We start from the raw sequence: 57,671 nt of genomic DNA on the forward strand, positions 1-57,671 counted from the left end.
AACCGGCGAAGGACTTCTTTTGCTGCACGGGGGCTGAACTAGGTACGAAGTCGTAGTACTGCAGCACGGTGGCGTCGGACTTCACGGTGCGGAAGAACTCAAACTTGGCATCGTCCTTTAAGAAGGAGTATTGCCAGACCAGCCCGTCGTTCCCAACAAATCGGTACAGCCGCTCAAATCCAGCGGCGAGGAGATGCTCAATCGCCCGCACCATTAAGCTTTCGTCTTCGGCGAGGTAGTAGAAATCGGCATCCCAGTCGTCGACCAAGGGGTGCCCTTCACGAACTATCCCAAGAAGCAACCCGCCGAAGACTGCGTAACGTTCTGCCAATGGGGAAGAGGCAAGAGTTGCGTTCAGAAGCCTCAGGTTCTCGAAGTACTGTTGTCGGCGATGAGATTCCACACTCAGGCCCCGTATTCCGTTAGATGGTGTCAGAGTACGAATCGACGATCAAGTTGATGATTTGCGTGGTATCAATCGTGGGATCACGCCCAAGGATGCGGAGAATGCCCAACTCTCGCGCAACGGCGTAGAAGTCGATTCCCGGCACCTCGCTCCCCTGGCAGTGAAGATCGATTCGATGTTGTTGATAGAACTCTGGCGGATACACCCCTTCATCCACGATTTGCTCGTCCACGCAATCGATGTGGCGAATGATCTCACACCGCTGCGCAAACGGTATTACTGGCACCCGTTTGTAAGATGCAGCCAACTCATCGGTAGCGACTCCCACGATGAGTTGGTCTCCAAGGGATGCCGCCTTGCGGAGGCTACGCAAGTGTCCCACGTGGAATAGATCGAAGACGCCGGTAGTGAATACGCGAGTCATGAGTTTTGGCTCAAATAGTCGAGATTGCGTTGTGGTTCATGCCGAGGACTGCAATGAACGTTGTGGGCACCTTCAAGGCATGTGAATACATCACGTCGCAGCAGGTTTCGTAGGAGCGAACGACGCCACCGCTTGGAGTAAAGACCCTTCGGCTCAATAATCGTACCCGAGATTGGCAACATCAAGCGCATATCGCTGGCCTACCAAGTCCGCCAATTCCTTGGTGTAGAGCTCTCTGTAATCCGGGTGTTCCGTCTTGTTCTCGTGAGGAAGTGCTGTTAGTTGGAATCGACGCCTCAGGCGGTTCCACTCCTGGTGGAGGTGCTCAAAACGCGTTACGTGATCTACTGCAAGCGATCCTTCGTAAGTGATCATGGGCCATTGCGATGCAAAGTGCTCGTCGGCACCATTGTCGGAGAGCGTTGCCACTGCGCGAACAAAATCGACGAAGGACATATCGGTCCGCAGCCGTTCGCCGTACTGGGGAAATATCCATTGGCGTGCGGGTTCGAGGTGCACCAAACGGACTTTGTCGTAGTAGCAGGAGACGAGTCGTTCCCAAGGATTGCGAACGACGGCAAAACGGAAATAGTCGTCCATTTCCGCCAATTCTCTTAGCGAATGCACACGGTCCCAGGCAGCATTGTGGATATCTTGTTGGTAAGGGACGCCAAAGGTGGTGGCCAGAGCGGTCTTGATCGATCGACAGGCCGCTTTTGGAATGGCGACGTAAGCCAACTTGAGACGATGGCAGACGAGGATGGAGGGCATTGGCGTCCTCAAGTAAAGTTAGGAGTCCCTGAAGCCCCACGCTCGAAAGAGCTATGCGTACAATATGCTTGTAACGGGATACGTTATAACGGGATTCGCGGAGGCAACAATAGCCATGTTGGCTGGAGCTTCCGTGCCAGGTTGGGAAACGTGAGAAACCCAATCGCCAACCGACAAACCGAGGGAATGGGCTATGCGAATCGAGGGTGTTTTTGAGCGGGTGGTGTGCATCAATCTTCGCCGTCGAGCGGATCGGTGGGCCAAGTTTCAGCAACAAATTCCCGCGGATTGGCCGTTCAGGGCGATCGAACGATTTGAGGCGATCGATGGAAGTCGTGTACCGCCTCCACGTTGGTACGACGTAGGCGATGCACAAGGGGCGTGGGGATGCCTGGTAAGCCACCTGCGGGTCTGGGAGTCGGCGCTCAGCGAAAATGTGGAGAGCGTCCTTGTTTTTGAGGACGATGCAGTGCTCTGCGACAGCTTCGTGGCCGATGTGAGAGAATTTCTGGAAGCCGTGCCAGAGAACTGGGACCAAATCTGGCTGGGGGGCGATCATGCCCCGGGAACAATTCCGACGCGAGTCAATGATTCTGTATTTCGTCCGGACTCCCCAATTCGCACGCATTGTTACGCTGTTCGCAGTCGTTTTATGAGGGAACTGTATCACGATGTGTGCGACTTTAACACTCATGGAAGATATCCCAAGCCCGCGTTGTTTCACGTCGATCATCAGATGTCACGTCTGGTGCGCGAAGGACAGTACAACGTGTATTGTCCGGCGAGGTGGCTCGTCGGGCAACTTAGTGACATAAGCGATGTCTCGCAAGGCGTGAGACACCAAGGGACAGCCTTCTACAACGATGTGAATCCCATCCAGCAGGGTCGATTCCGCACGTAAGATTCTACCTTACAGCAGATCAGGTCAAGAGGTTAGTTTGCGGAAGATAGGAGCAATGCATCGCTCCATGGAAAACACGACTTTCTCAACTAGCAAGGACAGCACTGCAGCATTTTGACAAACTCATGAAAAACATGGTTGCAGGATTTGCTAGGTCGTTTATTCTGAGTTCCCTAATCACGACAGCGGTCCTGCAGATCGCCAAGAAGAACTCTTGAGCGAACTGTATCAGGTGCGTAGTGGGCGCATCCGGTCAGAATGATAGAGGACGGGGCGGTGGAACTTACGACGTGCAGCGCGTCGCATGCGGCGGACGCTTTCTTAGCTAGAGAATTGGATTACCCCGGGCAGTACCACGGGCGCGGCTTGGTCATCTGCGGGGGTGGCATAAAGTACGGAACCTGCGTTTGGGTTCTCGTGCGGATGCTGCGGCGACTTGGCTGTCAGCTCCCAATAGAGGTATGGAGCCTCAGCGATGACGAATACGATCCGCAATGGATCGAGCTACTCGGTCAGTATGGAGTGAATTGCATTGATTCCCAGGCTATCTTGCGGCGGCACCCCCACCGCCGACTGAGGGGATGGGAACTAAAGCCCTACGCGATCAAGCATAGCCGGTTCCGTGAAGTGCTCTTCTTAGACGCCGATAATGTCCCGGTGCGTGATCCGAGTTTCCTGTTCGATACACCCGAATACCAAGCAACGGGAACGGTCTTTTGGCCCGACCCTGCCAAGTTCAAGACCGCGTCAACAAGCCCGCGGTGGAAGGTCTTCGGGCTTCCATATCGTGAGAGTCCCGACCAGGAAAGCGGCCAGCTATTGATCGACAAGGCGCGCTGCTGGAAGGCATTGTGTTTGTGCAACTGGTACAACGAACACTCCGACTTCTACTACCAGCACGTCTACGGGGACAAGGAGACGTTTCGTTTCGCCTGGCAACGGCTGGATCAGCCTATTCATTGGATCCAAAAGCCGCCTCACGAGAACGTCCGGTTCACGCTCTGCCAGCACGATCTGGAAGGCGAGGTTCTGTTTCAACACCGATTCTTCCGCAAGTGGCAGCTGTACGGCGACAATGTACACGTCGAGGGCTTCCAGCATGAATCGCGATGCCTGGAGTTTGTAGATGAACTCCGCCAGCAGTGGCAGCCACAGCGACATCTAATGCGACGGCTGCGCGAAGAAGACGTCGCCCGAATTGGCGAGTATGCCGGTCGGTGTTTTCTGTACGATCGGCCCGGTCACAACCGTTGGCCCATTCGTTTGGCACAAGACGGACGAGTGAGCGAAGGTTATGGACCCAATGAGTTCTTTTGGTGGTTCGAACGAGGTTTTCTAACACTTGTCGGCAGCGATGGTCGGCGACGATGCCGGTTGCGGCCAAAGGGCGTGGGATGGCACGGTGTGCGTCGTGGACGGGTGCCGATGGAGATTCGTTTGAATCCGCTTGCAGCATAGGTTGAGTGAGAGTTTTCGTCGTTGTTTTGTAGTTTGATCACACGGTACGTACGTTCGTACCTAATGTCTACCAGACGGAGTGAGGTTGATTATGAGCACCAAGCCGACGGGAAGCCCGTTGCCCTCTCCATGTGAGAATCAATGTGGCTGTGGAGGAGGCGGGATAAGCTTTGGGGGAGGCAGTTCGTCGAGCGGACCCAGTGCCACCGGCCCAGTGGGGAATTGCGGCTGTCCAATCGACCTCGCTCACGGTGCGGCGGAACTTCGCGACACGTTGCTTACCGGCCCAGGAGGGGGATTCGGGCTGAGCTGGTACAACCAGTGGCAAGACAATGGCGCGCCGCAAGGTTTTTCCAGTCCTGTTGGCAACAACTGGCAAAGTGATAACTTCGCGTATGTAACGCAGGAAACAGGCGGCAGCTACGCGTTTGTGTGGACACCAGGCCGGGGCGGCAAAGCCGTCTGGTTCGACCAAAGTGGGCCTGATTACACGGCCAAGTATGGCGCTAAGCAAACCCTGACGAAGTCCGGCGATATCTGGACGGTTACCGATCCAGACGGCACGGCGTGGGAGTTTAAGGATTCGACGGGGTTCATTTCGAAAATGACGACACCCGGAGGGCAATCCACCGATTACGAATGGGATGCCACCAATGGTCGCATTTCGAAGACCGAGCGGAACATTGGCGGCAACATTGTCACTCGTGAATTCAGCTACCACGAGTCCGGGAGCCTAGAAGGCAATATCCAGGAAGTATCTCTCAAAGAGGAACCAAGCGGCGAGGGAGTTTCGACCGTTCGGAAGCTCGCTCTTGAGTACTACGATACGTTTACCGATGGTGAGGGGCAGGTGGGCGACCTGAAGCTGCTCCATCAGCAGCTTGGCGACGGAACAACGATTGCGACTACCTACTTTCGGTATTACACCGATGACACTGGAAACGGATTTGAAGGCGGCCTCAAGCTGGTTCTCACTCCAGAGGGGTACGCGCGGGCGAAAGAGGCGCTATCACCGACGCTGCCCGAGAACGCCACGGATCCCCAACTAGCTCCCTATGCAGTTGCTTCGTACGAATACGATCCGACGAGCCAACGTGTGACGAAGAGTGTGACACATGGTGGTGAGCGGACGTTCAATATCACTTACAGCGAGAGCACCGGGTGGACACCCAACTTTAATCAATGGAAGCTTAAAAGCACTCTCACCAGCAGTGTGGGCTCAACTGGCGGTGCTACGAAGACCGTCTATGCCAACCATATTGGCCAAGACATTCTCGTTGACTTGACGAAGGGATCGGATCAATGGGTGACCTACAACGTCTACAACAGTGACGGTCGGCCTACGCAACGATGGAATCCAACTGCCGTGGCCAGCTACTCGGTCTCGGGAGCTACGATTACGGTGACCCCTGCGAGTCGCGGATTAGTTCACCTCACCACATACTATGCGAGCACTGCCAACGATGGAGCGCCTGGCTACATTCACCAGGAAAAAGTGAGAGATGTTACTGAGATCGATGATGATGCGATTGTACTGAGTGAATTTACTTACGAGGAACGGACTGGAACGAGTGGCGAGAAAGTCTATCCGGTCAAGACTCGTACACAGTATCAAACGGCCTCAACATCGGGTGCAGATGGTACCACTACCAGCTTCGCTTATACGTGGCACGGCACGACCACTCAGGTCAACACGGTGACCGCCACGCTTCCAACAGTCGACAGTTCCCAAAACGGAGGTGCGTGGCTCACAGGTAACACCGAGGTCAGAAAATTCAGTCAGCAAGGCCAGCTGATCGAGCAGACCGATGCCCGAGGTACAAAGACCACTTATGAGTACGATCCGGTTACACGTGCTATGACCAAGATGACCCAGGATCCGGGTGACACGGAGGAGGACTACCTGAATCTAGTAACCGAATACGAGGTGGACGCCCTCGGTCGCACCGAACGGGTGCTCGGCCCAGAGCACTTCATCGAAGGCAATTCCACACAAACAGTCGAGTGGACCGTATACGACGACGAGAATCACGAGATTCGCACGGCACGGGGCTACAAAGTGAGTTCCAACTACACGATTGTCGGACCGGTTTCCATCACACGAATGGACGACGATGGCCGGGTAACCGACAACATCAAGGCCGTGCTGTGGAATGAAAGCGATGAACCGGTGGAGACAAAGTCGGGCGTCTTCTCCGCAGCGATCGATTTCGAGCAGGGCCAATGGTGCCGATGGACGAATCATTACTATGACAATGGTGGGATGCTCGAGAGGACGCGGGTCTACTTCAAGATTCCCACGAGCGGGGACGGATCGAGCACACCCGACACGTATTACTCGCAGACGGGTTACACCTACACCTCCGCGGGGCAGCAGGAAACAGTCACATCGCCTGAAGACACCATTACATTTACACAATACGATCCACGCGGTCTGGTACTGGGAACGTGGGTCGGCACCGACGATGCCGGGGCTGACCAGGACGACCCCGAAAACGGTGGTGCAGGGGGCAATAACTTGAAGCCGGTCGTGCAGAACACCTACGACACGGATGCCTACGGGTCCAGTGCCAACTCCAAGGATGGTTTGTTGGTAAAGGTCACGTCACTGGTCGACGACAATTCGTCTAACGATCGCGAGACCGAGTACGAGTACGATTGGCGGAACCGGCGGACCAAGAGCCTAGTGGTTGAATCCGCAAGTCTTTCGTATCTCACGGAGAATACGTATGACAACTTGGATCGACTCACTGTGGTCGAAAGCAAGTGGAAGGACAGCAGCAGCGAAACCCTTTTCAGCAAGCGAGAGACGTCCTACGACGACCGTAGCCAAGTATTCCGAATCATACAGTATGCGGTTTCTGATGCAGGTGCCATTGGCAATACGCTCACGGACAACAACTGGTACAACGAAACGGGCTCCGTCATTAAGAGTCATCCGGCGGGGAGCGACGCCTTCACAAAGACGGAATACGACGCGATTCGACGACGCACCGCTACTTATACAGGCTTCTACGATGGAGGCACGAGCGATAACCCGCTAAACCTCATCGATAACAAGATCTTTGAGCAGACCGCAACTGCGTACGACGAAGCGTCCAACGCCACGCAATCCGCTACCCTTGCTCGGTATGACGGAGACACTGCAAGTACAGGAGCGCTTGTGGCGGGCACTAGCGCCAGACCTACTTACACAGCCTACTACTACGATGGCATCGGCCGCTCGACAGCCACCGCGAGGTATGGAAATCAGAGGAGCGATAGTTCTTCGTTTAGTCGTTCGTCGACCACCCCCAGCCGCAGCGATACGGTGCTCGTCAGCAGTACCGACTACAACGCTCGGGGAGAAGCAGAAGATTTGACCGATCCGAATGGCCAAGTGTCCAGTTCGGAGTATGACGCCGCGGGCAGAATCATCAAAGACACCCTGAACTCTGGTGGCAGCGACACCGAGGTTGTCGAAACTACTTACAATCTTAGTGACCAGATCAAGACGATCACTGCGAAGAATTCCGTAACCGGCGACCAAGTGACCACGTACACCTATGGGGTAGAGATCGAAACAGACCCCATGGAGGATGCCAAGTCATATGTCTTCAGTAATGAGCTGTTGGCCAGCGTCACCTTCCCTGGCACGGGCAATGATCGAACGGTGTACAATGAGTACAACCGCCAAGGACAACAGATCCAAAGGACCGATCAAAATGAGTCGGTGCACACCTACACCTACGACAAGCTGGGCAGGCAGAAAGAAGACAAAGTAACGCTGGCATCTGGGTCGAGCGTAGATGACAGCGTCTTGCGGATTGAATGGACGTATGACAATCGCCAACGACTGCAAAACGTAACCAGCTACAACGCAGCGAGCGGCGGGACCGTGGAAAGCGATGTCGAGTATTCCTACAACGACTTCAATCAGATCACGAACGAGTACCAACAGCACGGTGACGAGGTGAATACTGGCAGCTCTCCAAAAGTAAGCTATAGCTACGACGACGCGTCCGGAGGAAGAAACACAGTCCGCCTTGAGAGCGTCAGTTATCCTTCCGGCGAAAAACTCGAATATGCCTATCTTAGCGGCGCGGACGACAAATTGAGCCGCGTGGCCAGACTAACTTGGGAGTCTACGGATGTCGTGGACTACGATTATCTGGGTCTGGGCCAAGTAGTGATCCAGAAGTACACCGAACCGACCAATGATGTCGAGTTTACACTCGATCCAGATAGCGATCACACTTATGCTGGCATGGACGAGTTTGGGCGAATTGTCAACCTACAGTGGTTGCAGAATTCGACAAAACTAGTTCACCTTGAGTACGGCTACGATCGCGCAAGCAATCGAACGCACCGCCTGGATGAAGTAGCTACAGCCAACTCAAAACACTTCGATGAGCGTTACGACTATGATGGATTGAATCGCTTGACGTCTTTCGACCGGGGACAGTTAGACATTAACGGCAACAATCTGACTAATGCGACGCTTGGTCAAACGTGGGATCTCGATTCAACAGGCAACTGGGATGAATTCGAGCAGACCGTCAATGGAGCATTCAAAACAACCCGTACGCATAGAGAAGTAAATGAGATCGAAACGATCCTAACACCCACCGGGAGTCCGACTTGGGAAACGCCGCCTATCTACGACCCAAACGGTAATATGACCGAGTTCGTGGAGCCCAAGAGCGTTGGTGACAGCTACACGGCGGCCTACGACGCCTGGAACCGGCTGGTGAAGATTGAGGATAGTGCTGGAACCGTAGCAGCGTACGAGTACGACGGACTGAGTCGGAGGATTACCCGAGATGAAGGCTCGACGCTTACTCACTTCTATTACAACGACCAGTGGCAATGCCTGGAGGAACGTACGGGTAGCTCCACCTCTGCCAGCAAGCAGTACGTCTGGGGGGTACGGTATGTGGACGATTTGGTGTTCTCCGATGATGGAACCAATCGCTACTACTACTGCCAGGATGCGAACTTCAACGTTGTGGCGGCTCTCGATGACACTGGTGCGGTGGTAGAGCGGTATTCCTACACGCCATACGGCGTTGTAGAATTCCTGGATGATCAGTTCGCCAATCCGACCACATCGAGCAGCATTGGTAACGAGTTTCTCTATACCGGAAGGAGACTCGATCTGGAGACGGGTCTTTACCAATACCGATACCGATACTACCATCCGCAACTGGGGAGATTCACGAATCGTGACCCGATTGGGTACCGGGATGGATATAACCTATACAAATATGCTGGAAACAATCCCCTCACGGGTGCGGATCCCGATGGGCTAAAGTACTTAGTGGGCACAACTGGTGGCTCAAAGCCCAAGTGCTACGTCTACAGGGAAGAAGAAAATCTACGAGGAAGGTGTTGGAAAGAATGTGCGGATGGTACCAGTGCTTGGGTGCCCTGTAGGTTCCCCAAGAAAGAAGATCCAGAAGGGCCGTCCTATGAAGATGGATTAAGGGACTTCCTTTCGGGGAACAACATGCTCAAGAAAGCCTGTAGGAATTGCGCAACAAAAGCTGGCGGTGCATGTACTCCTGAGAGATGCGAAGAAGAAGCCAATGATATAATCTATCGATTGGCGACAGCTTGGGAACAAAACTACGCCAATGGCTGTCACAACGACCCAAATTGTCGCGATCCTGTGGGTGGCCACTTCTGCTGGGATTGGTCAACTATATTCTTCGATGCTCTTAAACCGCGAGAATTCGATTGCTTTGAAAGCAAAGAGTGGGCAGCTGAAGCGCCAGCTTATTGGGACCCCAAGAGAAACGTATGGGTCACACCGGTCCACTGGTTTCTCTTTACCCAGGTTAAAGGGTGTGACTCCAAGTACGCCGTCATATTCGACGATGGTTTTTACAATGGAAGCACCAATAATGCCTATCCAGGGTATATTGAATCAGGCGATTACCACTATACCCACCCCGACCAAACAGGGCAGGGATGCCCAGATTGCCCTCACGTACCAATTGGTTTTTGACCTAGAAACTCCACCTTACCATCACTTAGGGTGCGGCGTGAAAGTCCGGCGTCGCAGAAAGGTGTAAACCCATGATAAATCGGCGCATTTCGGCAAAATACCTTCTTGTTTGCTTGTGCAGCGCGATGGGCATTCCAATGATAAGTGCGAATGCAGATGAGGATTTATGTCTCCAAGCGATTATTTCCTCTCCCGGCCATTGTGAAGTATTAGTGATGCGAGAGAAAGGTAAGAATGTCTTGTGGAATCTAGTACTGCCTCCGAAGCTAAAGGCTAGAGGTGGAGGAAGTCGCCCGGAAGATCCTTATCAAGGAAAGGTCAGCATTGATATGCCAGTGTTGAAGGATACCTTTGAAGACATTTTTGAATCCCAACACAATGATCGTTCCGAAGACAACACTCACCCTACTAGGATATCAGTGATCCTACTGTTGAAGTCCGACGATTCCTACAGAATAACTTCGCCGCTGAATATGAAACAGTGCCGAGAACTCATCCGCAAGGACTTGCTTTCGCTTGTATTAGAGAACTTGAATCGCAATCGAGCTCTTCTCAAGCCTCACAACACGTTGGATTTGTTTTATCCAGATGGGGCTAGATCGGAAGTTGAAAGCTTGGAGCCTCCTACACACATCCGAGAGAGTCCAACAGGCGACTGAATTCGTAGTGATGTTGAGGAATTATTCTTCACTCTTGGTGAGCAGTCAGCGGATGCCTGCGATTCGTCGGCGGAACAACGGAGCCCCGATCATAGCAGCAAGGACTATTTAAAACTGGCGGAATTATTTGCATCAATGGCAAGGCGTGCTGGTCAATTCGATCGAATGTCAAAGCTAGTTCCGAGAGAATTCCGGATTCACGGCTATTCAGCGGCGCTTCGTAATACTCGTATGGTCTAAAAACTCAGCCGACCTGCAAACCACTAGAGTTCTATGAGTATGCGAACACGACCGAGCCCAGAACTCGTTCGACGTCGGCAGGGCCCCTGATTTTCGGAATGGCTACACCTCGTACAGCTATCGGCGCGATGGCGATGTCCTGTACACCGTGTGCTGGGACCTGACCACGATTGCTGAGCCGGGTAAGCATCCGCGCGTGGTGCCTGGCACACTTTGGGGCGGCGACGCCACGCCGCTGGAAATCCAGCAGTGCCCCTCCTTCACCGGCGGAGCCAACTGGGCCATCGACCCTACACGGGCTACAACTACAACACTAGCTACATCGGCCACGGGGACGAGAGCATCCCGCAGCCAGCCAAATTGAGACAGATTCAGACCTTATCGAAGACTGCCATCTTTGGCGACGGGCAGTATGCGGCTGGCGCGGAATAAGTTTATGCGTGCCCCTTCGACAGTCCCGGCGACGACAGTTTCAACGGCCGCTTCGCCGGTACCCAAGGACTTCGCCACCTTGGCACAACGAACGTGGCGTTCTGTGACGGGCACGCCGAGTCGCTTGCCCACTGCTACACCGAATCCGACGACTACGGTGGAGCGGCCAATATTGCCGAAGCACAGGGTTTCTCTCACCGGACAACAGTCTATACGGCGAGCCACGCTAGAGTTTTGAACCTTTCACCGGCTGAGTCACTGCTGGTGAATTCAGACAAGAAGGCTTCGTTCGGGAATCGCGCCGACGCGGGCTTGAGTGTTCGCTTCTATGTCGAATCACCGTTGGACTATCCGCCGCGGATTACGTCAAGAGTTGACTTACTGAGCTGTATTGGTGGCAGGGGCGCCGCTGCGCCCTAGAGGTTTGCTTCCAGCCACCAGATAAGTGGAAAATAATAGCCCAACTGTCCAGTAACCGAAGGACCTCAACTCGTGCACGATTCAATGCACGAAACGGGGCAGAATAGCGTGCATTCCATGGAATGTATGGAACGAGAATGCAGCAAAACTCTCGGGATATAGAATGTTTAGGGCAAGAATGGCTGCGTTGACATGCAAGAGGTCACAGATTCGAGTTCTGTCGTGCCCACTTAGAGTCCCGCCGAGTCGCGGGATGTGTGCCCTGGCCGCGATTATCGGAGCGCGCTCTGGCTTCTTTCTGCACCAGACACTCACTGGTGCGTCTCCCAAGACGTGAGCTTGCGCGCATCAAAAAACTAGTCGCGTGAGGGAGCCCCCCAAGAATGGTACTCCCACACGCGAACTAGCTGTCCCCCAAAAGGCGCAGAGAGCAGGTAAATCTGCACTCGCTCCTCCTCCCCCTGCCTACTAGTTCGAAGAACTCACCGAGTCGGACAGGGGTAGACAAAAAACTCGGTTTCCCACCAAAAAAAAGACTGGATGGCTCCGTAGGGAGGGCCAAAAGTTTGCAACCTAGCACCATAAAGGTCAAAATCGAGACCGTGCAACGAAATCGGGTGGCTTGGTGTCCAAGTTCTCGGTGCTTTTCGACCTAGTATTGAGCACAAACATGGCAAGCGGCGACTCCAATGCGAAGCCACTGGGAGAGCAATCCCAGTACGTGCGCGCTGGGGAGACCAGTCAACTACTTGAACAGCATCGCGCCAGGCTAAAGCAGATGGTGAAACTGCGAATGGATCCTCGCGTCCAGGCGCGAGTCGACCCGTCGGATGTCGTACAAGAAGCGTTCATCACCGCTTCGCAACAGTGGCGGGAGTATCTGCAGACGCAGCCGATCCCTGTCTATCCATGGCTCCGACGGATCGCTTGGCAAACGCTGCTGCATGTCCACGAGCGACACTTGGATGCAGCACGCCGTAGCGTTCGCCGAGAGCAACGGGGCCCATGGCGCGCCAACGATGAGTCGACCATGCAAGTCGTCAAACTCCTAACGGCGGGGACGAGTACCCCCAGTGCTTCGATGGAGAAGAAAGAACGGCAGCAACGAGTCCGCCAGGCGCTCGAGCAGATGCGCTACGGCGACCGCGAGGTCTTGCTACAGCGTTACGCGGAGCAATTGTCGCTCAAGGAGATCGCAGCGGTGCTTGGCATTAACGAAGCCGCCGCATACAAGCGGCATGCACGCGCACTCGAACGCTTGCGAGAGATACTGGAGGAGTCACCATGATTCCTGAAACTCCCTCAGCAGATGGCAGTCTCTGTTACGAAGTGCTGCTCGATCAGATGTCTGAAGTCCTGCAAACGGGCGATGCACGAGAACTCGATGATTTTCTCGCAGCACATCCCCGGCACCGGGAGCAGTTGGAACAGATGATTCCAACGCTACGTTCGATCGCCACAGTGACAGTAGACTCGGCATCTGGAAGCTCATTTCCGGCCGAGATGGATCTGTCCTACACGGCCGGTAGCGATAAGACCCTTGGTGACTTCCGGATCAAGCGCGAGATTGGTCGCGGCGGCATGGGCATTGTCTACGAAGCCGAGCAGTTATCGATGCATCGCGTTGTCGCGCTCAAAGTGCTGCCGTTCGCGACGCTAGCCGGCGAGAAGTCACTCAGGCGGTTCGAGAACGAGGTGCGCGCCGCCGCGCTGCTCGACCATCCGCACATCGTGTCGATCTACTCTGTGGGCGAAGAGCGGGGCATCCACTACTACGCCATGCAGCTCGTGCGCGGACAGAGTCTGGCAGAGGTGATTCAGCACCATCGCAAGATGCACTCGCTGAATCCGACGCGCCCCGCTACTCTGCCATCCCTGCCAGACGAGGGATTGAGGACCGTTGATAACGCGATCGGCTCCACTATTGGGTCTCGATCGGGGCGACACCGGTTCCGCGAAATCGCCAGCATGGGCATCCAAGCTGCTCGAGCTTTGCAGTACGCTCACGATCAGGGGGTAGTGCATCGGGACATCAAACCAGGCAACCTGCTGCTCGATGGCGACGGTAACGTCATGGTTACCGACTTTGGGCTCGCCAATATAGAGAGCGACGTGAATTTGACCGCCACGGGCGAACTCGTGGGTACACTTCGTTACATGAGCCCGGAACAAGCCCTGGGCCAACGAGCAGAGCAGAATCACCGTGCGGACATCTATTCGCTAGCGGCCACGCTGTACGAATTGCTGACGTTCGAGCCAGTCCTTACCGGCGACGACCAACAACTACTACTAAAGGATCTAACCCGTGTAGAACGTCGCGATCCACGAAAGCTGGATCCCTCAATTCCAGCCGACCTGTCCACCATCCTGCTCAAAGCCCTGGAATTCGATCCCGCCGATCGCTATCAGAGTGCAGCCGAGTTCGCCGACGATCTTCAGCGATACTTGCAGAATCAGCCGATCCAAGCTCGGCCACCAACCGCGCTGTCATACCTTGCCAAGTGGACTCGACGCAATCTTCCGTTGGTCGGTCTAGCCGGCTTGGGCACCAGCATCCTTTGCATCCTGCTGGCCGCTAGTACTCTTTTGATTTCACGGGCGAAAATCCGCACCGAGGAGGCACTTGCCAAAGCACAGCGCCACTCCGATCAAATCGGCGACCTATTGTACGCGGCCGATGTTCAGCTTGCTTATCAAGCGTGGAACGAAGATCGGCCGGACAAAGCACGAGAGATTCTAGACAAGCAGCAACCTGTGGCCGAAGGTCGTGACCGCAGAGGATTCGAATGGCATCTACTCGATACCATTGCATCCCAACCCAAGTCGAGGACCATTGGCCATCACAAAGGGTCTGCCAATGAAATCGCCGTCTTCCCGGACGGCGACAGGGTTGCTTCTGTTGGGCAAGATGGATTCCTCTGTATTTGGGAAGCAAATTCAGGCAAGCTGCTGAGGAGGATCCGCGTTGGAGAAGGTGAACTCCATGCGGTGGCGGTCTCGCCTTGCGGTGAGTTGGTGGCTACCGGCAGTCACTTCGTATCCCTTTGGGATGTCACAACGGGCAAGCGTGTGCGACTGCTTTCGCTATTCCGCACCACAGTCGAGTCGATTGCATTTTCGCCCGATGGGACGAAGTTCGCGGCGGCTTCAAGGTACGATCGCCTACGCCTGTTTTCCAGGAAAGGGAAATTGCTGAAAGACATTCCGGACCAGGCTCGACACATTACGCTGGCCTTCACAGAGGATGGCAATCGTCTGCTGGTTCCCAGCCGCAAGCCGCTACCAGAATCGCATGGCAAATCTCTGACCCGAGTCTGGTCGGCCGACTTGTCCAAGTTGGATAGAGAAATCGAGTTCACCCAATCCTGGGGCACGATGGCTCGCCCCTTCCCTGACTCTGAACACTACCTGATTAGTGAAAACACTGGCTTTCAGAACCATAGTCGAATCGTCCGCGCCGACACTGGTGAGACAGAGCATTGCATACCATGCCGCGGTGTACCCGTCAGCAACACGGCGATCTCCCTGGACGGATCGACTTTCGCGACAGGCTTTGAAGACGGGGTAATTCACTGCTGGAACGTCACCAAAGATCCGGACGGCACAATACAAATGATCGAACGTGCCGATACCTTTAAGGCGCACGACGGTGCTGTGAAATCTCTTCAGTTCACTGGCAAGAAACAGTTGATCACTTGCGGCTTTGATGGACAGGTCAAACGCTGGCGACTCAGCCAAATTGAAAATCCACGTCGCCTTGGAAATCGCATGCACTCACTGCAACGGTCTCCCAACGACCAGTTTGTTGCTGCCGTTGAGGACGAAAGCACTTTACTGTTGATGACGCCCCAAGGGAATGTCATTAAACGAATCGACTTGAAGGATGACGGCCTAGTACATGAGGCTCTATCCATTTCACCTGACAGCAAGCGAGTTGCCGTCTCCTGCCGCAAGCTGAAGGCATTACAGGTTCGCGACACCTCAACAGGAGAGGTGGTTAGCACATTCCGTACGCGTTCCAACGTGACTGGAGTCGCCTATAATCCCACGCGAAACGAAATCGCGATAGCAATGTACTCCGGCGGCGTTGTGCAGATCCTGGACGCCACGTCCTTCGAGTTGATACACGAGGTGTCGCTTGAGAACGATGCGGACTATCGATGCATGTACTCGCCCGATGGCGAGCAACTGCTGTGCGTGGGAGACAGCCGAGGTGTGACGATCATCAATTTGCGGTCGAATCGTGGTATTGAGCGGATTTTCTCCACTAGCCGTGCGCGTTGTCTGCAATTTGACTCCACCGGCACTTTGCTGGTTACGGGACATCGAGACGGTACGATCAGGTTGTGGGACTTCGAAACGCGTAGTTTACGCAAGACGCTGATCGGACACAAAGGCCGGGTGAGTCGATTGGCAATCTCGCCGGATGGTCGAACTCTCGTCTCGACAGGCCATGACTCCACCCTACGATTGTGGTCGCTAGAAGATCAGTGCGCCTATGGCGTCCTGGAAGGGCCGCATCGTGGGTGGACCATGGGAGTCGATTTCTCGAAGGACGGACGGCGCCTGTACGTGACGCAAACCCAGAAGCCCGGCATGAGCATCTTCAGTCTAGACGAGCGGCCTGGCGCGACCGCTTACCGGGAAACAAACTGAGACCCCAAGTACGCCAAAGCACCTAAACGCGCGTCGAAATTCAGTCGAAGTGACTCGTAGTGGTCGGACCGATCTCCGCCACGCAGGCCCAGGGGCCGTGGGTAGCTCGAGTGGGATTCGAATCGCAGCTAGCAACGCGTGGCAAGAGATAACCACATGCGTTATGGATCGTGCGCCCGCTTTATCCTTGAGGGGTGCAGAGCCAATCAGGGCCTGGCTTCGGCTTCTGTTGGCAGTGCGGCCAGCTCCTCGGTTTCCGACTGTACCAGAATCTGCACAGGCCCCAACAACCCCGATGGGCGAAGTCGCTCGTTGCCTTTGAACTTACGAATGTTGGTTTGCGTGACGCGCTGGTCGCGCGGGAGCTGGGCGTCGCCGATCAGGCGGTTGGCCCACACATTGACCACTTCGACTTGCAGTTCGTTGCTTCCCTGGCGCAGGGCGTCGGTCAGGTCGACTCGGAAGGGAGTTGTCCACACGACGCCAAGATCTTCGCCGTTCAGGCGTACGCGGGCCATGTTCTGCACTTCGCCGAGATCGAGATACACCCTATCGCCGCGCGAGTCGGATCGCTGCCACTCGAACTCGGTCGCGTACCCCGCCGTGCCAGAGTAATACTTGACTCGCGGATCGTCCGATTCGGTCCAACTGACCAGTTTGTCGAATTCCACGAGGCGTGAGGGGCCACCGAGTTCCCTGTCGAACTTCACACTCCAAGCTCCAGCAAGTTCGCTGGCCACTTCCTCGGTCACCACCCTGCTCACCGCGTCGCCCTGCACGTCCTCTCCTATCGGAGTGCGGAATACGACAAACACCGATCCGTTCGCGGGAAGTTCCAAAGGCAATTCGATTCGTCCCGCGGCTTGACGGAAGCTGCTGACGGGTTCGATGGTGCCGTCGACCGGATTCCACAATTCGGGTCGTTTGCCGCTGCTGCGGAGCGAGCACGTCACACTGGTGGGCGTCGGCTTGCTGTTGGCGATGAAGTAAATCTCCGCATCCTGCGTGCGGCGGTGGACGTAGTCGAGCTTCGTCTCCTCACCGTCCGGACCTGCGTAATCGAAGTCGGGGCCGAGGTCCATCTCTTCCAGTGCTTCGCCGACGGGAACGTCCCGAACGAGTCCATCATTCCAGAGCCGGTCGGCCAGTGCGTGGAATTCGCGAAGCGACGCGTTCTCCAGAATCAGGCCGTAAGGCTGCGATGGTTTCTCGCCAACCACTCGTGCACCCTCGGTGGCAAGTTCCGCAACGTGCTTCAGAGCTTTCAATCCATAGTGGCCCGAAGAGGGAAGCGCGAGCACAGCGTAGCTGGTGCCATCGGGCAGCACGACTCGCCCGTCTTCGACTCGGGTTCGCTCGAGCAGGGCTTCGAGGTTGGTGACGTCGTAGTCGTAACCTGTTGGCACGTCGGCCGGATTGTCTCGCTTCAAGCGGACAAAGCTGGGCACGTTCTCGCCGTAGAAGTACAGCACGTCGGACACGGGCAGTCCTTGCTGGAGCAGGAACTGGCAGCGATTCAGGTAACCCAGGAAGCCTTCGGCTTGGTCCCACCAGGTAACCTGCGGGTTCAAGTGAGTTCCCGCGAAGTACGCGTTGCCGGGCTTGCCGTCCTCGAGCGGCGAACAGTCGAACGTGTGCCACATCACCATGTTTAAACCTTCGCAGGCGACGCGGTCGAAAACGGGCTTCAGATCGCGCGGGTCTTTTTCCCAATGCGGACCGATGGTCGTGAACGCCTCGGCCATCACGAGTCGCCGTCCGTAGATGTGAGCCGCCGACGAGGGTTGCTTGACGAACAATCGCTGGTAGTCGGCCACGCGATGCGTGCGCGAGCGGGCCCAAAACTCCCCCATCATGATATCGCTACGCCCTAGGCACTTCAGGGCGTCGACCGGCGCTGCGTGGGGTCCGCCCGACTCGGGATGGATGCCCATGCCGCGGGCGTGGGCGTACTCGGCGAACCGTCGGTACTTGCCGTCGGCGATCAGATCGCCCAACGTACGGCGGAAATCGTTCAGAAACTGGTTCGACTGCTGCTGCCCATCCACCACGTACCCCGCCAGCGCGGGCAGGTAAGGTGTAATTTCGTAACCGCGCAGTCTGCTAAACTGCTCGGGCATGGCGGGGGTCCAGTTAACGGGGCCCAGTTCCCAGCTATCGGTATGCAAGAAGCGGAGCGAGCGCCCAACGTACGGGTCGGCTGCCTCCAGAATGGGCGTCAGCACGTCGTCGCAATACTGGTCGAAGGTTGCTGGGTCGAGGTAGTCGATCGCCCAACCCTTCCAGTTGTCGCTGGAGGTCGAAACCTTGGCGCCGCTGAGCGTGTAACCAAACCGCAGCACCAACCACTTTCCAGCAGGGGCGTCCCAACGAAGTTGGCCATCGGTGACCTGCTCGGTAAGGTCGATCACTTCATCCGCGGCCACCGCAACCGTATCGGATTTCGCTTCACCATCGTCGATCAAATGCGTAGCATCGATGGCCGTGTTTCTACCGGGGTACTTGTGATACGCCTTCTGCTCGAAGTTATCGATCTTCGCCAGCGACTTGTCTGCCGCGGGTAGCGGTATCGCAACCACTTGCACGTCGCGGTAGTAGTCCCCATCCTGCTTCGGCTGCGGCAGTTCTTGAGAGACATCGCGACCACCTTCGATCGTCGTCTCCGACCAGGTCAGCTCCTTGGCCGCTTGCTGGGGAGTGACGGTTGGTCCGCCCAGGTTCCAGCCGCTTTGGATATTGAAGCCGAGTTCCAATCCTAGCCGGTCGGCTTCGGCGAGCGCGTGGATGAACAACTCGCGCCACTCTGGCGATCCAAAGTCGGGACCGTGAGGAACCTCGGCATGCCCACGGTCCGAACTGGTGGTGCCGGCGTCGATCACGTTGGCCCCGCCGTAGCCTTTGGCCTTCATCTCTTCGAGGTCGCGGGTGATGGCTTCTTTGGTCACGTTGCCATTCACCCACCACCACCAGCAGCGGACGCGCGAACCGCTGGGCGGAGCGTTCCATCCCTGCTCGAGTTCGACGATAGGCTCCAGCGACGTGGCGAGTTCTGGCGCGATGACCTGGGTCGACTGGCCAAGCAGCGGCGAGGCGGCGCAACAGATCAATACCAACAAGGGCAGAACGATAGCACGTGGTGTAGACATTTCAGGGAGGTGGGGTTCAGGCGAGGATGTCAGGTGGGACGTGGGCTTCTTCCACGCCGGTCAAGCGTTGGTCGAGGCCCAGGTAACTGTAGGAGAATCGTTTGTGGTGGATGCCCAATCGGTTGAGTATCGTGGCGTTCAGGTCGCGGATGTGCAGACCATCGGCAGCAATGTTGTAACCAAACTCGTCGGTCAGGCCGTACTCGATGCCTGGCCGGATTCCACCGCCTGCCATCCACATGCTGAAGCACCGCCCGTGATGGTCGCGCCCGGAGCCAAGCTTACCCTGGGAATAAGCGGTTCGCCCGAACTCGCCGCACCAGACGATCAGCGTATCGTCGAGCAGGCCACGTTGCTTGAGGTCGGCCACCAGCGCGGCCGAGGCTTGATCGGTATCGCGGCACTGAGCGGCGAGGTCCTTGGGAAGTTGTACGTGCTGGTCCCAACCGCGATGGAACAGCTGCACGATACGAACACCCCGCTCGGCCAATCGGCGCGCCAGCAGGCAGTTGGCCGCGTAGGTGCCCGGTTGCCGCGAATCGGGACCGTATAGATCGAACGTGGCGTCCGACTCGTCCGCCAGATCGACCAACGCCGGCACCGAACTTTGCATACGAAATGCCATCTCGTACTGGCTAATCCGCGTTTCGATCTCCGGATCGCCCATCTTTTCGACTTGCAGGGAGTTGAGCGCGCTCAGATCGTCTAACATCTCGCGACGCACTTGCCGCGTGACGCCCGGCGGATTGTCCAGGTATAACACAGGCTCCTTGCCGGAACGCAAGCGGACGCCCTGATGTTGCGAAGGCAGATAACCGCTGCTCCACAAGCGGCTGAAGATCGGCTGCCCCGGCTTCTTGCCGTTGCCTTGCGAGATAAGCACCACAAAGGCCGGCAGGTCGCTGTTGTCGCTGCCGAGTCCGTAGCTCAACCACGAGCCGAGGCTCGCGTTGCCCATCTGCTGCGAACCAGTGTTCAGGAACGTGATGCCGGGGTCGTGGTTGATCGCCTCGGTGTTCATCGATTTGATGACGCACAGCTCGTCCACCACGCTCGCGGTGTGCGGCAGCAAGTCGCTGATCCAGCGACCCGAAGCGCCGTGTTGGCGGAAGGGTCGAAGCGGCCCGGCGACGAGGAATTGCTTCTGCTTGGACGTCATGCCCGTCAGACGCTGCGTACCCATAACGGTTCTGGGCAGCGGCGTGCCGTGACGCTTCACCACTTCGGGTTTGTAGTCGAACAGGTCGAGGTGCGACGGCCCGCCCGACTGGCAGAGGTAGATCACCCGCTTGGCTCGCGGTGGAAAGTGCGGCAAATCGAGTCCAACGTCGCCGCTGGTCGGCAGCGCTGCCGCCGAGGCGGTCGGTGTCGCCAGCAGATTCAAAGCGGCCATGGCCATGCCGCCGGACGTGCCCGCGAGGAACTGCCGCCGAGACGCGCGGGCGAGTTCCGCTAGCAAAGCAGGGTCGCTCGGCAATGAGTTTCGAGGTTGCGCGGTCACGGTCAATTCCTGGTGATAACTTCGTCGAGATTCAAAATGATGCTCGCCACAATGGTCCAGGCCGAGAGTTCGCGGTCGGCAGGACTGGCAGGCGACGACACGAACCGCGCGGTCTGCGATTGGGCGACGTGTTGTGATTTCAGACGCTCAAGCCTCGTGGACAGGATCTGCTGCTCGTCGCTCGTGGGTGGTCGCGATACGGCCAACTGAAACGCCAGTTCCAGCCGAGCCTCGGTCGAATCGTCCGCCTCGCGAAGAATTCGCTTAGCGAAGCTTTCGGCCGCGGCGACGAATTGCGGATCGTTCAGCAGCACAAACGCTTGTAGCGGTGTGTTGGTTTCTTGCCGCCGCACGGTGCAGGTTTCGCGGCTGGGAGCGTCGAATGCAGTGAGCATTGGTGGAGGCGACGACCGCTTCCAGAACGTGTACATGCTGCGGCGATACTGCTGGTCGGCGGCACTTGGGTAAAACGCCTGGGCGGTGAACACTGTAGGGTGACCGTAGTGGCTGACCTCTTTCCACAATCCATCCGGCTGCGGAGGATAAACGCTAGGCCCCCCCGCCAGGCGGTCTAGCAGCCCGCTGATCGCCAAAGCGTTGTCGCGAATCGACTCGGCAGGCAGTCGTCGCCGCGAGGATCGGGCGAGGAGTCGATTCTTCGGATCGGTCGCCAAGAGTTCACTGTCGACGCGCGACGACTGGCAATAGGTGTCGGACATGACAAGTTGTTTCAGCAAACGTCGCAGGTCCCAACCGTGCGACGTGAAATCTCGCGCCAGCCAGTCAAGCAGTTCGGGATGCGACGGATACGCCCCTTGCATGCCAAAGTCCTCGGCCGTCTCCACGAGTCCCACGCCGAACAGCATCTGCCAGTAACGATTCACCGCCACCCGCGCAGTGAGAGGATGCTCGGGCGAAGTCAGCCACTCGGCGAGCGTTCGACGATCGGCGCGCTCGTCGGACTCTGCCGGAAGCAAGAACTCCAGCACACTCGGTTCCACGGCTTCGCCGAGCTGGTCGTACTGACCGCGAATGCGTATGTGAGTCACTCGTTTCGCCGCTCTGTTGTCCATGACCATCACCGAAGTCTTGCCGCGCTCCAGCGCCTTGCGGACGATCTTCAGCTCCATCTCGATGCTTCGTCGATAGTCCGACACCGCGTCGCATTTGGCCTCCACCGCCTTGTTCACCGCTTGGCGCTGCTCGGGCGTGCGGTCCGCGGGCGGTGTTTGCAGTGCGTCCGCCAAGCTGCGTTGTTTGGCGTCGGACTCACCTGCAGCCAAGGCCTGGCTCAGCAGTTGCTCTTCGGATTGGTCATTCTCTACCTGCAAGCCCGTGGGCAAGTGTTCATGGCTGTGTAGCAGGGCTGCCTCGCGACGACGTCGTTGTTGCTCGAGTTGCTCGGCTTGAATGAACGGCGGATCGACTTCGATGATCGGGCGTGTGTTTCCGTTCTTGGCTCCCTTGCCGGGTTCGCTACAGCGATCAAACAACGCGTAGAACTGGTAGAAATCGCGTTGAGAGATCGGGTCGTACTTGTGATCGTGGCATTGGCTGCATCTCAGCGTGAGTCCAAGGAAGGCGGTCGCCACGGTGTCGACGCGATCCACCGTGTAGATCATTTGATACTCTTCGGCGATCGTGCCACCCTCGTGCGTGTTCATGTTGTTCCGCAAGAAGCCCGTGGCGATCCGCTGCGACTCGGTGGCATTGGGCAGCAGGTCGCCGGCGAGTTGCTCGGTGATAAACCGATCGTACGGCATGTTGTCGGCCATCGCGCGAATCACCCAGTCGCGCCACGCCCACATGTCGCGGTGATCGTCGATCGAGAACCCATTGGTGTCCGCGTACCGCGCGACATCAAGCCACTCTTGCGCCAGCCGCTCGGCACTAGCCGTCGAAGCCAGCAGACGATCTACCACGCGCTCGTAGGCATCGGGCGAGTCGTCCGCAAGGAACTGCCGCACTTCGTCGGGCGTGGGTGGCAGCCCGGTAAGATCCAGCGTCACGCGGCGAATCAATGTCCGCTTGTCCGCTCTTGGGGACGCAGTTAGTGCATGCTCTGCCAATTCGGCGCTGATGAAGCGGTCGATTGGTGTTGCGGGCGAGTCGCCTTCTGTGGCTGGCACGGCAGGCTCGGCGGGTGGAACGAACGCCCAGTGCTGCTGGTATTCGGCGCCTTGTGCAATCCACTGTCGCAAGAGGGCACGCTGCTGGGGCGTGATCGTCTTGCCGCTATCCGCTGGAGGCATCTGCAGGGCCTCATCGTCTGTCTCGATACGCAGCAGCAATTCGCTGGCGTCCGGATCGCCAGGCACGATGGCCGAGTAGCCTCCCAGGTCTTTCACGGCATCGCTGCGATCGTCGAGCCGCAAGTCCGCTTCGCGATGCGCTTCATCCGCACCGTGGCAGTGAAAGCATGCGCCGGAAAGGATGGGGCGAATGTCGCGGTTGAACTCGATCTCCTTGCCCAAGACCGACTGCGCGAGCCATGGCATGGAGCACATCGCGATCAAGGTCGCGTGGCCGATGGTGCGGAAGAACTTCATCGAAACTCCCTGCGGGCGAGTCGTGGTGCGAGCAAACAGAGGCACATCAGCGCTCCTGCGGTGAGTGTGGAGGGCTCGGGGACGTTTGCGCCTGTGAACGTCTCGACCGACAAGGTCTCGCCGAACTGCGACTTCCAAGCAAGGTAGTCCAGCTGGTTGACGTGAAGATCGCCGTTGGCATCGGCAGCCAATCCGGCGCCGGTGGAACCCAGGGTGTTTCGCCACACAGTGTAGTCAGCGAGATTGACCATATTGTCGCCATTAAAGTCGCCCGACAATCCCGTAGTGACCGACAGCACTCCATCGGAAAGAAACAGGGAGTTGTCCCATACCAAACCCTCAGAGAGAGCCGGCAGGATCAGCGACTCCATGTCTCCGAACAGCCCGTCGAAGTCAAGCAGGTCGAACTCGTCGCCCGACGAAAGCGACTCTGCAGCTCCGTCGAGTTGCACGGCAATTGTGCCGGCCGCGTAGATCGATCCGTCGACGTGAACTCGTTCGTACTCGTTGACACTGAACAGATCGAGTTCGAGTGTCGCCCCCGCTGCGAGCGTGAAGTCGCCTTCGATGGTCATCGCCAGCGGATCTTGAGGTGTATCCGCATCGACAACCAAGCGGAAATAGTCGATGTCGCCGACTACGTCGTTGCTCGACACCGCGAACCCTACCGCGCTGATGTCTTCGCTGATCAGGTTCAGCGGGCCGGCCAACGGGGTGTAGTCGATGTCGGATGGCAGCTTAGCGAAGAACTCAGCCGTGTAGTTGCCGCTGCCGCCTGTGGTGTCGAGCACCACCCGCATGTGGATGTCGCCGCCGCTGTTGTTTAAGGTCGGCCAGGACGCACTCGACGCGGTGCCGCTCGTAGCGCTGCCAAGTAGCACCTGGTTAGGATCGGAAGAGTTATCACCACGGAACAGCATCCAAGCTTTCGCGGCCGTGGGCTCCGAGATGAACCGATTGGCGTTGCCGGTGCCGCCCGACATGACGTCTTCCAAGAAGCCCAGCGCAAACCAGTCGTTGTCGCCGGACGCGTTCTGAAACGCTGCGTCGAGCACGTAGCGAAAGCCGTCCTCAATGGTTTGGGGCAATGTAGCCGACGAGCCGCCGCCGATGCTGATGCCGACTCCGTCGCTGGTTATGCTGGAGTGCGCCACCCAGGTAGCCCCGCTGGAGACCGTATCGGGCGCGCGGCCGTTGAGTGGTTCGGCGTTACTGCCGGTAAAGCGTTCCTCGTATACGGTGCCCAGTTGGGCGCCAGCGTAGGGAACGACGCGAACAGTCGCGCCGCTCTCGGTCACCAAGTTGCCGCGGAGAGTGCCGCCGGTTTCGAGCACGCCGCCCGACTCGATAGTTGTATCTCTGATGCCGGTTACGGAGTCCACGACGAGCGTTCCATCACGAACCACCGTTGGCCCCACGTAGGTGTTGGCGCCGGCCAATCGCATCACCCCCGGTCCCTGCTTGATGATGCCACCGGTGCCTGACACGGGAACGCTGAAGGTCGCCGACGCGCCGGATGCGACGTTTACGGCGGAGGTAGCCAGCAGCGTTACCGTTCCATTCACGGTAACTTCATGGCCGTCCTGAATACTCAACGCACCGGAGCCTCCCCCATCGCCGGCGAGTTCCAGTGACGGGGGCAAGGTGCCGGCGGTGGCGACTTCCAGTCGCCCTCCATCGGCAATGCGAACTCTGGCATTGGTGGACCCCAGCCCACTTGGATCGGTTGCCACGCCCACAGCGCCGGACTCAATGGAGATCACTCCGTCGAACGATGCGTTGGCTGAGAGCGTGGTCGTGGCCGCTGCCAATTCCAATCGCCCTGCGCCGGAGACGTTCTGCAGCATGGCGTTCTGCAGCACCCGCACCCGTCCGTCGTTGTAGATGCCGGAGGGCGCGGTGGGGAACACATTGCCCGTCGAAGTGGGCGTGCCGATTTGCAGCAGCCCGGTGGGCCAGACTTCAAACTGGCTGGCCATCGTATCGGCGTTGGTGGCGTCCATCACCACGGTGCCTCCGTCGGCGGCAATGATGGTACTGGTCATCGCCGTGGAGTCGCCGGTGATCTCGAGTGTTGCATTGGAAACGCGCGTGGGGCCGGCATAGGTGTTGCCCGAGGTGGCCAGCACCAAGGTTCCTCCACCCACCACCGATAGACTTCCGGACGTTAGCGATCCAGGACCGGAGAACATGTAGGTCTGCGTCGAGTCGACCACCACCTTGCCAACGTTCACTGCTGCGGGAAAGTGAACCTCGGTTTGGGCTGAACTATCGTCGAACGTGACATTGTCGAAGGCGGCAAAGCTATCGGGCGTACCGAGGTCAGCGAAGTTCACCGTCGAAGCGTCCCATGTAGCGCTGTTCTGGCCGGTCCACTTGAGAACGCGTCCCATGGCGGCCGCTGCATCCCATTCGAGGATCGACATCTGGCTGCCACCGTTGCCGCTGCTGCCGTCGATGGTCTGCACCAACACGTGCAACTGGCGGCTGCTCTCCCAGAGTGCCAGATCGATCGTCGGCTCATAGTATCCGAGGTTGGTGTCGGTCAGATCGATAAACTCCCAATCGTCACGCGACTCCGCTTGGCTGTAGGCCACCGTGACAACACCACCGCGGTCGGCGTCCTTGAAGATCACATACGCCCGGTTATAGTCGTCGAACACCAGTTGCGGCCGGCCCATGTGGTTGATTCCGAGCTGGCTCTCAGGCACGGCGGAATTCGGGTTGTCGGTCAATCGATGTCCCAACTGCGAGGTGAACCAGTCGGTACCGTCGTGGCCGACGAACATGTACTGCCGGCGGTGGTCGGGCGTGGGATCTTGCGCCCGCGGCGCCCACCAGGTGGCGATGGCAGGCCGCCCGTGCGTGTCGATGGCTTGAATGCCGGTGTTGATCAGGCTGCTGCCCTCGGGAATGGGCACGGCCACCTCGGCGGTCAGATCGTCGATCACGCCGGTGTAGGGAATAGTGCCTTGGATGTCGCGATACCAGGTGACTCCGTTGTCGGGCGAGTACGCGTACATCAGGTTGTGGTTGGTCTGATAGCCCGTGTGGCCGGTGGGCGAGCTGCCGTTGTATCGAAAGGTCCAACTGGCGTGCAGGCCACCGCTGGAGTCGTAGCTCAGGTTGTGGGGGTAGGCGTTGTAAGTATGTCCCCGCGAGTCGGTGCGCTCGATCCATTCCTCGTCGGTGAACGACCAGGTGTCGGTCGACGTGTCATAGTGCGAGATGCGATAAATGCCGTTGCCGGAGCTGCCAGTGCGGTAGTTGAAAAGCAGATTGTCGGTGCCCGGTATGCTGTAGAAGTTGGGGTAGGTAACCGAGGTTTCGTGCGAGCCAGTCATCGTGTTGATGGCCGCGCTGTTGCCAACCGTGTCGCCGACGAATGCCATGGGGCCTCCGCTGGTGACCGGCGTGGTCGACTTGGTGTACAGCAGGTTGTTGTTGTGCATGCCCCACGAAATGTGCAGGTAGCCGTCGCCATCGATGCCAAACGACGGCACGTTGTGGGCATCGTTGATGTTGAACGAGGTGAACTGCGTCGCGCGGATGTCCCACGTGTTGGTGACATCGGTCAAGTCGCGGCGGGCGATCAGCAGCCGGCCATCGTCGCGGTAGTAGGGCGTGAACTGGTAGTTGCCCACGGTGATGACCGACTGGTTCTTGAACGGGGTGGAGTTTATCGACACCCGGTCGCGGCCCAGTTCATTAGTCGCCGCATTGTTGTCGGTGATCGGCACCTGTTGAACAAAGCCCAGCGGCGCCGGCTGCGACTGCGCGACACCGGCCCAGAGCGAGACCTGCGCGAGCGGCGTCAACAGCCAGAATGCGTACCGTGATTGTGAGACGTTGATCGTATTCATCGAGATTCAAAACCCAGGAGTTGTGTACTGGGGCAGGTGGGTAGGCGCTCAGTACTTGTCGACAAACGGACCAGATTGCCCGCTGCCGTCCCAGGTGAGTTCAATGGTGAGGTCGTCGGTGGGGCCTTCGATGGTGACCCACAGCTCGGAGGTGGCGTTGCTGGAGTACTTCTTGGGAGCGTACCAGCGGCTCGACGTCTCGCTGAGTTGCTCCGCTGCGGTTACGGTCGCTAAGTGCGTCCCCACGGGGGCTCCGTCGCCCAGCTCGAAGCAGCTCAACGTGAAAGTGCCGTCTTCGTTGATCTTTCCAATCGCAGGACGATGCTCGGCAGCGAGCACTCGGACTTGACCGACCGACAGCGGCTCGCCATCGATGGTCACGATGCCGGACACGGGAACGATGTTCGGATGCTGGTTGTTACATCCAACACACGCAAACGCGGTGCAGGCGAGTACGATCGACAACGAAGAATGCTTATACATGGACTCAGGTAAACAATTTCGCAATGGCAGTTAGCGAGGGCCGGGGCCGGAGGGGATCACGTAGTCGTCGGCGAGGTTCGAGCGTGTGGACCGCGAGCGATACAGCGTATCGGCGATGTCGTCGGTCACGAACTCCACGCTACCGTCGCCCAGGGCGAAATTGGCTCCTCCCGGGTGGCGGCTGTTGAAGCCTCCATGCGAGCCAGGCGTGACAACGCCGCTCGATCCGACCACCACATCGCCGGGAATCGTGTTCAGCGGCGTGTAGGTCATTCGCATCGACGAATTGCAGCGATTGCCGTTGGACCAGATGTTGTTGTTCGAGATCAAATGACCATCAATCGTCTCGCCAAAGAACATGGTGTTCGTCAAGCCATCGGTGATCTCGCGGACCTTGATGCGACGGTAATAGAAGAACACACCGTTGTTGTTGAACTTCCAATCAAAAGCGTTCCCCTTGGCGTCTCTTCGATTGGGATAGAGTGGATCGGTTCCTCCGGGCGGGCCCACATCGCCAGCCACCGCGGCGTAGCTGCTGGTGGCGGCACGAAGCACCGCGGGAGACGTGTGGCCGTGAACATACTCCGAATAGGTTTGACGTTCCCCGTCGCTTGCACATGTCATCTCGTCCAGCGGCGTGGCGATCGCGGCAAGCACTTCGGGATCGGAGTACCATCCCTTCCAGTCGTCGTTATTCCAAATGGTCTTGTTTTGAATGTCGAAGCTGTCGAACAACGCTTGTTGCTCGATGTAAGGCAGCAGTTGCACAAAAACGCTAGCTCCATGGGTGCGCATGTCGACATCAGAAATGCTGCTGGTTTGCTTCATACTGGCACAGCGACTAACCGTTCCATCACAACCAAGGCGAGCTGCCGGGAACTCTCCGTAGGTGCCCTCGTAGTTCAGCGCAGCCAGCGCAAGTTGCTTTAGATTGTTACCACACTGCATCCGACGCGCCGCTTCGCGGGCGGCCTGAACAGCGGGCAGCAGCAGGGCCACGAGGATGCCGATGATGGCAATCACCACCAGCAATTCGACCAACGTAAAACCGTTCCGCTTGGTTTTCATCTTGCCGATTCCTATCCTTTCTCGTCGGTTACCTTCGTAGCCCAAGTGTGCAACGGAGTGCACGCAAAGGGTTGTTGAAGGGAGCGGCCGGCAAGCAACACCCGCAGCCGGTCCGCCCCCTTCAAGCTGCCCAGATCAAACGCGTCGTCCTACGACGACCAACAGCCCGGCGACGCCCATTACTCCCAAGGCGATGGACGAGGGCTCGGGCACAACCGTTAGTTTGAAACTTCTCAACACACCACCGAGGTCATCGCTGTCCGACGTGTGGCTAAACCCGATACCGCCGCCGGGATTGCCATCGTTAATGCCCACGGGTTTCAGGATGAGACTGCCAAACGTGGTGGTGCTCATGAGCGTACCGTTCAGGTAATAGGATCCAACGGTCTTGTCGCCCCTGTTGTCGAGAATCACCTTCATGTCGATGGGTTCGGTTGGATCGACCACATCGCCATTCCACGATTGCGGAGTACTGGTACCAGCCCCCTTAAAGCCCTCTTGGTCGTTTGCCGAGGAATGGTTACGCGTGAGCATCCAAATAGCGCCACCGGCTCGATCGAAAGCGTCACCGCTGCTATGTCTAGCGTTGCCACTCGAACTGGTCGTCCAGAATGTGATGTCTCGCACAAAGAAGCCGAATCCAATCCAGTCCCGCTGGTCGTTCAGCAGGGTGGCTTCGGCGATGTACATCTTGCCCTCTTCCAGCGCAAGGTCGAGGTGGGCGGCCTGCGAGCCGGTGTCGCCGCTGGCGGTTCCGTCGTTCAAGAAGCCAGGACCCGCTTCCCACATGGCGCCGGTAGTCGAAATGTCGGGCGTGGTGCCGTTGAGTCCGCTGAGTCCGTCTCCGTCGAAGTCGTCATAGAACACAACGGCGGCTTGGATCGAAGGCGTTAGCATCAGTGCTACGGCCGCGATCAACAGTAGTGGTCGCAAACATCTCATTAGTCAGTACCTCCCAGAAATCAAAAAACAGCGAAAAGGAATCCAAAGGATCAGCGTCTCTGCAGATGTCGTCGGTAAGCCAGTCCAACCACGCAGCCGGCCAGCAAGCAAACCAGCGAGGCTGGCTCGGGCACCGTGGTTTGAGCGCTGGTTGCAACAGCCCCTGGAAGTCCAGCGCCGAAGTTGGCCTTCCACAGGTCGTAGTCGCCCGAGTCGACTCCTCCCATGCCGTCGCCGTTGTTCATCAAGACCGACTCGTCCGCGGCGCCAAGGTTGTTGCGCCACACCACGTAGTCGGCGAGATTCACAATGCCATCGCCATTGAAGTCGCCTTGCATTCCGAACGAGATAACCAGATCGGTCATGTCGACGATCGACGCGGAGAAGTTGGCCGGCAGGTTGAAGTTCACGCCCAGGTCGGTGATGCCTCCAGCTGCCGAGAGCAGCGTGTATTGCGCGCCTCCTGCCGGAGTGAAGCTGCCGAGCTTGGTGACGTCGATCGTGCCATCCAGCGTAGCGCTGCCCGATACGTCGATGAAATCCTGGCCAAACAGTGCGATATCGAACTCCAGCGCGGCGCTACCGTCCATCACCAGGTCGCCGTCGATGCTGATCGTCTGCCCGTCGTAGCGGCTCTCGGCAGGTTCCACGCCAGTGAGCGAGAACGACTCGATGACGCCGGTGGTATCCGAAGGTCGCGAGGCCGGGATGCCGACCGAGTTGATCGACTCGTCCAATAGGACCTCGGCCGCCCGAATCGTCTGGAATCCTGAGCCAAAGTCCGCTTCCATCGTGGCCGTCCAAGTGCCAGCTCCACCCGTGGTGTCGAGCGTGATGCGAATGTCGACGTCGCCGCCACTCTGGTTGGTACCGTTGACCCACGAAGTGGTGCTTGCCAGGCCGCTGTTTCCAGCAACAGCAAGGTCGCCGAGGAACGCCTGGTTATCGTCGGACGATGCGTCGCCACGCATCATTGCCCACGCCATGCCAATCACGTCGCCGGAGAGGAACCTGCTCGCGGTATTCGTACCGGTGCTCTGACCGTTGGCGAAACCGGCGCCAATCCAGTCGCTGTCGCCTGTCAAACCAGACAAGCTCGTCTCCAGCACGTAGGTCGAACCGTCGATGGGCGTGAAGGCCAGCGTTGCCGAAGCACCGGAACCTGCTGTGCCAACATTGCCGTCATCGCTAAACGTCGAGGAGGCGACCCACTTGGTCCCAGCGGTTGTCGTGTCTGGGGTAGTGTCGTTGAGCGGTCCGCCAGCGCCGCTGAAGTCGTCGGCGAAGAACGTCTGAGCACCGCCGGTCGCCACGCCGGTGCCGCCGACGGAGAGCGTTCCATTGACCACCATCCCGCCGGTGCTGGCGGTGTTCATTTCTAGTCGCGCGCCGCTAGCCACGGTGGTGGATCCGGCGTAGTCGTTGCCCGAGTTCTGGAGCTGTACGGTGCCAGAGTTCACGCTGACCGGGCCGTAACCCGTCATGCCACCCGAACCGGTCACCGTGTAGGTCGAACCGGCACCCCCGTCGAAGGTCACGCTGCCGGGCGCCACGTTGGTATCGACCGTGACATTCTTGTTGGCCACGTTGCCGAAGGTAACGTGATCCAACTGACTAAACTGGGGTCCGCCAGTACCGCTCCAGTTGCTGGTCGTCTTCACGTCCCAGGCGCTGCCGGCGGTGCCTTGCCACTGCAGGTTGGCGGAACTACCCGTCACACTGAGCACCACGTTGTTGCCTGAGTTCGTGACAGCGACCGTTTGGCGAAGTCCCGCGGTAATGTCGTTGCCCTGAGCGTCGAACACGGTTTCGGCGTAAGTTCCGTTGCCAGCCGCGCCCGACAGACTGAGCGAGTCGGCCTGAATCAACGTGTACGGCGCGCCCGCCAACGTGCCTTCCACCGGGCGAATGTTCACCTGGATGATGTTGCTGGCGGTACTGGCGTTGATCGTGGCGGTGCCTTCGACACGGAAGCGGTCGCTATCACCTGCGCTGGTGGTGTCGCCCAACTCAAAGTTCCACGCCCCTGCGGGTGTGTTGGCTGCGGTGGAGTAGCTGAAGTCGCCGCTGAGTGTCAACGTGCCCACGCTATCGCCAGGCGAGATGGTGGAATCGTCGAACGCGTTCAGGGATCCCCCTACGTTGATGTTTCCAGCTCCCGTTAGTTCCTGCCCCACCTCGTCGCCGGTGGATAGGGTCATATCCGGATCTTCGAGAATCTGCAGGCTGTAGTTAGAAAACGAGCTGATGTCGAACGTCCCACCGCTCTGCACCTCAATCGTGCGGCTGAATAGCTCGCCGGCAGTCCCCCCTGTGGACTGCACGGCGAGCGTTCCATCTTCGATAATGGTTCGCAGTTGGTGGTAGGCATCGCTGGCCGTCGATACACCGGGATCCTCCGCGGGCGGAGTGGTGGCGATGGTCCAGGTGCCAGCGCCGCGTTTGATGACGGAAGTCGATGCGTTCTCGGCGCCATCGCCAGCAGCAATCGTCCGGTCGACGATCTGTCCTGTGATGGTGCCGTTGCCCTGGCCGGTGAGAACCAGGAATCGCTCAGAGGAATCTGGCAGCATGATATCACCTGAGAGTGTCAGGTTTCCTCCCGCCTGCGACTCAACGACGTAACGATCTCCGCCCGGAGAACCAACGATGTCGCCGCCCCAACTGCTCGTGCCGGTTCCGCTGAGGTGTGGTGTAGCGTTCTCCGGTTGACGGCCGGAAAGGCTCAGCCGCTCGTCGGCAACCGTGGTACTGGATAGCTGCAGCGTACCTTCGGAGAGTCCTCCGGCCACTGTCGTTCCGGTGGCTGCAGTGCCATCGGAGGTGCCCAAGGCTTGCGCGTTGGCCACGGCCAGAGTGCCACCATCGACCTGCACAGTACCCGTGAAACCTGGATTGGCCGTAGCGGCCGTGACCACTTCGGTCGTGAGACCGGGAGAGCCGGGAGTGTTCGGATCGACGCCAGCCAGGGCAATGGTGCCCGCACCAGTAATCTCTTCGGTAAGCGTGCCGGACGCGCCGCCCCCTGCCCCATCGCCCGTGAAGCGGAACGTCGCTCCCGCGGCAACGTCAACCAACCCGGAGGACTGATTGATGGCGCCCAGCGAGGCGATCTCCAGTACGCCGGTGGCGATGTTGGTATTGCCGGTGTAGCTATTCGAGGTGTTGGAGAGTGTAACGGTGCCGCCGCCTAATTTGTTGAGCCCATTCGATCCCACGATCTGGGCCGAGATCGTGTGCGATCCTTGAATCGGGGCAACTGCAGCTGAGCCACTGAGGGTGAGCGTCGAAGGGCCCGCAAGGGTGTACGAATTGTTATTCGCGAACCGAATCTCCTCCAAGGTCACCGGGGAGTCGATCGTGACAACGGCAGAGTCCGAAGTGACAAGCGCGGTACCGAACAACACGCGATCGCCGCTGATGGGAAGCGTATCGTCCGTCCAGTTGGTAGCAGTGTTGTAGCTTCCGCCGCCATCGATATCCCATTCTTTGAGAGGCACCGCCAATCGGGTCAGTAGGAGGTTGTCGAAGTTTCCCCCAATGCCGGTGTTTGAAAGCGCCACGAAGTTGATTGGCGGGGCCGCTGCTAGGGACTCGGTTCGGTCCACTCCGTCGCCGCCATAGTCAATGCTCCACTCCCACTCCAGGCCCGTTGTGTCGAGTGTCATCACGACATGATCGGAACTTATAGTCGAAGAGTCGGCGCCCCCACCGGTACCCGGCCCCAAGAAGGAGGAATCGTTGCTGGTAGACATCCCCGCTCGAGAGATCATCCAGAGATGGGGGTTGGCGCCATTGGAAATAAACCGCTCGTCGAGGTTTGCGGGCGAGTTCTCGGCGAAGCCTATCGCCAACCAGTTGTTGCTGGCGGTGTTTGCAGTGACGATATCGGCGGAGAGCGAGTAAACGAAGTTTGGTTCAGGTGTAAAAGGCAGCAGCGCGGTGAAGCGGGAAGGCGAAGTGAGCACCGTGCCGTCAGCTTGGATCCCAGCACCCGCCGTCCAGCTGCCGCCCGTCAGGGAGACATCAGGAGTTGTTCCGTGCAACCCCACGGCGCCGCCGCTGAAGTCGTCGAAGTAAACAGTTTCCTGCGCCTGGGCTGTTACGAACGTCACGGCCGCCATGAAGGAGGAAAGCCCTAACCGCCAAGTAAGACTCTTGAGTTGCATCAATCGTTCTCCCTAGTCAAAACTCAAACGCAATTGAATGTACGATTCACGGTATGTACGTGGGACTATCGCTGCTGATCGCTTGTTTCTGGAAAAGGCGAAGCGAAGCTTGAATCTCGATGTTCAGCTTCACACGCCGGTACGGCTAGCACTGGGCGTCCGCTGGCTCTCTCGCGTAGAGTCGACAAGATCGGTCTGCCGACCGAACGCGTACCATTCGACACGCAACGCCATGTTGTTGGGACTATGCGTTGCATTCGGCCCAAGCCTATCTTCAGAGGCATAATGTGCGTTGAACACATCAACTTCAATGACGTTCTCTCCCTGAACGAGTTCGTCCGTCACTTCAACGTACCGGAACTTTCTCCGGTTAAAACTCGTGTGATGAACCGAGTCGACCCACGCTTCGACGTTCACGGCCACACCGTTAACGCGAACCTCCTGCACGCCGTTGTCGGCCAGAAAGCGTCCGAAAAGCTTGATCGTGACAAGGTCGAAACCGGTCAGATCGAAGGTAGTTCGAAACGTGTAAGTCGCGTCGACTTGCGCCTTTTTCCAGTTCGCGATCGAAACCCACTGAGAGTTGTTGCGATCGTTGGGCAGGTAGCGATAGTGTGGTTTGACAACAGTGGCGTACTGCGGCGACCCAAATCCTTCGGGCCCCGCTACGATTCGCCAGTTCTGGTCTTCGTCGCCTACCGACAAGCCGATTCCCGTGTTGCACAGGTTCACCGGACGATAAGGAGTGATGTCGGTAAGGCCCGGGAACTTCGGAAGATGACTGGGGGCAATGCGACTAGAAGTGCTGTGACCTTGTCGATCGACGGTGATCGACTCGCCCTTGGTGAGCAGCAAACCGCGCTGCGACTGCTCGCCCGACACCTTCGGATGCACACGCACCAATCCATCCAGAACGCGCGCTTCGTCGCCATCCTTCGTAGCGGCGCGGATCGAAAAGGTCGCCCCCAGGTCGACCACTTCCATCGTTTCGGTGGCCACGGTGAATCCCTCGGCCCATTCGGCAACATGCACCGCCAAGTGACCTCGATTCAACTTGATTCGATCCGTCGACTCAAAAGTGAGCGAGCACGGCCCCATAGCAACTACTTCGGCTCCATACCCCACACTGATGTGGGCTTCGCCGCTCTGCAACTCGAGCTGGTCGAGTTCATGAATGGTGTGACCTACGGCCAGGTTCGAACCGCGCCACTTGGTCTTGGTGTTCGAAGTGATTGTGGCGACCGGCGCGGGAGGCTGGTCGACCGAGACCCTTGTCACCTCGCCTGAGTCGCCCAACTGCATGGGAGCTTCTTGCTCTTGGTGCAGCAGCGGCACGCAAGCGATCGCTCCCAGCATGGCCGCGATTCCCACCGCCCACCACGTGCGGCGCGAGCCATTTCGACCGCGGGCCGAAATGGCCTTCGATGCGGGCACCTCGCGGTCGACGGCCGAACTGGCTGCTCTCGAGCGCACTTCCTCGTAAACCACTTGTCGCGCGCGAGACATTCTTACCGCCCCGGCAAGTTCGACATGAACCGCAACATAGTTGCGATACGCTGCGCGAACCTCAACATTATCGCGCAATTCCGATTCGAGGCGACTTTGCTCCGCTGCGCTCAACTCGCCTGCAACGGCTTTCTCGAAGAGCGCAACAAGGCCGTCGGGTAGACGTGCGGGATCATTCATGACACGACGTGACCTTCCTGCTGGAGCTTGGCCTGCACACAGCGGAACAACGCCTTGCGAATGCGCGCGAGTGTCTTGTACACGCTGCGGGACGACCGCCCGTCGTCCTCCGCTACCTTGCGGATCTTCCGATCGCCCTGGTAGCACTTCTCCACCAGCTGACGGTCTTCGTCGCGCAACCTATCCAAGCATCCCACCAGTGCGCGGCGGCGGGCGAGCAACACTTCGGTGTCGTCCGATCCATGTTCGTCGGCCAACTGCGCGACCACGTCGTTGTCGAATAACAGCCTCTTACGGCTCCGCGCATGCTCCAAGGCCTTGAGCTTCGCAATCGAACACGCCCAGGCCGCGAAATTGGTGCCCGGCTCGTATTGGCCCGCCTTCTGCCACATGGTGAGCACGGTTTGCTGAAACAGGTCCTCGGCCACGTCGCCCGACGGCGAAATGGACCACAGAAGCCCCATAATCTGGGCTTCGTGTCGGGCCAGCAGCTCCAAAAATGCTTCTGAATTCACGGGGAGTTATAGGGGTGCTGTTGAAGAGCCTTGGACTTGGGTGCCAGTATAAATGACGGCTACCCACAGAATTGCCCCAGGAAATTCTCAAAAAACTCCGAATCGCCCTGGCGGACCGGCGGCAAGGCACAGACTCGGATGCAGCCGGTTGCCGCTGTTGTAACCGGTATACGTGTTTTAAGCATTCTGCCGGCGACGGAATTGTTAGCGTCGGCTGCGGCGATTCTCATCGCGAACCCAATGGCGGGACGATGTATCCGATGACTGGATGCTCTGAGCGCTGAGGGACCGGCGCGCGCATGACTGTTACTATCCCCTCCCCTCGTTCGTCGGTCCACGGTTGATGTTCAAAAACCGCAATCGCCAATTGGACATAGCTGCGCTGCTGCTGGCCGCCATTACGGTGCTGACCGGCCTGTCGCTATTTACTTACGATCGCGCCGACCCGGTCGCGCTCACCAACTCCTCCGCCGGCATGGTCTATCCCCTGCCCGAGGCAACCCACAACGCGTGTGGGCGGTTGGGCGCGGTGTTGTCGCATCACCTACTGCAGGCGTTGGGCATTGGTGCGTATGTCGCGCTGGGTACGCTCGCTGTGCTGACCGTGTTTCTGCTCATGCAGCGGAAGATCAGCCAACCGACGTTACGCCTGGTGGGTTGGGGCTTGGCAATGCTTGGCATTTGCACACTCGCGGCGCTTCTGATGCCCCGCTGGACGCCCGGCCCGATGATCGGAGCCGGCGGATACCTGGGCGCGATGGGCCGGGCGTGGTTGGAAGCGAACTTCGCCCACGCGGGCTCGTTGATCTTCGCCCTGAGTGTGTTGGCGGCTGGGTTGCTGCTGTCGACCGACTACCTGGTATTCCAACTCGCTGCGGCAACCACGAAGGTCTCGGGGCGAGGCTTGGTAAACTTGGGCCGCGCTACGACCAGTCGCCGGCCCAAGACCGATGTTGAACAGCCGATCGACCTGGGCGGCGGGGAGGAAGAAGAAGAGTACGAGTCGGACGAGTATGAATACGAAGACGACGAAGCGTGGGAAGAAGACTACGAAGAGGAGGACGACGAGGACGACTCGGAGTTGACCGTCCGCACGCCGGGCGGCAAGACGGCCGACGAGGTGGCAGAAGAAGAGCAAAAAGCCGCCGAAACGGCCACCAAGAGCACCTTGGGTCGCATGGCGAAACGGCTCACGGCCGCTTTCACTGGTGAAGAAGACGCGGACGAACCGGAACCTGCGGCCGAAGCAGCGGAAGAAGAGGAAGCTCCCGCCGCCGAACCCGCGCAGGCGGAGTCGGCTCCCCGCTTCAAAAAGCCAAAGCCGCGCAGTGAGCGCGAGGAGATCATCGAGCAACTCGAAGCCGCGGACCACGATGGCGCCCCGTCGGCGGACTACGAATTGCCTTCGATCGAATTGCTCGATCCAGCCGAGGACGTCTCGTACGAGGAGCACGAAAAAGAGGTTCGCCGCAAAGCCAAGGTGCTCGAGCGAACGTTCAAGAACTTCGGCTTCAACGTCCGCGTGGTCGAGATCGAAACCGGTCCGGTCATCGCTCAGTACGAGGTGCAACTCGAAGCAGGGCTGCGGCTCTCGAAGATCACCGGCCTGGCCGACGATCTGGCCATTGCCCTACGGGTGCCGAGTGTGCGCATCGTCGCTCCTATCCCCGGCAAGAATACGGTGGGCATCGAAGTGCCCAACGAGCAACGCCAGTTGGTCCGCCTCCGCGAAGTGATCGAAGAGACCAACGGCAAAGCCGCGCGGATGAAGATTCCCATCTACCTGGGCAAGGACGTCGCGGGTAATTCGATGACGGTCGACCTGGCGGCGCTGCCCCACTTGTTGATCGCCGGACGGACCGGTACGGGCAAGAGCGTCTGCTTGAACTCGATCATTGCGTCAATGCTGATGACGCGCGGACCCGACGAAGTGCGGATGCTGATGATCGACCCGAAAATGGTCGAACTATCCGGCTACCGCAAGCTGCCGCACCTGATGCATCCGGTGGTCACCGACATGAAGAAGGCCGAGGCTATCCTGGCCTGGGCGGTCGACAAAATGGAAGAACGCTACGCCTTGCTGGCCAAGGCGGGTGTGCGGCATGTGAGCGTCTACAACCAGCTAGGCGAGGAGGAGCTGCGCGAGCGCATTCAACCGGCCAGCGAGGCGGAGTGGGAAGAGGTCCCCAAACAGTTGCCGTTCATCGTGATTGTGGCCGACGAGATGGCCGACCTCATGATGACCGCCGGCAAGGACGTCGAGCAGCACATTATTCGTCTCGCGCAAAAGAGCCGCGCGGTTGGCATCCACCTGATTCTCGCCACGCAGAAGCCGACCGTCGACGTGATCACTGGCTTGATCAAGAGCAACCTGCCCGCGCGGATCGCCTTCCAGGTCGCCAGCCGCACCGACAGTCGCGTAGTGCTCGACGAAATGGGCGCCGACAAGCTATTGGGCAACGGCGACATGCTGTTCCTCTCGCCCGGCACGAGCATGCTGTTGCGCGGCCAAGGCACATTCCTTTCCGACGACGAGATCACCCGCGTGGTCGACTTCGTCGGCACCGACGAACCGCAGTTCGCCGGCGAGCTGATGCAGCTCAAGACTAAGGAAGAAGTCGAGGCCACCGCGGGCAGCTTGAAGAACCGCGACGAGCTGTACGAAGCGGCCATCGAAGTGGTAGTGCGCGAGGGTCGCGGCAGCGTGTCGTTGCTGCAACGCGCGCTCGGCATTGGCTATGGCCGCGCGGCACGGTTGATCGACTTCATGGCCGAAGACGGCATCGTCGGCCAGTACAACGGTTCGCAGGCGCGGGAAGTGACGATCACCATCGCCGAGTGGGAAGCCATGCGCGACGGCGAAGGCGGCGGCGAGCCTCCAAGCGGCGACACAACCGCTCCTCCACCGACCACGCTGCTGGAAGAGCCCAAGCCCAAACGCTCGAACCGCATCGCCTATCAATCGGAACCGGACGAGGAAGAAGCCGACGAATCCGCACCGTGGGAAGACTCCGACGTCGACGAAATGCCAGAGGATTCCGATTCGGCTGAAGCCGAAGAAGACGAGGAAGAGTACGAAGAGGCCTACGAAGAAGAATCTTACGAGGAAGAAGCCTACGAAGACGAGGGCGAGGACGACGAAGAATACGAACCGGATGCCGAGGCCGAAGAAGAGTACGAGGAAGAAGAGGAGTACGACGAGTCTTACGGCGAAGACGGCGTGTGGGACGAAGAAGATGAAACCGATGAGGAATGGGACGAAGCGGAAGAAACAGAGGAAGACGAGCGCGAAACCGTAGCTTGACGCCCATGATCCCAGACCCGCCGGACTTGACCCGTGCGGATCATCAGCTAGACTTGAGCTGTCGAACTACTCAAATCCCTAGAAAACCGCCAAAGAACCCTTCCCATGATTCCCCAACCAGCTAACTCTGGCGTGCGAATCATTATTATTGCGGGACGACGGCGGTCTTAGGGCGGTTCAACCAATCCGGTACAATCTCGACCCTGAGGCCAAAAGCCTCAGGGTTTTTTCGTTTGAGAGGGGTCGAGCCCCTGACCCCCGAATCCTGACCCCTCAATCCTGCCATGAAAATCGAACTCTACGACACCACTCTCCGCGACGGCGCTCAGGGCGAGGGGGTGAACTTCTCGCTGGACGACAAGGTGATGATCGCCCGGCGGTTGGACGAGATGGGATTCGACTACGTCGAAGGGGGCTATCCGCTCTCGAATCCCAAGGACGCCGAATTCTTCCAACGAATAGCCGCCGAGCCGCTGAAGCACAGCAAGGTCTGCGCGTTCGGCATGACCCGCCGCAAAGGCGTGGCGCCGGCCGACGATCCGGGGATGAAAGCCCTCGTCGAGTCCGAAGCTCCGGTGATCACCATTGTCGGCAAGACCAGCGACTTCCACGTGCACGAAGTCTTGCGTGTATCGCTGGAAGAGAACCTGGCGATGATCGGTGAGACAGTGGAGTACTTTGTGAAGCTCGGCCGCCAGGTGGTGTACGACGCCGAGCACTTCTTCGATGGCTGGAAGGCCAATGCCGAGTACGCGGCCCAGACCATCCAAGCCGCTTCGCAGGCCGGTGCGTCGCACATTGTGATGTGCGACACCAACGGCGGCAGCATGCCCGAGGAAGTCGCCCGCATCGCCAAAGAAGCGGCCGCAAAGACCGACACACCGCTGGGCATCCACACGCACAACGATTGCGACCTGGCGGTGGCCAACTCGCTGGCCGCGGTCGACGCCGGCGCGGTGCACGTGCAAGGCACCATCAACGGGCTGGGCGAGCGGTGCGGCAACGCCGACCTGGTCTCGGTGACCGCGAACCTGGCGATCAAGAAGCAAGGCTACCAGGTGCTGGAGCGCGGCGAGCTGGAGCACCTGACCGAACTGTCGCGTTACGTTTACGAAATCGCCAACATGAGCTACCGCATCAGCCAACCGTTCGTGGGTCCCAGCGCGTTCGCCCACAAAGGGGGCATGCACGTACACGCGGTGAATCGCGTGGCGCACAGCTACGAGCACATCGCGCCCGAGGTGGTCGGCAACGAACGCCGGGTGCTAGTGAGCGAACTGTCGGGCCGGTCGAACATCATCGCCATGACCACCAAGCACGACATCGCCGAAGACAAACAGTTGATGGATCGTATCCTCCGCGAGGTAGTCGACAAGGAGAACCAGGGCTACCAGTTCGAAGCAGCCGAGGCGTCGTTCGACCTGTTGGTCAAACGGGCGGCCGGTACCTACACACCGCACTTCGAGTTGGTGAAATTCCACACGTCGGTCGAAAGCCGCGGCGGCCAGCCGGTCACCGAGGCGACCGTGAAACTGCTAGTGGGCGACGAGGTGCGCCACGAAGTGGCCGAGGGCGACGGCCCAGTGAACGCCTTGGACGCCGCTCTCCGTAAGGCGCTCAACGGATTGTTCCCGAACCTCCGCGGCCTGCATCTGGTCGATTACAAGGTACGCGTCATCAACAGCGAAGCGGCCACCGCGGCCAGCGTTCGCGTGGTGATCGAAAGCCGCGACGCCGACGGCGAAGCCTGGGGCACCGTGGGCGTAAACGAAAACGTGATCCAAGCTAGCTGGGACGCCCTGGTCGACAGCATCGAGTACAAGCTGTGCAAAGACGAGGGGCTAGAGGTCGGGAGCTAGGGGTCAGGGAGCTAAGGCTTGTAGCCACGGAGCTGCGCCTCCGCGGAAATAGAAGACCTGTAGAGCACATCCATGGCCGGTAAATTCACTCGCATCATGTACGTCGAACTAAAGTCGGGCTATAGCGACAATGGCCCCGCTTGGATTACGCGCGTTCGATTCTCGCGCACCATGGCGACCGCCTACTTTCGAGACCGCGTGCTGAAGCGTGGCGGCGGCCAGTTGATCCAGGGCAACTTCTACGACGAAGAGAGCGGTGAGGAATACTGGGTTTCAGGTCCCAAAAAGAGCGCGCCCGATCGGCACTGGGCGGGAGGCGGCTTGGTGTCGGTCGATCCGGATGTCGCGGAGGATTACTGGCGGGAAGTTCGCGGCTGCGAGCCTCCGCCGAACCCTTTGGTGGCCTAAAGGTCCAACGAATCGATCACCCTTTGCGCGACGGCCGATTTCCGGGAAAATCGTCTCTTTCACCGTCCGCACTCCGCCTTCCGCACTCCTATCCATGAAATCTCTCCCCGCCCAGTACGATCACGCCGCCGCGCAGGATAAGTGGTATCCGTTTTGGGAGAAGAAGGGGTACTTCCACGCCGACCCCAAACTGTCGCAGACGGTCGACGGAAAGCCCCCCTACACGATCGTCATCCCCCCGCCTAACGTAACCGGCGCGCTGCACCTGGGGCACGCCCTGAACAACACGCTGCAGGACATCCTGATCCGCATGAAGCGGATGCAGGGGTACAACACGCTGTGGATGCCCGGCACCGACCATGCTGGCATCGCCACGCAAGCGGTGGTGGAGCGGCGGTTGTTGGCCGAGGAGAAACTCTCGCGCCACGACCTGGGCCGCGAAGGCCTGGTGGACCGCATCTGGCAGTGGAAGGAGCAATACGAGAAACGCATCCTCGGCCAGCTCAAGCAACTTGGCTGTAGTTGCGATTGGGAGCGAACGCGGTTCACGCTCGACGACGTTTGCGCCCGAGCGGTTCGTGAGACGTTCTTCAAGCTGTTCAGCGACGGCAAGATCTACCGTGGCAAGCGGCTGGTGAACTGGGACACCTACCTGCAGACGGCCGTGAGCGACGACGAGGTGTTCCACGAAGAAGTGAAGGGGCACTTCTGGCACTTCCGCTATCCGGTGATCGATCCCAAGCCGGGCGAGCCGACGCACGTGACCATCGCGACCACGCGACCCGAGACCATGCTCGGCGACACGGCCGTGGCGGTGCACCCCGACCCGACGAAACAACTCGCGAAGGTGAAGAAGGAACTCGAAGAAAAGCTGGCCGCTGCGCCCGCCAAGGAGCGTCCGCCCATCGAAGCGCAGCTTGAAGCTCTGGCCGAGCGCGAGAAGACCAAGCTTGCCGAACTGCAAACGCTCACCGAAATGGCCGCGCGGGGCGTGATGCTCGAGCTACCGCTGACCGGTCGACAGATTCCCTTGATCGCCGACATTTGGGCCAAGCCGGAACTCGGCTCGGGCTGTGTAAAGATCACGCCGGCGCACGACGCCAACGACTACGACGTCTGGCAGAGAAACCTGGACATAGGCGCGATCAACATCCTCAACCCCGATGGCACGCTCAACGAGAACGTGCCCGAGAAGTACCGCGGCCTCACGATGAAGAAGACCCGCGACATGGTTGTCGAGGATCTCGAGGAGCTCGGCCTGCACGATCCCGAGACCGATCGCGAAGACCGCGTGATCGACCTGGCGCACAGCGACCGCTCGAAGACACCGATTGAGCCCTACCTGGCCGACCAGTGGTTCGTGAAGATGGGCGAGCTGGCTCAAACCGCCATGGACGCCGTATCCAGCGGCAAGGTGCGTATCATTCCTGAACGGTACACCAAGACGTATCTCGACTGGCTGAGCGAAAAACGCGATTGGCCAGTGGGGCGGCAGCTCTGGTGGGGGCATCGGATTCCGGTTTGGACGGGGGTTGCCAACCAGGACCAGAAGGGAATAGAGACGTCATTCCAATCGTACTTCACGCACATGGGAGTGCCACAGGAAGATTACAGCATTCAATGGGGCGAAGGCGGCAAATTCATGTGCTGCTCCCGGTCAACTGCATCGGACGAAGCGCTTTCGGCACTCGTTGATTACGTGAATCTGCCTAAGCATGGAACTCTAGCGCGTGATGAGATGCCTCCAACCTCGGAGTCGTCGCCAAAGCTTGATCGAGCACTTAAGTTGTCGTTTAACATTGGACTCGGACTCGAAGATTTAAGGCAAGACGAAGAAGTCCTCGACACCTGGTTCAGTTCTGCCCTCTGGCCGCACTCGACGCTGGGTTGGCCTGAGGAGACGGACGAGTTGCATGCGTTCTATCCCACCACGACACTCATCACGTCGCGCGACATCATCACGCTGTGGGTCGCTCGCATGGTGTTGATGGGCGAGTACAACATGGGCGAGGTGCCTTTCCACGAGGTGTACATCCACCCCAAGATCCTCGACGGCTTCGGCGAAGGAATGAGCAAGTCGAAGGGCAACGGTATCGATCCTTTGGACGTGATCCAGAAGTTCGGCGCCGACGCGTTGCGGTACGGCGTCGCGGACATGACGACCGAGACGCAAGACGTCCGCATGCCAGTGGAGTACGAGTGTCCGCACTGCGACGCGCTGATCAAGCAAACCAAGAAGAACATGAAGCTTGCTCGCATCGAGTGCGACAAGTGCAATGAGCCGTTCGGCACACAGTGGGCCGAGACCGACGAGGACAAAGCCCTCAAGCGCGGCGCCGTGGTGAGCGACCGTTTCGAAAAGGGTCGCAACTTCTGCAACAAGATGTGGAACGCGTCGCGGTTCTCGCTCACCAACCTGGAGGACTTCCAGTCGGGCGAGGTGGCGGACGGCGACTTACTGCTCGAAGACCGCTGGCTCCTCTCGCGCTTGGCGACCGTCACCCGCCAGGTGACGCACGCCCTGAATACCTATCGCTACTCCGACGCCGCGGGGACTCTGTACGACTTCGCGTGGCACGAGTTCTGCAGTTTCTACATCGAGATGACCAAAGCCAGGTTCGACGTGCCGGAGCAGAGAGCAACCGCGCAGCGGGTGCTGGCGCACGCGCTCGACACCCTGTTGCGGCTGCTGCATCCGATTGTGCCGTTCCTGACCGAAGAGATCTGGCAGCACTTGAACGAAGTAGCGCCGGTTCGCTCGCTCACGCACCCCGACCGTGCAGCCACCGAGAGCATCTGCATCTCGCCCTGGCCCGAGTGGCACGACGGGCACGTCGATCCGAACATCGAGTCGCAGTTTGCCGAATTCGAGGCGGTGCTGGGCGCGGTGCGGGAGATTCGCAGCCGACAGAACATCGCGATGAAGGACGCCCTGGCGTTCAGCGTAAAGTGCTCGCCGGAAGTTGCCGAGCGGCTTGCCGTGATGCAGCCGTACTTCAAGAAGATGGCCAATGCTACCGCTTCGGATATGGGACCCAAAGTCACCGCACCCGATATGGCGGCCAGCATTCCGCTCTCCGGCGACTTGGTTGGCATTGAAGTGTACGTGGATGTAAGCGAGTACATCGACGTGGAGGCCGAACAGAAGCGACTCACGGCCGAAGAAGAGAAGCTGGTGAAGTACGAGCGATCGATCAACGGCAAGCTGAAGAACGAGAAGTTCGTCGCCAACGCCCCGCACGAAGTGGTGCAGGCCGAGCGAGCCAAGCTGGCCGACGTCGAAAAGCAACTGGCGAGCATTCGCGCGGCGCTCGCGAAGCTGCAGAAGTGATGGTATCGTCCCCTCTCCCGGGAGAGGGGACTCCGCGTTTACGCGACCTTCAGGTCGTTGAAGAACCTTGGCAGCTCGCCGCCGCTGCAACCTGCGCACAGATCGGCCGCTTCGTCGCCCACAAGCGTTGTTCGAGCGAAAGCTCGCTGCACTTGTCAGGCGTGGTTGCTCCGCAGTGTTCGCAGCGGTACTGGCAGCGGGTCGTGATGCACACGTGCGTGGAAAGCGGCGCGGAGCGCTCTCCGCGGGCGAGACTGGCGTACTTTTTGTCTTTGCACTTGGCTCCTTCGAGGAACGTCTGAAACGCGCGCGACGGCATCGGCGGAAAGAACGAACTCACCACGTACTTGTCTTCGAATGGAATGACTCGCTCGCCGCGCGCCGCGCCTTCGAGAATCTTCACTTGATTGCGCGACCGGTACTCTGGATCGCTGCGCAAGCTGCGGTCCATGTCGACGACGAACTGCAAGTAGCTTGGATCGGAGAGCATTCGCTGTACGTCTTGGCGGTGAGTAAGCATCGTTGGTATTCCTCTATCGTTAAGCTCCACAAGACTGGCATTGCGCCGCGTATTCCATTGTGATTATCGGGAAGTGGGCTAAAGAAATCGACCACTTTCGTGCAGTCCAAGTGGAGCCGACAGTCCGGTTCAGAACCGCACACTTCGCCCGCTTCGCAAAGGACCTCTTTGCATCCTGGGAACTTGTCATGGTAGACTGCTGGCGCGCTTGGACTGTGCCCGTTCGCACGCTTGCTTGAGGGAGGAAAAAGTCATGGCTTCGCGTTTGTTTGCCGGTTTGGTGGTTCTGATGATTGCTTGCGTGGCGGTCGGCTGGCCGGCGCACTCGGCCGAAGAGACCGACACGAACGAGCAGTTGGCCAAACAAATCACGTCACTGCTCAACCAGCAGAAGGAGTACTGGAACGCAGGCGACATCGATGGCTTCATGCGGTACTACTGGAAGTCGGACGATCTGACATTCTCGGCCGGTGGCAAAACCCGGCGCGGGTGGGGCGAGACACTGCGGCGGTATCGCGAGCAATACCCGACGCCTGAGAAGATGGGTAAGCTCACGTTCTCCGAGTTGGAAGTACGCCCCATCGGCAGTTCGGCCGTGTTAGTGCTGGGTCGTTGGGCCTTGGAGCGGGAACCCGATCCGGTTAGCGGTAATTTCACGTTGGTACTGGAGCGGCACGCGGGGCGGTGGCTCATTATTCACGACCACACTTCGCGCGAAGTAATTACCGAAGAAGAGTAAGGATGCTGTTCCGGCGCACACGGCGTGACTACAATAGAACGAGTTAAAGCATCAGGCTCATCCCCGCAGCAGCATCAAAAGGAATCGCGGCATGCCAGTCGCCATGGAGCTTTCGCGGATTATCATCAGCGAAATCAACGATAGTCAGGTGATCTACCTCAAAGAGGTGGATGGCACGCGGACGTTTCCCATCCTGATCGGCATCTTTGAAGCCACCAGCATCGACCGCCGCGTGAAGCACATCGAAACGCCGCGGCCGCTGACGCACGACCTGCTGGTCGGCGTGGCCGAAGCGCTGGGTGGTGAGTTCCAGGACGTGGTGATCAGCGCACTGAAGGACCACACCTACTACGCCCAACTGCGCATCCGGCAGGAAGGCGAGCTGGTAGAGATCGACGCCCGACCCTCCGACGCCATCGCGGTAGCGGTGACTTGCGACCCACCGCTGCCCATCTACGTGGCCGAAGACGTACTGACCGATTTGGCAAACGAGCTATAAACCTCAGGATTCCAGTGTCATGGAAGATCGCACGCGGTTTACGACCGAACAGGTGCTGCGCGGGATTCAGGCGTATGTGGAGTTGGATGTTGATAAAGAACTCGTGATTGACCCGGATGCGTCGGTGAATGACTATCGCCAAGCCATCGAAGATAGCCATGAATGCCCGCTTTGCTTTCTTGAGATGTTGGCAGAGTACTTTGGCTTTCAATACAGCGAAACGCGTTGGGCGGTGTGGCTGAAAATCAAGTCGCCCCCTGGTCTGTCAAAATCCGAGCGAAAGCGGGCATGGGAACACTGGCAAGAAGTGACCAGCAAGACTATCACCGTTCGCAAGTTGGCCGAACACATCGCCGACCATGCACCGGGCACGTCCATGAAGCCTGCCACCGTGTTCGGCGTTGAATGTGCGCCAGCTGGCGTGTTTCGTGGACTGTGCCAGCTGCCGGAGGTGCGCGGCAAGCGTGTCGCTCCTTCCACAAGAATATCCCAAGTCATGGGCTGCTCCAAGATCGAGGAGATGTGGGGACGCGCTAAGTGGATCTCTGGATCGAACCTACCAATGTTGAAACGCAACCCTTGGTGGTCGCTTCGCTCGCCGGCAGACTGGATTGATGCGGTTGGGCAATGTCTCGCTATCGTCGTAGCTCTCGCCACGCTAATCTACATTGGCCTGGAAACGGACTCGGCGTTCTACGCTTTTGCAGCCGCCGTGCCGACGCTGGGAATTCTGCTGATCTTGACGTACTGCGCAAGCGATACGCAGCGCAATCCCCTGCCAGAAGGGGTGACCACGTTCGGCGACCTGGCGCGTTTGATCGCCAAGAGCGAAGCGGTTTCGTAGTCCTAAGCGGTTCAAGGTGCGACCCACCGCTGCCCATCTACGTGGCCGAAGACGTACTGACCGATTTGGCAAACGAGCTATAGACCTCAGGAGTCCAGTGTCATGGAAGATCGCACGCGGTTTACGACCGAACAGGTGCTGCGCGGGATTCAGGCGTATGTTTCGGAGCACGTCGACACGGCGCTGGTTATCGATCCGGACGCATCGGTGAACGACTATCGTGAAGCGATCGAATTGAGCCACGATTGCCCGCTGTGGTTTCTGACCATGCTGTCGGAGTACTTCGGCTTCGAGCACAGCGAGACGCGGTGGGCTGTTTGGCTAAAGCTCAAGGCCACTCCAGGGCTTTCGAAGTCGGAACGAAAGCGTGCGTGGGAGTACTGGCAAGAAGTGACCAGCAAGACAATCACCGTTCGCAAGTTGGCCGAACACATCGCCGACTACGCGCCGGGCACGTCCATGAAGCCTTCCACCGTGTTTGGCGTTGAATGTGCGCCGGCCGGCGTGTTTCGTGGACTGTGCCAACTGCCGGAGGTGCGCGGCAAGCGTGTCGCTCCGTCGACGCCGCTGCGGTCAACTCTGCTGGGATACCGCCTGCGAAGCTTCTACGGTCGCTCGGAATGGATAAGTGGGACTAGGCTACCTCCCTTGGTTGGTACCTATGGTGATTTTGGGTTGCCTCACGCTATAGGTATCGCTCTGATATTCCATCTATTTGCCGTCCCAGCCGGGGTCGGCCTTCTGGAACTTTTCAGTCAGCCGATCATTGCGGGGCTGGGAGCACTGTGCGCAGGTGTAGCAGGGACATGTTTAGTCGGCTTTGTCGTGGGAACGATTTCCGACTGGCTCCGCAATCCCTTACCCGTCGGCATCAACACGTTCGGCGATTTGGCGCGCGTGATTGCGAACGGTGGCGCGGTTTCGTAGAGCCCAGAGAAAAGAGACGCGAGCCGCGGCACGATTGCGGTCTCGGTCATGCTCCGGCTAGTGGAAAGTGTTCCCCTCGACCGCCGAGTGGGTTGGTTGACGAACCCGGCGTAAATGCCGGGCCTAAGTCTACCTACGCTTCGCTTTCGCGTTTGCGTCGTTGCGATTCCACGCGGCCTTTGAGGAACTTGCGAATCGCGCTGCCGAACTCGCCCGCGGTGGCGTAGCGGTCGTTCGGATCGTGCGCCAGGGCCTTCATCAGGATTTGCTCGACTTCGCTGTTGAACTTGGGGCTTAGTTCTCGCGGGCTGCGGGCGGGGCTTTCGGCGATTTCGCGGATCGTCTCCCAGCGGTCGGAGTGATTTACTTTGTGCGGATGCTTTCGTAGCAACATCACGTACAGGATGATCCCCAGCGCGTAGATGTCGGCGCGGCCGTCGAGTGAATCGGTGTCGCCGCGGGCTTGTTCGGGCGACATGAACATCGGAGTGCCAATCACGGTACCTTGCATCGAGCACAGCGACGACTCCTCTTCGGAGGCTTCGAACATGCTGCGGGCGAGACCAAAGTCGACAAGTTTTGGTTCGCGTTCGGCCGTAAGCATGATGTTCGAGGGCTTCAGGTCGCGATGGATCACCCCTTTGCGATGGGCGTAGTCCAACGCATCGCACACCTTGGCGGTCATCAAGAGCAGTAGCGCCGGTTTGGGTGAGTGCTTCTTGACGAAGTGCTCCAGCGTGCCCCCTTCGAGCAGTTCCACCGCGTAGTAGGCCAGCTTCTTGTCGATTTGGCTATCGAGGATTCGCGCGATGTTTGGGTGGTCGAGTTTCTTCATCAACTCGATCTCGCGGGCGAAGCGACTGAACACCTCGTCGGTCGCCAAGTCGACACGAATCATCTTCAGGGCGACCGTCTCGCCAGTCGACTGCTGCAGCGCTCGCCAAACGGTGGCAAACACGCCCTTGCCCAACATTTCCTTCACTTCGTAGCCATCGATTCGCGGAATCGCCCATTCCTTGGGTGGCACCAGTTTGACGATCCGCTCCGCGGCGGTCAGTCGTCGCTGCAGCACCTTGGGATCGATGGGCTTGGTGAGGTAGTCGTCGGCGCCCGCGTCCAGGCCGGCGACCATGTCTTCTTGGGCGTCGCGGCTGGTGAGCATCAGGACGTAGGTAAAGGGGTGCTCCGGATCGCGCTTCACGCGGCGGCACACATCGATGCCATCCATGCCGGGCATTTGCCAGTCGAGAATCACCAGCCGGGGCGAGTCGTCCCGGTTTAGAGCCTCCAACGCCTTGAGGCCATCTTCTACGGCCACCGGTTCGTGTCCCCACGATTCGACGTTGGCACACAGCACCTTGCGGTACATGACGTTGTCTTCAGCGATCAATACCTTCATAACGTGCTCCATGCACCGACAGCCTCAAGGCAGCTATCCGATCTTTGCCTTAAGTGCTTTCAGAGCGTCCATCAGCTTCCCCACGAGTTGTTCGAGGTCCTGCCATGCGGAGGGAAACGATTCCAGCATACCGTCGCGGCCCATGTACTCAATCCGCTTCGCCGCCTCCGCAGCCGAGTCGGCGGCAAAAAGGCCCACGGTGCTCTTGAGCGTGTGGGCCGATCGCATCACGCCCTCGGTGTCGTTCTCTTCGTAGGCGGCTTCGACGGCGGTCATCTGCTTGGGGCACTCGACTTCGAACAAGTTGATCATCTCCACCAACAGGCGTTCTCCTCCGCCAACGTTCTCCAGCGCCCGATCGTAGTCGAACAACGTAAGCGACGACTCCTGCGAATTATCGGTTGCAGGCGTTTCGGTCGCTCCGGGCGCAGGCTCCTGGCTTTCGGCGTCGGGCGAGATTTTCTCCACCGCGGCAAACAGTTCTTGCGGCCGGAATGGCTTGGCGACGTAGTCGTCCATGCCCGCTTCGAGGCATCGCTCGCGATCGCCCTTCATCGCATGGGCTGTCATGGCGATGATCGGGGTGTGCTTGCCCGAGAGCTGCTCCAACTCGCGAATGGCGGCCGTGGCGTCGAAACCATCGAGCACCGGCATCTGCACGTCCATCAGGACCAGATCGAACTGGTTTTCGCGCATCGCATCGAGCGCCAGTTGGCCATTCTCCACCGCGATCACCGTGTGCCCGCGCTTCTCGAGCAGGCTGACCGCCACCTGGCGATTCACCACCCCATCTTCGGCCAGCAGGATGTTGCGGCTCGTGAACTCGCCATCGCGTCGAGCGATCACGCTGTCGGTCGGCGATTCATCGACCCGTGCGATGCCCACCGCGATAGTGACCGCATTGAGCAGGTTCGATTGTGTCACCGGTTTGGTCATGCAGCGGGCGACGTTCAGGTCCTTGGCCATCTGCTTATCTCCGTGGCGGTCGGCGGAGGTGAGCATGATGATCGGCAGCGACTGCGTGTCCGGGCGCGCTCGCAGCCGTCGGACCAACTCGAAGCCATCCATCTGCGGCATCATCACATCCACTAGCGCCAACCGGAACGGCGTGCCAAGCTGTGCCATGCGATCGCATTCCGCTATCGCACGTTCGCCACTCTCGACCGTCAGCGGGCTCATGCCCCAATTGGTGAGCATTTCCTCGCAGATCACGCGGTTCGTACGATTGTCGTCCACCACCAGCACCGGCAGCAGGTGCAGTGTGGAGAGTTCGTCCATGGAGAGATCGGGAGCCTCGGCGGCCCGCTCGAAATCGACCGTGAAGTGGAACTCGCTGCCTTCGCCCGGCTGGCTTTCGACCTCAAGTTGCCCGCCCATCAATTGCACGAGCTGAGCGGAGATGGTGAGCCCCAGTCCCGAGCCGCCATACTGCCGCGTGGTCGACGCGTCGGCTTGGGTGAACGACTCGAATATCTTCTCTTTCTGTTCCGGCGTGATGCCGATTCCCGTGTCGGCCACCGCCAGGCGGAGCTTCGCCCGATCTTCGGTTAGCTCTTCCGGCGCGACACGGACCACGATCTCGCCATCGCTGGTAAACTTGATCGCATTGCTCACGAGGTTCACCACGATCTGCCGCAGCCGGCTGGCGTCGCCCACCAGGTCGTCCGGCACTTCGGGCAGGATGTGCACGGCCAGCTCGATGCCCTTCTTGGCCGCCCGGGTGGCCATGGTGTGCAGCGTGTTGCCGAGCGTGTCGCGCAGCTTGAACGGCAGATGCTCCAGTTCCAGCTTGCCGGCTTCGATCTTGGAGAAGTCGAGAATGTCGTTCAACAGCGACAGCAGCGCTTCGCCGGAGCTCTGCACGAGCAACTGATACTCGCGTTGCTCCTCGGTCAAATCGGTGTTCAGCAGCAGCTCGGTCATGCCGAGAATGCCATTCATGGGCGTGCGAATCTCGTGGCTCATGTTGGCCAGAAAATCGCTCTTCGCCCGATTGGCCGACTCGGCCAGATCGCGCGCGATGGTCAGTTCGTTCTGCATTCGCTTCAGCTCGGTGACGTCTCGCGAGATGCCGAAGGTGCCGACGATCTCTCCTTCGCTGTTGCGCAGCGGCATCTTGGTGGTCGACACCCAAGTGTCTTCGCGGTTCTCCCAGGTCTCCTTCTCCACCTGGGCCACCAGGGGCTCGCCCGACTCCATGATCTGCTTCTCGTCGTCCCGCGCCTGTTGGGCATGCTCGGACGAAAAGAAATCGGCATCGGTCTTACCAATCGCGTTATCAGGAACCTCGAGATGGAACTTGCCGGCCTGCGAATGGCTGACTCGCAAGAAACGGCTTTCGTCATCCTTAAAGTAGACCGCGTCGGGAATGTTCTCCATCAGCGACCGCATCAGGTCGCGCTCCAAGTCGAGTGCTTCCTCGGCCTCAACCTGTTCGGTGATGTCCCAGAACATCACGACCACGCCGACCACCTTGCCGCTGGCGTCGCGCAGCGGGCCCTTGATCCGCTCGACGCGCGTCGCCCGGCCGTCGGCGGTGCGGTCTTCGATGCCGCGGAGCACTTCGCCAGTGCGCAGCACGTGCTGGTCGTCCTTCTGATACTTCCTGGCAATCTCCTCGGGGAAGATGTCGAAGTCGGTCTTGCCACACACGTCGGCCAGCTCGCAGTTCTGCAGCGTGAGGTACTGCTGATTGGCGTACACCCGCCGACCCTCGGCGTCCTTCACCACGAGATTCAGCGGCAGGAGGTCCACCAGCGACCGAACGAACGACGCCGGACCGTCGCCATCCTCGACGCCAGACAACATGGACAACCAAAGGTCCGAATAAACACCACCCGAGGACATCTTCTTGCCTCGCACCGCGCCGCTTGTTGAAGAGAAGAGCACCGCCGAAGCGGCTGTGATTGCCATTGTTGGCTACGCCCATCTTACCAAAACGGTGGCGGAGGCCAAAACAATTCGGCGAAGTTCCAGCCACTGATAAACCAGCCACGTTTCGGAAGAAACTGCGGCTGTCGGCACAAAGTTGCGCAGAGGTCGTTGACTGGTAGCGTTGCAGCGAACGACAACTAACGGAATGAATTCCGCTCTACGGTCAGCGAACGAATCCCAGTTTCGTGGCAGGTGGTTGTAGTTATTTTACACCGGTCGTGGGACAATACAGCAGCGGCAAACTGTGCCCATTCTACATTGCGCCGCGCTTGCCGGTTCCCCAGCATCCATTACATTTGGCGAGCCGGAAGCGTCAGCGCCCGGAGTTTTGTCGCAGCTAGAGGGTTTTGTCGCAGTTGGAGGGTTTTGTCGCACCTGCGGCGAACCGAGCGCAACAACTCGGCTTCGGGTCCGATTGATGGAGGATGCAACCAGTGGCTGTTTAAGGACTTACGAGAATCGACGCGCCGGAGTGGGCGGGAGTTTTGTCGCAGGTAATCGTTTTGCCGCGGCGCTGCGACAAAACTGAGCCCAGCGTCCAGAGTCAAACGAATCTTTTCGGGTAGTGATCTCGACAAGAGTCTTCAACAACGGGGCGACTTTGCGATCACTAACCGAAAAGTTTGGCTTGACGAGAAACTAGTACAGCCGGTTGATGAAGAAGCGGAACTCGCCGTCGAAGACTCGCTGGTCGGAGTTCACCGGCAGCGTGTAGCCGGCGGTGAAGATCGAGTTGCCGGCGAACAGGTGGCCGCCGATCGTGGCGTTGAGCAGCGATAGATCGGCATCCGGCGTGCCGACCTGGAACGCGCCGGCCTGCACGACGTCGGCATCGTCAAGCGTCGCGGTGTAGTGCAGCTCGGTGGTCCAGGCCATGGCCTTGAGCCCGGCGCCGGGGTGGAAGTTGCGATAGACGAACTTGCCGAGCGACGCGCTGGCGGAGAACAAGGTTTGATCGCGGACCGTGCCGATCTCCTGCAGCCCAGCGCCGGTCGTGTTGGCCCAAACGTCGTTGCCGCCGGTATCGACGTCGAGCGTAAGGAAGGAGTGAACAAAGTAATCGGAGTACTCAGGCATGCAGAGATACGCCAAGTACGGGATCACATGCACCGAATCGTTGCTAACCGTGAGCGTCGGCCCGCTGGTGGAGAAGATCTCCAGATCGTCCGCGGTGGGTAGCGCGATACCAAACCCCGCAGCGAGGGCGCGCTGGTCGTCGACCCACAGCAGCACTTTGGGAGCAATCGTAAGGTTGCCGAATTCGACATTCGAGGTGTCAAACCCTTCGCCGAACGTGGTCTCGCTGTTGAGCGTGGCCGCGACCGGAATACGACACTCGATGGAGGCCATCCCACCGCAGAAAGTCCGTTCGATGCCGGGCGTGAGTCGGTTGATGCCGAATCCGTTCTCGGTAAAGCGGGCGTTGTGAAAGTAGTTGTAGTCGAGGTACACGCGGTCCTGCGGCAGCGCGCTGTTGTTGTCCTGCATCCGCACCCGCCCGACGAGGTCGCCCGGGTTGGCGGCCGGGACAATCAGGTGTTCGGTTTGATAGATGTTGTAGATTTCGGTCCCGACAATGCTCGCCAAGGTGTCCGTTGCGTTGTCGTGCACGTCGATGTAGGTATCGCTTCCAACAGCCATGAAGTTGCCGGTTTGAGTGAGCCCGTTGCCGCTCAGACCGGTAACCACCGCCGGCAGTGATCCAGACAGCGCCGGCGTGAAGTAGGAGCCAGGCGTAGTGCTGCCGGGGCCGCCTTGGAACGCATAGTTGCTGGTGCCCGCGTCGTAGTAGATCATCCGCAGGTTGTCGGCCGCACCAAACGAACCACTACCAATCGACTGATGCACAGCCATTCCGCTTTGCTGACCGACCTTCACGTAGCTGTTGGTGTTGCTGAAGAAGTCGCCAAGCATTTTGGGCGCCTGGGCCAGTCGCACGTCGTACGCGCCGGTGGTGCGAGGAGTCGACGGTGGATCGATCGCCTGCCGAGCGGGCACGCCGTCGGGGTTGCGGAAGTCGGGCCCCAGTCGCTCGATCTCCGGCGGCGTCGGGTTCAGCACGTCGGGCAGGGCGAGCGGGTCGTCGTCTGGCGCCGTGGGCTCCGGCTGCGGCGGCACAGGGTTGGGAAACACTCGTGGCCCCGCCGGCTGAGCAGTCGGCGCAGTGGGCGCGGGAACCGGCTCCGGCCCAACCACGGGCGGTTGCGAACGAGCAACTCCAGCAGCCAGCATGCATGCCAGCAGTAGAGCGGCGCGATGTGTATTGGATTGAGCAGCTTTGACCACGATGTTTCCCCCCGGTCGTGGCGCAGATTCAGACAGTCCTACGGGTTGTATCGACTGCATCGACCGTGAGGATTAGAGAAGTTATGCCGACCAGCGTGCTAGCAACTGGCGACACGATACGTAGCTCAAGCTTCCTCCCGCTTGAGCGATTGCTCGAGTTCGTCCGCCAACTGCTGCAACTGACTCATGGCGCGCCGCACGGCTGGCAGCCCTCGGAGCGATGGCGGCAACTCGTGCAGCACGCGGTTGGCGTGATTGATCTGCTCGAAGGCCTGCTCGTTCAAATCATGTTTGATCGCGGCGCGGGCCGAGTGGTCGGTGAACTGCACGAGGAGTTTGAGCGGCTCGTCGTCATCCGGCCGCGCGATCATTCCCTCGGCCAGCACCGATTGGCACTCAAAGAACTCGCCTTGAGCGATGGCAAACTCTCCTGTGGACATCAACAGTTGATGAAGATCGTAATGTGCCCTCGCGAGCCCCAAGCGGTAATCGGTCGCCCCGGGATTGGCGACGAGCATCTGATGGCGGTATTCGCGCATACGTCGGAAGCACTCGATGGCGTCCGCTGTTCGGCCGAGTTGATAGTAGCCCTCGCCACAATGTTGCCAGGCCGTGGCGGCAAGTTGAACCGCGCGCCGGTCGAGCACCGTGGCCGGCAAGGAGTCCATGAGCTTAACGGCCGCCAACCGTTGCTGTTGTGCTTGCGTCTTGAGATCTTCGGCGGCGGCTGCAGATTGTCCCTCGGCTTGCTTAAGCAACAGTTGAGCCCGAGCCTCGTGACCCAGCGCCAAGTCGAGCTTCACCTTGGACGGATTGGGGTGTTTGTCGACAATCGCCTCGCGGTGCTGCTGTGCCGAGTCGAGCAGATCGGCCGCCTCAGTCAGCAGGCCGGTGTCGCTATCTTGCGAAAACTGGTCGCACCGAGCGATGGCCAGGTTCATCTCGGCGTTGGCCTCCAGACGCTGGGCTTCGTAATCGTCGGGCTGTTCCTTAGCGACCTGCTGACGAAGCTCATAGCACCGCGCCGCGTGCTCGGCCAGCATCGAGATGCCGCGCTCCAACTGCTGCTGGTCGACCGGTTCGTACTCGCGGGCGAGCGTCGCGCGGGTTTGGCCCAGGTCGGCGCACTCGCGATGCACGTTGGCCAACTCGGCGGAGAGTTGCCAGCGCTCGTCATTCGAGGCTTGTTGCAACACTTCGTCGTACAAGCTGATGGCGCGGCCAAACGATCGTTCCGCTGCAGGCAGGTCGCCCAGTGCGAACTGAGTCTTACCGAGCCGCGCCGAAATGCTGGCTACTTTGGCAGGTTCGAGCTGCCGGTCGGCCAACTGCCCTTCAAAATACCGTTGGGCGTTTTCCAACAGCGTCCGGCGCGTCGCATCCATGCCGGGCGCGTCGGCCAACAATTGCTCGCTGGCCAGCACCAGGGTGTCGTCGATGGCCGCTTCGAGCTTGTCGGCTTCGGCTTCGGCGAGATCCAAGTTGTGCTCCGCCTTGAAGTACAACATGCTGGAAACGATTGTGGCCCCGAGCAGTGTGGCCGCCACCGCGCCCCACAGCGCGGCTTCCACCGGATTGCGTCGCGCCCACGCGGCGGTTTGACGCACTCGACCGGCGGGGCGGGCGGCGATGGGGAAGCCGTCGAGGTAACGTCGCAGGTCGTCGGCCAACTCGCTGGCCGAAGCGTAGCGGTTGCGAGGTTCTTTCTCCAAGCACTTCTGGCAGATGGTGCGCAGGTCGATCGGCACCGAGTCGGACAGCGGCGGCGGTGGCAGCCGGCGTACTTGCTCCAGCGTTTTGAACAACGTGTTGCCGGCGAACGGTGGCTTGCCGGCCAGCAAGGCGTACAGCGTGGCGCCCAGCGAATACACGTCGGTGTGCGTCGAGATAGCGGCCGTGTCGCCTTCGGCCTGCTCGGGCGCCATGTAACTGGGCGTGCCCATCACCTGGCCAGTCATCGTGAGCTGGTCCGCCGTGTTGATCATCTTCGCCAGGCCGAAGTCCGTGAGCCGCGGTTTGCCCTCTTCGTCGAGCAGGATGTTGGCCGGCTTGATGTCGCGGTGAATCACGGCCCGGTCGTGGGCATACTGCACAGCGCGGGCAACCGCTTCGATCAGTTCTGCAGCGCGCTCGCGGGTGAGTCGCTCCATCTGACCGACAAACCGGTCGAGACTGCCGCCCGACACCAGCGGCATTGTGTAGTAGTGCACGCCGCTGTGTTGGCCGACGTCCTGCACGGCCACGATGCCAGGATGGTCGAGCTTGGCCGCGGCTTCGGCTTCGAGGTAGAAGCGGGCTTCCTCCTGCGGCGTGCGAATGAACTGCGTGGGAATGATCTTGATC

General features: G+C 59.1%; 33 protein-coding genes and 1 pseudogene (2 of these 34 running past the window's edge). 16 read left to right on the forward strand and 18 right to left on the reverse strand.

The genetic code is table 11. From position 1 onward, the window contains the following. The 3 genes from ACQK2L_RS28400 to ACQK2L_RS28410 all read right to left on the reverse strand — a co-directional run. Positions 1 to 268, reverse strand: the 5' portion of a protein-coding gene (locus ACQK2L_RS28400; RefSeq protein WP_425400426.1) for a hypothetical protein. 191 nt of this gene lie to the left of the window's left edge; the window shows 268 of its 459 coding nt (coding positions 1-268); it begins with the start codon at positions 266 to 268; the stop codon falls past the left edge of the window. A gap of 154 nt (positions 269 to 422) precedes the next feature. Further along, the gene (locus ACQK2L_RS28405) at positions 423 to 830 is read right to left on the reverse strand and encodes an adenylyltransferase/cytidyltransferase family protein (RefSeq protein WP_425400427.1); all 408 of its coding nucleotides are present in this window, start codon (positions 828 to 830) and stop codon (positions 423 to 425) included. A 153-nt stretch (positions 831 to 983) separates the two neighbouring features. Beyond that, the gene (locus ACQK2L_RS28410; RefSeq protein WP_425400428.1) at positions 984 to 1,601 is read right to left on the reverse strand and encodes a sulfotransferase family 2 domain-containing protein; all 618 of its coding nucleotides are present in this window, start codon (positions 1,599 to 1,601) and stop codon (positions 984 to 986) included. A gap of 193 nt (positions 1,602 to 1,794) precedes the next feature. On the opposite strand from ACQK2L_RS28410, the gene ACQK2L_RS28415 reads away from it, so the two are divergent. The 8 genes and pseudogenes from ACQK2L_RS28415 to ACQK2L_RS28450 all read left to right on the forward strand — a co-directional run bounded on the left by ACQK2L_RS28415 (position 1,795) and on the right by ACQK2L_RS28450 (position 16,356). After that, positions 1,795 to 2,502 (forward strand): glycosyltransferase family 25 protein, encoded by a 708-nt coding sequence (locus ACQK2L_RS28415; protein WP_425400429.1) that lies wholly within the window; start codon positions 1,795 to 1,797, stop codon positions 2,500 to 2,502. Between the two features lie 258 nt (positions 2,503 to 2,760). Further along, positions 2,761 to 3,960, forward strand: coding sequence for a hypothetical protein (locus tag ACQK2L_RS28420; RefSeq protein WP_425400430.1), 1,200 nt, complete (start codon positions 2,761 to 2,763; stop codon positions 3,958 to 3,960). Between the two features lie 214 nt (positions 3,961 to 4,174). Beyond that, positions 4,175 to 9,949, forward strand: a complete 5,775-nt coding sequence (locus ACQK2L_RS28425; RefSeq protein WP_425400431.1) for an RHS repeat-associated core domain-containing protein — start codon at positions 4,175 to 4,177, stop codon at positions 9,947 to 9,949. Between the two features lie 71 nt (positions 9,950 to 10,020). Next, positions 10,021 to 10,608 (forward strand): hypothetical protein, encoded by a 588-nt coding sequence (locus ACQK2L_RS28430; RefSeq protein WP_425400432.1) that lies wholly within the window; start codon positions 10,021 to 10,023, stop codon positions 10,606 to 10,608. 489 nt (positions 10,609 to 11,097) lie between these two features. After that, complete coding sequence (locus ACQK2L_RS28435; RefSeq protein WP_425400433.1) at positions 11,098 to 11,280, forward strand: hypothetical protein; 183 nt, start codon at positions 11,098 to 11,100, stop codon at positions 11,278 to 11,280. 69 nt (positions 11,281 to 11,349) lie between these two features. Further along, positions 11,350 to 11,700: pseudogene (locus tag ACQK2L_RS28440) on the forward strand (H-X9-DG-CTERM domain-containing protein); the annotation flags it as partial. Positions 11,701 to 12,370: 670 nt separating this feature from the next. After that, positions 12,371 to 12,988, forward strand: a complete 618-nt coding sequence (locus tag ACQK2L_RS28445; protein ID WP_425400434.1) for a sigma-70 family RNA polymerase sigma factor — start codon at positions 12,371 to 12,373, stop codon at positions 12,986 to 12,988. Further along, complete coding sequence (locus tag ACQK2L_RS28450) at positions 12,985 to 16,356, forward strand: protein kinase domain-containing protein (protein WP_425400435.1); 3,372 nt, start codon at positions 12,985 to 12,987, stop codon at positions 16,354 to 16,356. The genes ACQK2L_RS28445 and ACQK2L_RS28450 overlap by 4 nt, the downstream gene beginning before the upstream one ends. 206 nt (positions 16,357 to 16,562) lie before the next feature. Here the strand turns inward: ACQK2L_RS28450 and ACQK2L_RS28455 are convergent, their stop codons facing one another. The 10 genes from ACQK2L_RS28455 to ACQK2L_RS28500 all read right to left on the reverse strand — a co-directional run bounded on the left by ACQK2L_RS28455 (position 16,563) and on the right by ACQK2L_RS28500 (position 36,278). Continuing rightward, positions 16,563 to 19,502, reverse strand: coding sequence for a glycosyl hydrolase (locus ACQK2L_RS28455; protein ID WP_425400436.1), 2,940 nt, complete (start codon positions 19,500 to 19,502; stop codon positions 16,563 to 16,565). A gap of 16 nt (positions 19,503 to 19,518) precedes the next feature. After that, positions 19,519 to 20,901 (reverse strand): DUF1501 domain-containing protein, encoded by a 1,383-nt coding sequence (locus ACQK2L_RS28460; protein WP_425401134.1) that lies wholly within the window; start codon positions 20,899 to 20,901, stop codon positions 19,519 to 19,521. Positions 20,902 to 21,005: 104 nt separating this feature from the next. After that, a complete protein-coding gene (locus tag ACQK2L_RS28465; protein WP_425400437.1) occupies positions 21,006 to 23,552 on the reverse strand; it encodes a PSD1 and planctomycete cytochrome C domain-containing protein in 2,547 nt (848 codons plus the stop codon). Then, positions 23,549 to 27,415, reverse strand: a complete 3,867-nt coding sequence (locus ACQK2L_RS28470; RefSeq protein WP_425400438.1) for a BNR-4 repeat-containing protein — start codon at positions 27,413 to 27,415, stop codon at positions 23,549 to 23,551. The genes ACQK2L_RS28465 and ACQK2L_RS28470 overlap by 4 nt, the downstream gene beginning before the upstream one ends. 48 nt (positions 27,416 to 27,463) lie before the next feature. Then, positions 27,464 to 27,898: a hypothetical protein gene (locus tag ACQK2L_RS28475; RefSeq protein WP_425400439.1), complete on the reverse strand. Its 435-nt coding sequence runs from the start codon at positions 27,896 to 27,898 to the stop codon at positions 27,464 to 27,466. Between the two features lie 30 nt (positions 27,899 to 27,928). Beyond that, on the reverse strand, positions 27,929 to 28,966 hold the full coding sequence (locus ACQK2L_RS28480; protein WP_425400440.1) for a DUF1559 domain-containing protein: 1,038 nt from the start codon (positions 28,964 to 28,966) through the stop codon (positions 27,929 to 27,931). 135 nt (positions 28,967 to 29,101) lie between these two features. Next, a complete protein-coding gene (locus ACQK2L_RS28485; RefSeq protein ID WP_425400441.1) occupies positions 29,102 to 29,908 on the reverse strand; it encodes a hypothetical protein in 807 nt (268 codons plus the stop codon). 50 nt (positions 29,909 to 29,958) lie between these two features. Next, the gene (locus tag ACQK2L_RS28490) at positions 29,959 to 34,077 is read right to left on the reverse strand and encodes a beta strand repeat-containing protein (RefSeq protein ID WP_425400442.1); all 4,119 of its coding nucleotides are present in this window, start codon (positions 34,075 to 34,077) and stop codon (positions 29,959 to 29,961) included. Positions 34,078 to 34,206: 129 nt separating this feature from the next. Continuing rightward, the gene (locus ACQK2L_RS28495) at positions 34,207 to 35,763 is read right to left on the reverse strand and encodes a hypothetical protein (RefSeq protein ID WP_425400443.1); all 1,557 of its coding nucleotides are present in this window, start codon (positions 35,761 to 35,763) and stop codon (positions 34,207 to 34,209) included. Further along, positions 35,760 to 36,278: a sigma-70 family RNA polymerase sigma factor gene (locus ACQK2L_RS28500; protein ID WP_425400444.1), complete on the reverse strand. Its 519-nt coding sequence runs from the start codon at positions 36,276 to 36,278 to the stop codon at positions 35,760 to 35,762. The genes ACQK2L_RS28495 and ACQK2L_RS28500 overlap by 4 nt, the downstream gene beginning before the upstream one ends. Positions 36,279 to 36,621: 343 nt before the next feature. On the opposite strand from ACQK2L_RS28500, the gene ACQK2L_RS28505 reads away from it, so the two are divergent. From ACQK2L_RS28505 to ACQK2L_RS28520, 4 genes are all read left to right on the forward strand, one after another. Beyond that, a complete protein-coding gene (locus ACQK2L_RS28505; protein WP_425400445.1) occupies positions 36,622 to 39,582 on the forward strand; it encodes a DNA translocase FtsK in 2,961 nt (986 codons plus the stop codon). Between the two features lie 284 nt (positions 39,583 to 39,866). Next, the gene (gene cimA, locus ACQK2L_RS28510; protein ID WP_425400446.1) at positions 39,867 to 41,441 is read left to right on the forward strand and encodes a citramalate synthase; all 1,575 of its coding nucleotides are present in this window, start codon (positions 39,867 to 39,869) and stop codon (positions 41,439 to 41,441) included. A 72-nt stretch (positions 41,442 to 41,513) separates the two neighbouring features. Continuing rightward, a complete protein-coding gene (locus tag ACQK2L_RS28515; RefSeq protein ID WP_425400447.1) occupies positions 41,514 to 41,849 on the forward strand; it encodes a hypothetical protein in 336 nt (111 codons plus the stop codon). Between the two features lie 94 nt (positions 41,850 to 41,943). Beyond that, positions 41,944 to 45,180: a valine--tRNA ligase gene (locus tag ACQK2L_RS28520; RefSeq protein WP_425400448.1), complete on the forward strand. Its 3,237-nt coding sequence runs from the start codon at positions 41,944 to 41,946 to the stop codon at positions 45,178 to 45,180. Positions 45,181 to 45,229: 49 nt separating this feature from the next. Here the strand turns inward: ACQK2L_RS28520 and ACQK2L_RS28525 are convergent, their stop codons facing one another. After that, positions 45,230 to 45,700: a hypothetical protein gene (locus ACQK2L_RS28525; RefSeq protein WP_425400449.1), complete on the reverse strand. Its 471-nt coding sequence runs from the start codon at positions 45,698 to 45,700 to the stop codon at positions 45,230 to 45,232. A 253-nt stretch (positions 45,701 to 45,953) separates the two neighbouring features. Here ACQK2L_RS28525 and ACQK2L_RS28530 point away from each other — a divergent pair, with 253 nt between their 5' ends. From ACQK2L_RS28530 to ACQK2L_RS28545, 4 genes are all read left to right on the forward strand, one after another. After that, the gene (locus ACQK2L_RS28530; protein ID WP_425400450.1) at positions 45,954 to 46,439 is read left to right on the forward strand and encodes a YybH family protein; all 486 of its coding nucleotides are present in this window, start codon (positions 45,954 to 45,956) and stop codon (positions 46,437 to 46,439) included. A 91-nt stretch (positions 46,440 to 46,530) separates the two neighbouring features. Next, the gene (locus ACQK2L_RS28535; protein WP_425400451.1) at positions 46,531 to 46,938 is read left to right on the forward strand and encodes a bifunctional nuclease family protein; all 408 of its coding nucleotides are present in this window, start codon (positions 46,531 to 46,533) and stop codon (positions 46,936 to 46,938) included. 19 nt (positions 46,939 to 46,957) lie between these two features. Then, on the forward strand, positions 46,958 to 47,782 hold the full coding sequence (locus ACQK2L_RS28540) for a hypothetical protein (protein WP_425400452.1): 825 nt from the start codon (positions 46,958 to 46,960) through the stop codon (positions 47,780 to 47,782). A gap of 102 nt (positions 47,783 to 47,884) precedes the next feature. Beyond that, positions 47,885 to 48,709, forward strand: coding sequence for a hypothetical protein (locus tag ACQK2L_RS28545; protein ID WP_425400453.1), 825 nt, complete (start codon positions 47,885 to 47,887; stop codon positions 48,707 to 48,709). Positions 48,710 to 48,842: 133 nt separating this feature from the next. On the opposite strand, the gene ACQK2L_RS28550 is transcribed toward ACQK2L_RS28545, so the two are convergent. The 4 genes from ACQK2L_RS28550 to ACQK2L_RS28565 form a co-directional block, all read right to left on the reverse strand. Then, positions 48,843 to 50,108, reverse strand: a complete 1,266-nt coding sequence (locus ACQK2L_RS28550; protein WP_425400454.1) for a protein kinase domain-containing protein — start codon at positions 50,106 to 50,108, stop codon at positions 48,843 to 48,845. A 33-nt stretch (positions 50,109 to 50,141) separates the two neighbouring features. Continuing rightward, the gene (locus ACQK2L_RS28555) at positions 50,142 to 53,021 is read right to left on the reverse strand and encodes a response regulator (protein WP_425400455.1); all 2,880 of its coding nucleotides are present in this window, start codon (positions 53,019 to 53,021) and stop codon (positions 50,142 to 50,144) included. A gap of 660 nt (positions 53,022 to 53,681) precedes the next feature. Continuing rightward, a complete protein-coding gene (locus ACQK2L_RS28560) occupies positions 53,682 to 55,328 on the reverse strand; it encodes a hypothetical protein (protein ID WP_425400456.1) in 1,647 nt (548 codons plus the stop codon). Positions 55,329 to 55,453: 125 nt separating this feature from the next. Then, positions 55,454 to 57,671: the 3' portion of a protein kinase domain-containing protein gene (locus tag ACQK2L_RS28565; protein ID WP_425400457.1), read on the reverse strand. 410 nt of this gene lie beyond the right edge of the window; the window shows 2,218 of its 2,628 coding nt (coding positions 411-2,628); its start codon lies off the right edge, out of view — the gene reads right to left on this strand; its stop codon occupies positions 55,454 to 55,456.

The organism is Aeoliella sp., assembly GCF_965227375.1.
GTDB lineage: Bacteria > Planctomycetota > Planctomycetia > Pirellulales > Lacipirellulaceae > Aeoliella.

What these genes read in the sequence shown, in the direction of transcription:
- ACQK2L_RS28405 (WP_425400427.1), bottom strand. Translation starts at nt 830, where the DNA reads ATGACTCGCGTATTCACTACCGGCGTCTTCGATCTATTCCACGTGGGA.
- ACQK2L_RS28410 (WP_425400428.1), bottom strand. Translation starts at nt 1,601, where the DNA reads ATGCCCTCCATCCTCGTCTGCCATCGTCTCAAGTTGGCTTACGTCGCC.
- ACQK2L_RS28415 (WP_425400429.1), top strand. Translation starts at nt 1,795, where the DNA reads ATGCGAATCGAGGGTGTTTTTGAGCGGGTGGTGTGCATCAATCTTCGC.
- ACQK2L_RS28420 (WP_425400430.1), top strand. Translation starts at nt 2,761, where the DNA reads ATGATAGAGGACGGGGCGGTGGAACTTACGACGTGCAGCGCGTCGCAT.
- ACQK2L_RS28430 (WP_425400432.1), top strand. Translation starts at nt 10,021, where the DNA reads ATGATAAATCGGCGCATTTCGGCAAAATACCTTCTTGTTTGCTTGTGC.
- ACQK2L_RS28445 (WP_425400434.1), top strand. Translation starts at nt 12,371, where the DNA reads ATGGCAAGCGGCGACTCCAATGCGAAGCCACTGGGAGAGCAATCCCAG.
- ACQK2L_RS28450 (WP_425400435.1), top strand. Translation starts at nt 12,985, where the DNA reads ATGATTCCTGAAACTCCCTCAGCAGATGGCAGTCTCTGTTACGAAGTG.
- ACQK2L_RS28455 (WP_425400436.1), bottom strand. Translation starts at nt 19,502, where the DNA reads ATGTCTACACCACGTGCTATCGTTCTGCCCTTGTTGGTATTGATCTGT.
- ACQK2L_RS28460 (WP_425401134.1), bottom strand. Translation starts at nt 20,901, where the DNA reads ATGGCCATGGCCGCTTTGAATCTGCTGGCGACACCGACCGCCTCGGCG.
- ACQK2L_RS28465 (WP_425400437.1), bottom strand. Translation starts at nt 23,552, where the DNA reads ATGAAGTTCTTCCGCACCATCGGCCACGCGACCTTGATCGCGATGTGC.
- ACQK2L_RS28470 (WP_425400438.1), bottom strand. Translation starts at nt 27,415, where the DNA reads ATGAATACGATCAACGTCTCACAATCACGGTACGCATTCTGGCTGTTG.
- ACQK2L_RS28475 (WP_425400439.1), bottom strand. Translation starts at nt 27,898, where the DNA reads ATGTATAAGCATTCTTCGTTGTCGATCGTACTCGCCTGCACCGCGTTT.
- ACQK2L_RS28480 (WP_425400440.1), bottom strand. Translation starts at nt 28,966, where the DNA reads ATGAAAACCAAGCGGAACGGTTTTACGTTGGTCGAATTGCTGGTGGTG.
- ACQK2L_RS28485 (WP_425400441.1), bottom strand. Translation starts at nt 29,908, where the DNA reads ATGAGATGTTTGCGACCACTACTGTTGATCGCGGCCGTAGCACTGATG.
- ACQK2L_RS28490 (WP_425400442.1), bottom strand. Translation starts at nt 34,077, where the DNA reads ATGCAACTCAAGAGTCTTACTTGGCGGTTAGGGCTTTCCTCCTTCATG.
- ACQK2L_RS28495 (WP_425400443.1), bottom strand. Translation starts at nt 35,763, where the DNA reads ATGAATGATCCCGCACGTCTACCCGACGGCCTTGTTGCGCTCTTCGAG.
- ACQK2L_RS28505 (WP_425400445.1), top strand. Translation starts at nt 36,622, where the DNA reads ATGTTCAAAAACCGCAATCGCCAATTGGACATAGCTGCGCTGCTGCTG.
- cimA (WP_425400446.1), top strand. Translation starts at nt 39,867, where the DNA reads ATGAAAATCGAACTCTACGACACCACTCTCCGCGACGGCGCTCAGGGC.
- ACQK2L_RS28515 (WP_425400447.1), top strand. Translation starts at nt 41,514, where the DNA reads ATGGCCGGTAAATTCACTCGCATCATGTACGTCGAACTAAAGTCGGGC.
- ACQK2L_RS28520 (WP_425400448.1), top strand. Translation starts at nt 41,944, where the DNA reads ATGAAATCTCTCCCCGCCCAGTACGATCACGCCGCCGCGCAGGATAAG.
- ACQK2L_RS28525 (WP_425400449.1), bottom strand. Translation starts at nt 45,700, where the DNA reads ATGCTTACTCACCGCCAAGACGTACAGCGAATGCTCTCCGATCCAAGC.
- ACQK2L_RS28530 (WP_425400450.1), top strand. Translation starts at nt 45,954, where the DNA reads ATGGCTTCGCGTTTGTTTGCCGGTTTGGTGGTTCTGATGATTGCTTGC.
- ACQK2L_RS28535 (WP_425400451.1), top strand. Translation starts at nt 46,531, where the DNA reads ATGCCAGTCGCCATGGAGCTTTCGCGGATTATCATCAGCGAAATCAAC.
- ACQK2L_RS28540 (WP_425400452.1), top strand. Translation starts at nt 46,958, where the DNA reads ATGGAAGATCGCACGCGGTTTACGACCGAACAGGTGCTGCGCGGGATT.
- ACQK2L_RS28545 (WP_425400453.1), top strand. Translation starts at nt 47,885, where the DNA reads ATGGAAGATCGCACGCGGTTTACGACCGAACAGGTGCTGCGCGGGATT.
- ACQK2L_RS28550 (WP_425400454.1), bottom strand. Translation starts at nt 50,108, where the DNA reads ATGAAGGTATTGATCGCTGAAGACAACGTCATGTACCGCAAGGTGCTG.
- ACQK2L_RS28555 (WP_425400455.1), bottom strand. Translation starts at nt 53,021, where the DNA reads ATGGCAATCACAGCCGCTTCGGCGGTGCTCTTCTCTTCAACAAGCGGC.